The organism is Streptomyces sp. NPDC005423 (genome assembly GCF_040606415.1).
GTDB lineage: Bacteria > Actinomycetota > Actinomycetes > Streptomycetales > Streptomycetaceae > Streptomyces.
Window position 1 is genome coordinate 1 of the sequence record NZ_JBEXET010000043.1, and the last position, 57671, is coordinate 57671.

Below are 57671 nucleotides of genomic sequence, written 5' to 3' on the forward strand. Positions count from 1 at the left end.
GCCGCGTTGTCGCATCACCCGAGTACATCCAGTACGCGGGCAATGCTCCGCCTTGCGATGTACCGCACCGGACGCCGCGAGCTTTCCGGCAAACCTTCCCGGCCACAGCACTAGCCCGACTTCGGGGTACTCGGGCCTCCCGGGAAGCTCTACGTCGGCCTCCGGGCCGTTCACCGCGCTCGGGCCCGGCCCCGCCCGCTCCCGCGGGCTCTACAGCTGGACGGTGGCGCCGGCCTCGACCCGGCCGATCTCCAGGCCGGTCAGACCGTTCTCGCCGAGGAGGTGGGCGACGGACTGCTGGCCGAGGTCGCTGAGCATGAGTTCGTGGATCTGGATGACCCGCTCGGGCTTGACGGCGCGGACGTAGTCGGCGGCCTCGCCGAACTTGGTCCAGGGGCCGCTGGTCGGCAGCAGCAGGGTGCGTACGGGGGCGTCGGGCGCGAAGTAGGCGTCACCGGGGTGGTAGACGGTTCCCTCGTCGAGGAGGTAGCCGACGTTGTCGGGGCAGGGGATGTCGGCGTGGATCAGCGCGTGCCGGTGGCCGTGGACGGTGAAGGTGATGGAACCGACGGTGAAGGTGGCCCCCGCGGCGACGGCGTGGACGCGGCCGTCCCGGTCGCCGAGGGAGGCGGCGACGGCGGCGGGGCCGTAGACCTCCAGTTCGGGCTGGGAGTCGAGGGCGGTGGTGAGGAGCTTCTCGTCGAAGTGGTCGAAGTGTTCGTGGGTGATCAGGACGGCGTCGGCCCGGGCGACGGCCGCTGCCGCGTCCGGGGTGAGGGTGCCGGGGTCGATGACCAGGCGGGTCCCGTCCTTCTCCAGCGAGACGCAGGCGTGGGCATGCTTGGTGAGCTGCACGGCGGATCCTTTCCGGGCGGACACGTTTATACAACCAGACTGTACACCTCGGCTGCACACACCCTCGGTGCCAGTAGGCTGACCGCCATGGACGACCAGCAGCTGGCCGAAGAACTTCGCTCGGCCGTCGGAGAGCTCGTACGCACCGTGCGCACGGCCGACACGATGCCCTTCGCCGAGGCCGCCGTCCTGGGTCACCTCGACCGCGACTCCCCGCTCACCACCGCCGAAGTCGCCCAACTCCGGGGAGTCAGCCACCAGTCGGCCGCCAAGGCGATCAAGGAACTTCTCCGCCAGGGCCTCGTGCGGGCCGAGGCGCACCCCAGCGACGGGCGCAAGCTCCTGCTCCACCTCACCCCGGCGGGACGCCACCGGCTGTCCGAAGAACGCCGGCGGCGTGCCGACTGGCTCGGCTCCGCGATCAGCGAGGTCCTCAGCACCGGCGAGCGGGACAGCCTCGCCGCGGTGCTGCCTCTGCTGTCCCGGGTGACCGCCCACCTGAAGACCAAGTAGGCCGAGAACGCCAGGGATTCCGGGGACGCCGCGGATGCCGGCCGGGCCGGAGACTCAGGCGGCGTACTGGTGCGCCGAGTACGTCAGGTAGCCGGAGTCACCGCCCTGGTAGTACGTCGCCTCGTCGGCCGGGGCGATCGGGAGCCCGCAGCGCAGCCGCTCGACCAGGTCGGGGTTGGCGACGAAGGCACGGCCGAAGCTGATGAGGTCGGCGCCCAGGCCGAGCCAGTGGTCGGCGTCGTCCCGGCCGGTCTGCTTCGGTCCCATCGGCAGTACGGGGTTCATGACGAGGGCGCCCGGCCAGGCCCGGCGCAGGGCGACCAGCAGTTCCTCGTCCGCGGTGGCTTCAAGGTGCACGTAGGCGAGTCCGAGGGGCGCCAGTTCGGCCAGCAGCGCGGTGTACAGCTCCCGGACCTCGGTCTCCTCGACTCCCCAGAACGTCCCGCCCGGTGAGAGCCGTATGCCGGTCCGGGCTCCACCGATGGCGGCGACGGTCTCGGCCACCGCCTCGACGGCGAACCGGATCCGGTGGGCGACCGGGCCACCGTAGCCGTCGGTGCGCAGGTTGGCGTTGGACGAGAGGAACTGCGAGATCAAGTAGCCGTTGGCGCCGTGCAGTTCGACGCCGTCGAAGCCCGCGTCGATCGCCCGGCGGCCGGCTTCGGCGTAGGACCGGGCGTGCTCGGGCACTTCGGCGGTGTCCAGTGCGCGGGGGGTGGGAGTGGGCTGCGGCCCGGTCGGGGTGAAGACGTCACCGACGGCGGGGACGGCCGAGGGGCCGACCGGCCGCAGCCCCGTGGTGTCGGGGTGCGAGACCCGGCCGCCGTGCATCAGCTGGGCGAAGATCCGTCCGCCGTTGGCGTGGACGGCCGCGGTCACCGGACGCCATGACTCGACCTGTTCGTCGGTGTGCAGCCCCGGCGTACCCGGGTTGGACTGACCGATCAGGCTCGGCTGCACCCCCTCGCTCACGATCAGCCCGGCCGTGGCGCGCTGAGCGTAGTAGGCCGCCATCGACGGCGTCGCCAGGCCTCCGGCGGCGGCCCGGACCCGGCTCATCGGGGCCATGACCACCCGGTTGGGCAGGGTGAGGTCACCGAGCCGGTAGCTGGTGAGAAGGGACGTCATGTGAGGGCTCCTCCGTGCTGTGCCGTGCCCGTGTCTCGGGCACAGCAGCTACGCTAAAACCTCACATTGATGTCAGAGGCAAGCGTCTGTGCCGCCGAATTGAGCCAGGAGGATTCCGTGCGGATCGGGGAACTCGCGTCACAGTCCGGAGTCAGTGTCCGGTCCGTGCGCTATTACGAGGAGCAGGGGCTGCTCTCCAGCAGCCGCAGCCCCAGCGGGCAGCGGCACTACACGGACGACGAGGTCGAGCGGGTCGCGTTCATCCAGCGGCTGTACGCGGCGGGTCTGTCCAGCCGGACCATCGCCGAACTGCTGCCCTGCGTCGACGCGCCCAGCGAGGAGAACTCCGACTCCGCCCTGGAACGGATGGGGCTGGAGCGCGAGCGGCTCTCGGCGCACATCGACGAGCTCATCCACACCCGGGACACCCTCGACACAGTGATGGCCTCGGCCCGGGCGTACCGGGAACAGCTGGCGACACAGCTGGTGTGACTCCCGCCAACACGTGGGCGGTACGCGGGAGTTGACGGCGACCGGTCCCGGTCATCCCAGGAAGCTGAGCCGGACCTGGCGGTCGGGGTTGTCCTTGTTGGTGTCGACCAGACACACCGACTGCCACGTCCCCAGCTCCAGCCGGCCGCCCAGCACCGGCAGCGTCGCGTGCGGCGGTACGAAGGCGGGGAGGACGTGGTCGCGGCCGTGGCCGGGGGTGCCGTGGCGGTGCTGCCAGCGGTCGTCGGCGGGGAGCAGGGTGTGCAGGGCGGCCAGCAGGTCGTCATCGGAGCCGGCACCGGTCTCGATGATCGCCAGACCGGCGGTGGCGTGCGGGACGAAGAGGTTCAGGAGGCCGTCGCGGCCGGCCGCCACCTCGCGCAGGAAGGCCTCACAGTCGCGGGTCAGGTCGACGATCCTCTCGTCGGATCCGCTGGCGACGTGCAGAACACGGGTCGTGAAAGCAGCTGACATGCCTCCATCCTGACCCATACACCGGCTTTCACACCGGTGGCGCTCACCGCGTCGGGAAGATCCGCGGCCCCGGCGCGGTTGGGGGAAGCGTGGACAGCACGCGTGCGGTCGAGGTGGTCGTCGTGGGGGCCGGGCAGGCCGGGCTGGCGGCCGCCTATCATCTGCGGCGCTCCGGGTTCGAGCCGGACCGTGACTTCGTGGTGCTCGACCACGCCCCCGCGCCCGGCGGCGCCTGGCAGTTCCGGTGGCCGTCGCTGACGTACGGCAAGGTGCACGGGATGCACGCGCTGCCCGGGATGGAGCTGACGGACGCCGATCCGGCGCGGCCGTCCGCCGAGGTCGTCGCCGCGTACTTCGACCGTTACGAGCGCGCCTTCGGCCTGCGGGTGCGGCGCCCGGTGGACGTCAGGGCCGTCCGGGAGGGTACCGGCGGGCGGCTGCTCGTCGAGAGCTCGGCCGGCACCTGGACGACCCGGGCCCTGATCAACGCGACCGGCACCTGGGACCGGCCGTTCTGGCCGCGCTACCCGGGCCAGGAGACCTTCCGGGGGCGGCAGTTGCACACCGCGCGGTACTCCGGGCCCGAGGAGTTCACCGGGCTGCGGGTGGTCGTGGTGGGCGGGGGCGCGTCCGGCACCCAGCATCTGATGGAACTCGCCCCGTACGCGGCGGCGACCACGTGGGTGACCCGGCGTCCGCCGGTCTTCCGCGAGGGTCCGTTCACCGAGGAGGCGGGCCGCGCGGCCGTCGCGCTCGTGGCGGAACGGGTGCGGCAGGGGCTGCCGCCGATGAGCGTCGTCTCGGTCACAGGGCTGCCGCTGACCGACGCGATCCGGCAGGCGATCACCGACGGGATCCTGGACCGGCGGCCGATGTTCGACCGGATCACCCCGGACGGGGTGGAGTGGGACGACGGGCGGCACGTGCCTGCCGACGTCATCCTCTGGGCGACCGGGTTCCGGGCCGCCGTCGACCACCTCGCACCACTGAGGCTGCGCGAGCCGGGCGGCGGTATCCGGCTGGAGGGGACCCGGACGGTCGCCGATGCGCGCGTCCATCTCGTCGGTTACGGGCCGTCGGCGAGCACCATCGGCGCCAACCGGGCGGGCCGGGCCGCCGTGCGGGAGATCAGACGGCTGCTGGCCGGGGAACCCGTCACCGTCTGACGACTCGTCAACTACCTTGTGGGGGTGGGTCGGACCTTACGACTGGCGTTGAACTCGGCGACGTTGCGCTGGTGTTCCTCGTAGCTGGCGGTGAAGCGGGTGTCGCCCGGCTTGACCGTGACGAAGTAGAGCCAGTCCCCCGGGGGCGGGTTGACCGCCGCGCGCATCGCGTCCTCCCCCGGGCTGTCGATCGGCGTGGGCGGCAGGCCCATGCGCTGATACGAGTTGTAGGGGCTGTCGAGCCGGGTCTCGTCGGCGCTGGTGCGCAGAGTGGCACGGTCGAGGGCGTAGTTGATGGTGGAGTCCATCTGCAGCGGCATCCCGCGTTCGAGGCGGTTGAAGATGACCCGGGCCACCTTCCCCATGTCGGCTCGGGTGGCTGCCTCGGCCTGCACGATGCTGGCGATGGTGACCGCCTGGTAGACGTTGAGCGCGTTGCGCTGCGCGCCGGCCGCGACCGGGGCGCCGTTGAACTTCTTGTCCGCGGTACCGGCCATGGAGCGGAGCAGCGACTCGGGCGTGGTCTTCTTCTCCAGCGGATACGTCGCCGGGAAGAGATAGCCCTCCGGGTTGCCCTCCGCGTCGTTGGGCAGTCGCAGGTCGGCCCTGGGGACGGACTTCTTGGTGGTGCCCGCGGGCAGTGCGAGGGCCTTGTCCACGGCCCGGTAGATCTGCCCGGCACGCCAGCCCTCCGGGATGACCAGGGTCGCGGGGCGGGGAGCGCCACCGGTCTCCAGGGTCAGCAGGGGCACCGCCACGGCGGCGCCGGCCACGACGGCTCCGGTCGCGACGAGGGCGACCCGGCCCCGGCGGGTCAGGCGGATCGTGCTCCGTGGCGGAGTGTTCATCTGCATGCGGGCACGGTAACCCGCCCATGCCCACAAAACCGGCATATCGTCAGCTTGTCGGCTCCAGTTGGGCGTCCCTGCGGACCAGGGCCGCATACCGCCCGTCCCGCTCCAGCAGCTCCTCGTGCGTACCCCGTTCGACCGCCCGCCCCGCGTCCAGGACCACGATCTGGTCGGCGTCACGGACGGTGGAGAGGCGGTGCGCGATGGTGAGCGTGGTGCGGTTGGCGGACAGCGCGTCGATGGCCTCCTGGACGGCCGCTTCCGTACGGGTGTCCAGGGCGCTGGTCGCCTCGTCCAGGATGAGGACCGGCGGATCGCGCAGGATCGTACGGGCGATGGCCAGGCGCTGCTTCTCCCCGCCGGAGAACCGGTGGCCGCGCTCACCGACGACGGTGTCGTACCCGTCGGGCAGCGAGGCGATGTGCTCGTGTATCTGGGCCGCCCGGGCCGCCGCGCGCAACTCCTCGTCGGTGGCGTCCGGCTTGGCGAAGCGGAGGTTCTCGGCGACCGAGGCGTGGAAGAGGTACGTCTCCTGCGAGACGACGCCGACCGCGCGCGCGAGGGTGTCGAAGTCGAGGTCGCGGACGTCGACCCCGTCGAGGGTGACCCGGCCGCCCGTCACGTCGTAGAGCCGCGGTACGAGGTAGCCGAGGGTCGACTTGCCGGCGCCGGTCGGGCCGACGACGGCGAGGCTGCTGCCGGCCGGGACGGTGATGTCGATGCCGTCGAGGATCGGACCGCTCTTGTCGTCGTAGTGGAACTCGACGCCCTCGAAGCGGACCTCGCCCTTCACGGTGTCGAGATGAACCGGCCGGTCCACCTCGGTGATGTCGATCGGCAGGTCCAGGTACTCGAAGATCCGCTGGAAGAGCGCGAGCGAGGTCTGGATCTGCACGCCGGTCGCCAGCAGGCTGACGGCCGGGCGGAACAGGCCCTGCTGGAGGGAGACGAAGGCGACGATGGTGCCGACCGAGACGTCCGGGCCGCCCGTCTGGAGGGCCATGCCGGCGGTCCAGTAGATGACGGCCGGCATCGCGGCCATGACGATCGTGATGACGGCCATGCGCCAGCGGCCGGCCATGTTCGACCGGATCTCCAGGTCGACCAGACCCTCGGACTCCTCGGCGAAGGACCGAGTGAGCGAGTCGGAGCGGCCCATGGTGCGGCCGAGCAGGATGCCACTGACGGAGAGCGACTCGGTGACCGTGGCGGCCATCTCGGCCATCTGCTTCTGACGCTGGGTGGTGATCTTCTTGCGCTCCTTGCCCACCCGGCGGCTGATCCACACGAAGACCGGCAGCAGGAGCAGCGACACCACGGTCAGCCGCCAGTCCAGGGCGATCATCGCGATGATCGTGGCGACGACGCTGGTCAGGTTGGAGACCAGCGAGGTGGCCGTGGAGGTGACGGTGGCCTGCATGCCGCCGATGTCGTTGGCTATCCGGGACTGGACCTCGCCGGTCCGGGTGCGGGTGAAGAACGCCAGCGACATGCGTTGCAGCCGGCCGTAGACCGCCGTGCGCAGGTCGTGCATGACGCGCTGGCCGACCGTGGTGGAGAGGAGGGTCTGCAGCACGCCGAAGATGCTGCTCAGTACCGCGCTGAGGATCATGCCGAGCGCGAGCAGGCTCAGCAGGCCGGTGCGGCCCTGCGGGATGGCGACGTCCAGCGTCTCCTTCAGCAGGAACGGGGTCGCCACCGTGACCAGGGAGGCGGCGCCGACCAGGAGTCCGACGATCCCGAGCCGGGCACGGTAGGGCTTGAAGAGTCGGAGAATGCGGCGCACCTGCCGGGGTTCGTCGGTCGAAGTGCCGGGGGTGGGCGTCCAGTTGATGTGATCTCGGGGCATGGCTCCTACGGAGGGTGAGACGGCCAAGACTGATGAGGGAGCTTAGCTCATTGTTACCTATACTCACAATGAACAAGGTCCTGATATTGTTCCCGCATGACCACCCCGGATCCCGACGGACTGCTCGCCGAGCAACTGCTGCGGCTGACCCGCCGGGTGTACCGCATCCAGAAGCACCATCTGGCAGAGCGTGACCTCGGCATCACGCCGGCCCAGTCCCGGCTGCTGCGCACCCTTTCGCACTTCTCCGCGCCGCCGCGCATGGCCGACCTCGCCGAGTACCTGGAGGTCGTACCCCGGGCCGTGACGACGCTGGTCGACGCGCTGGAGGCGAGCGACAAGGTGCGCCGGGTGCCCGACCCGGCCAACCGGCGGGTCATCCGCATCGAGATCACCGACGACGGCCGCAAGGCCCTGCGGGAACTGCACGGCGCCCGCAGAGCCGCGGCCGGCGAGATCCTGGCCCCGCTCACCGGCGAGCAGCGCGCGGTGCTGCGCGGGCTGCTCGACACGCTGGTGGACGGGGCGCCCGGCGGGGAGCACGAGGGGCACGGGGCGGGGCACTCGCACTGAAGCGAGCCACCCCGGCCGGTGACGGCCGGGTACGACCGGCCGTACCCGGCCGCGCCCGGCGCGTGCTTGCGCGACTCAGCAGCCGTGGCGGTCCCCGGTGAGCGCCCCCTGCGCGGTGGTGAGCGTGCGGTCGTAGCAGCCGCCCGAGCCGTACGACCGGTAGCGCTCACGCGACGTCCCGACCGCGTGCCGCTGGTCGCGTGGCACGTTCAGCGTGTAGGTGGCGTCCCCGGTGGAGGAGTCGTCGAGCCGCGACCAGTCGGTCCGCCGACCGCCCCGCGTCTCCACGACCGCCGCCCGGTCGCCCAGCGCGAGAACCGTACGCAGCCGGTCGTCCGTGCCGATCGTCGTCACCCCGCTCATGGTGTACGTCCGGTGCGTGGCCGTCGTCCTGGCCGGGCCGCGCCCGTCGACGGTCACGGACTCGTCGTCCGTCCAGGTCGCGTCGAGCCCGTCGGCGTTCTCGCCATCGGTCCACCGGTGCACGGAGGTGTTCGTCAGCGCCCGGTCCACGGTGGTCGCCACCCGGCCGTGCGAGGTGTCGACGTAACCGGCGACGGTCAGCCGGTGCCCCGCCCCGGTGTCCACCCGCTCCTCGGACCGCCCTTCGGAACCCGGCGTGTAGGTCGAGGAGTCGACGAGTTCGCCCGCCCGGTCGAGGGTCAGCTTCCCCGTGACCTGGGCGCGCTTCGCGTCCTGCCAGACGAGCACGTTCACCGGCGCGCTCCAGCCGCTCTGCCCCTCGGGCACACCGACGACCGAGACCTCCACGCGGTGCGGACGGCCGTCGTCGAGGAGCCCGGCGAAGGGCGTGAGGTCGTACTCGATGGGCCTGACGTCGAAGGCGCGCGGTCCCGGAATGACGTACCAGAGAAAGGGGTTGGACCAGCCGCCGGTCCACACGTTCGGGAACGGGGCCGCGATGCCCGCGAGTTGACCGTCGACCTTGATCTGCACCTCACGGTAGGGACCCTTGTCGGCCTGGCACGAGTACGGCGCCGAACCGGGCACCGCGAGGTACCAGAACTCCTCGCACCCCCCGCCCGAGCCGGTGGCGTAGACCTCCGCCACGACACGTTCGCTGTTGCGCGGGGCTGTCAGGGTCGAGTCGTCGGCGAGGGTGAGGACACGGTCCGGACTACGCCCGGCGGCCGGTTCGCCCGCGTAGAACGTCAGCGTGGCCTTGACACCGATGACCCCGGTGTACGTGTCGTCCACGACGTTGCCGATGAGCATCTCGACATCCTGCGCGGTGCGGAACATGGCGCTGTACCGCGTGACGTCCTTCTCCACGGACCACGCGATGCCGTCGGGCGACGGCTCAGGGGTCGACGTACGGAGGATCTCGACACCGCCGACGTGCAGATAGCCGAGCCGGTCGTACTGCCGTCCCGCGACCGTCCCGTCCAGCCGCAGCACGATCTTGCTCCAGCGGTCACCACAGCCGCGCGGCGGTGTGTACGTGCCCCTGTACGGCGTGAAGTCCCTGAACTGCGCGTCGGCGAGGGTGACTTGGCAGGACTTGGCCGCGGGCCGGGCGACGGGCGGGGCGGCGGTGAGCGGATCGTGCCAGTCGGTGCCGAACTCTGCGGGGGCGGCGACCCCGGGGACCGGAACCGCCGCCCGGGCGGGAGCCGCCCCGATGAGGGTGCTCGCCAGGAGGGCCGCTCCGGCGAGCATGGACATGACTATCCGACTTCTCATGGGCGGTGTTCTACGGTGAGTCCCCCGTCGCCCGCAACAGAGCGACCCGACCACCTCCGCCAATGAGCCAACGGGTCAACGGGTCAACGGGTCAACGGGGCGGAGGGGCGGAGGGGCGGAGGGGTTGAGGGGTTGAGGGCCAGCTGGGCAACGAAACAGTGGGGCAGTGGCGGCAAGGAGGCAAGGAGGCAAGGAGGCAAGGAGGCAAACAAGGTCTACGACAGTCGCTGGTCTTTCAGCTCCGCCTTGTCCCCCATCAGCACGACCGGATGTTGGCCCGGATCGAGCGTGCGCAACAGGTACTCCATCCCCGACTTGGGGAAACTGACGCAGGCAGACGTACCGCTCCCGTGGTCCAGGTGCAGCCAGATACCGCCTCCCTTCGCCTCGCCCTCCGGTTGGGCCCCGTCGTCGGGCGGGCTCCCCGGGACGCGGTTGTAGTCGATGGCGATGACATAGTCGAAGTCGTGCCAGTGCGACTCGTCCCACGTCTGCGGAGCCGTGAACGCCTCCGACTGGGTGTACGGAAGGCGGGTGCCCGGGTCGTCCAGGACACCGCCCGCGGCGGTCAACGTGAACACGCCGACCGGGCTGCGCTCGTCACCGAGGTGATGGTCGGTGGTCCACCCCCTCTTGCCGTTGTGCGTGGGCCAACTTTGGGTCCGCTGCCAGCTGGAGCCGTACCTCGTGAACAGGACGGCGGTGGAGTACGGGGAGTCCTTCCCCTCGCCGTAGACCACCAGCACCTGGCCCGAGTCGCCGGGGATGCGCCGCCACAGACGGTCTCCGACGCCCGGGATGCGCGTCCGGTCGAGCGCGGGACGGCTGCTGGGGGCCACCTCGCGGCCGGACGCGCCCGCACCACGACCGCCGTAGTGAGCCGGGGGCGCGTTCCCGCACGCGGAGAGGGTCGTGAGAAGGGAAACGAGAGCCGCCATCGCGACCGTTGCACGCCGTGTGCCGCCACTCTGCATCAACCCATGCTCACATCGCGATCAGCCACATTGCGTCAGGTCACGGACATCTCGCCCCCGATGGGTGTACGCCGGTGACGCACCCCACCCCGGAAAACCCCTTGCCTCCGACCACGGAATGACGCGAACCTTTCACGGTTTGCTGCCGCACTCGGCGATCCCTCCGCCTCCTCCCCCGACCGCCTCTTCTCCCCCCTCCCCCCTCTCCACCCCGCCCCCTCTCCCCCATCCCTTCCCCTGACACGAGCCGCTGGGACGTCATGCAGATTCAAGACCTTCCGTATCCCGATCCGGGCGTGCCCGATGCCCGGTCGGGTCCCCGATTCCTTTGGTGGCTCGGCCGGAATCAGCTCGGCGGTCAGCTCAAGTCCCTGGCCTGGGGCCTGCTCCACTTCGTGTCCGTGTCCGCACTGCCGTTCTGCGTCGGCCTCGCCGTGCAGTCCGTGGTCGACCGCTCCGGAAGCCGACTCGCCCTGTCCGGCGGCCTGTTGATGTTGTGCGGAGCCGGCATCGCGGTCGGCGACACCTTCCTGCACCGGGCCGCCGTCACCAACTGGATCACCGCCGCCGCACGGGTCCAGCAACTGCTGGCCCGCCAGGCCGCGCACCTCGGCTCGGCGCTGACCCGCCGGGTCGCGGCGGGCGAGGTGGTGGCCGTCTCCACGGGCGACGTCGAGAAGATCGGCTGGTTCGTGGAGGCGCTGTCGCGCTTCCTGGCCGCCGCGCTGACGATCGTGATCGTCTGTGTCGGTCTGGTCGTCTACCAGCCCGCGCTCGGCATCGTCGTCGCCGTGGGCGTTCCGGTACTCGCCCTCTCCGTGCTTCCGCTGCTGCCCCGCGCCACCCGGCGTGCCGACGTACAACGGGAGAAGGCCGGGCGCGCCACCGAGCTGGCCTCCGACACCGTCGCCGGACTGCGGGTGCTGCGCGGTATCGGCGGTGAGGAACTCTTCCTCGACCGCTATCGCCGGGCCTCCCAGGAGGTGCGCCACGCGGCCGTGCGCAGCGCCCGTATGTGGGCCGTGATCGCCTCCGTCCAGGTGCTGCTGCCGGGTCTGCTGCTCATCGCGGTCGTCTGGCACGGCGTCCACCTGGCCCGTCAGGGCCGCATCACCGTCGGTGAACTGGTCACCGTCTACAGCGCGGTGATGATCATGAGCTATCCGCTGCGGCACTTCGAAGAGATCGCCATGTCGTACTCCTTCTCGCGTCCGTCGGCCAGACGGGCCGCCCGTGTGCTGTCGCTGGAACGGGTGACCGACACCGACGGAACCCGCGCGGCCGACGCGCCCGGCGGAGACCTGTACGACCCGGCCACCGGTCTGCTCGCGCCCGCGGGCCGACTCACCGCCGTGGTGTGCGGCGATCCGGACGCGGCCGGCCGGTTGGCCGAACGGCTCGGCGGACATCCCTCCGAGGAGGGCACGTCGGTCCTTCTCGGCGGCGTACCTCTCGACGAACTGCCCCTCGGCTCGGCCCGCGCCGCCGTGCTCGTCCAGGACAAGGACCCGGTGCTGCTCTCCGGTTCGCTGCGCGAACTGCTCGACGTGCCCGCCTCTGGCCAGGTCGACGCGGAGGAGGCACTGGCTGCCGCCCAGTGCGGGGACGTCCTGACGGCGCTCGTCCAGGGTTCGGTCGATGCCCAGGACCCCATGGACGCCCGCATCACCGAACGTGGCCGCTCCCTCTCCGGCGGCCAGCGCCAACGCCTCGCCCTGGCCCGGTCGTTGGTCACGGACCCGGAGGTGCTCGTCCTGGACGAACCCACCTCCGCCGTCGACTCCCACACCGAGGCCCGGATCGCCGACGGCCTGCGCGGCCTGCGCTCCGGCCGGACCACGGTGGTCTTCACCTCCTCCCCATTGCTCCTGGACCGCGCGGAACGCGTCTTCCTCGTGCACGAGGACGAGGTCGTGGCGGTCGGCCTGCACCGCGACCTGATCCATGACGAACCGCGGTACCGCGCCGTGGTCACCCGCGAGACCGAGGACGAGACGGCCGACGCGGACGGGGCGACCAAGCCGGTCGAACCGGGCGCCGTGGTCGGGGCGGCCGAGCCGGTTGGCGCGGTCGGCGCGGTCGGCGCGGTCGGCGTGATCCCGAGCAGGACCTGCGGGACGGACGGGTCGGCGCTGCGCGGAGTGCCGTGCGACGACGCGGCCCCCGCCCTGCGGGACGTGGACAACGACGAACTGGGCGTTCCGGAGGCTGTCCCGGCGAGCGAGCGGGTCGCTTCGCGGAACGCCGTGCGCGACGAGCACCTCGCTCTGCGGCACACCTTGGAAGACGGCGAGGTCCCTTCCCGGGGCGGCGCCGAAGAGGACGACGACGCTCTGCGGAGCGCGCTGGTAGAAATCGAGGAGACCGCATGATCGGCGTGGCGCCCCCGGCCTACGACCCGGCGGCCCCCACAACCGCCAACACCCTGCCCGTCGGTGCCCCGGCGACGGTACGCGCCTACGTGTCCGAACTGTTCCGGCGGCACCGCCGCGCCTTCCTGCTCCTCGTCACCGTCAACACGGTCGCGGTGATCGCCTCGATGGCCGGCCCCTACCTGCTGGGCGCTCTCGTCGAGCGGGTCTCGGACCGGTCGCGGGAACTCCATCTGGGCCTGACCGTCGGCCTGTTCGTGACCGCCCTGCTCATCCAGGCCGGCTTCGTCCAGCAGGTGCGGTTGCGGGGCGCCATACTCGGCGAGCGCATGCTGGCCGACCTGCGCGAGGACTTCCTCGTACGGTCGGTCGGCCTGCCCCCTGGCGTCCTGGAGCGAGCCGGCACCGGCGATCTGCTCTCCCGCATCACCACGGACATCGACCGGCTCGGCAACGCCATGCGCGAGGCCGTGCCGCAGCTGGCGATCGGCGTGGTGTGGGCGGCCCTGCTGCTCGGCGGCCTCGTCATCACGGCTCCGCCGCTCGCCGCCGCCGTGCTGATCGCCCTGCCACTGCTGGTGGTCGGGTGTCGCTGGTACTTCCGGCGCGCACCGGCCGGCTACCGCTCGGAGGCCGCCGGGTACGCCTCCGTGGCCGCCGCTCTCGCCGAAACGGTGGACGCCGGCCGCACCGTCGAGGCACACCGCCTCGGCGCCCGGCGCATCGAACTCTCCGAGCGCCGGATCAAGGAGTGGACCGCCTGGGAGCGCTACACACTGTGGCTGCGCTCCGTCCTGTTCCCCGTCATCAACGCCACCCATGTCACGGTCCTCGGCTCGGTCCTCATGATCGGCGGGGTCCTCGTCCTGCACGGCTGGATCGGAGTCGGGCAGCTGACCACGGGCGCCCTCATCGCCCAGATGCTCGTCGACCCGGTGGGCCTCATCCTGCGCTGGTATGACGAGCTTCAGGTCGCCCAGGTGTCGCTGGCCAGGCTGGTCGGCGTCCGGGACATCGAACCGGACGCCGGGGAGATCTCCCTGGCGCCGGACGGCCGCGACGTGCACGCGGACCGGGTGCACTTCGGCTACCGCGAGGGCGTGGACGTACTGCGGGAGGTGTCCCTGGAGGTCGCGCCGGGCACCCGGATCGCACTGGTGGGCCCCTCGGGCGCCGGCAAGTCGACCCTGGGCAGACTTCTCGCCGGCATCTACGCGCCCCGCCAGGGCCGGATCACCCTGGGCGGCGCCGAACTCTCCCGGATGACCGCCGAACGCGTCCGCTCCCATGTGGCCCTCGTCAACCAGGAACACCACGTCTTCGTGGGCTCCCTGCGCGACAACCTGCTGCTCGCCCGGAGCGGTGCGGCGGACGCGGAGCTGTGGGCGGCGCTCGGCGCGGTCGACGCCGACGGCTGGGCGCGGGCGCTGGACGACGGGCTCGACACCGAGGTGGGCTCGGGCGGCCTGGGGCTCACGCCCGCCCAGGCCCAGCAGATCGCCCTCGCCCGCCTGGTACTGGCCGACCCGCACACCCTGGTCCTGGACGAGGCGACCTCGCTCCTCGATCCGCGCGCGGCCCGCCATCTCGAACGCTCCCTCGCCCGCGTCCTCGACGGCCGCACCGTGGTCGCCATCGCCCACCGCCTGCACACCGCCCACGACGCGGACGTCATCGCCGTCGTCGAGGACGGCCGCATCAGCGAGCTGGGCAGCCACGACGAGCTGGTCGCGGCGGAGGGAGCGTACGCGGCGCTGTGGCGGTCCTGGCACGGATGAGCGGCGCCCGGACGACCCGGGCAGGGCTGACCGGGACAGGCGGTACCGGGACGAGTGGTACTGGGGCAGGAGTGGCTGAGGCATGAGTGGTCGGCACATGGGTAGCCGGGGCGTACGTAGCTGACATCGGCGGAGGGGAGTGTCGCGCATGCCGGTCGTTCCGGCCAGGGTGGCGGTACCGGTCACCCCGGTCCTGTCCACCACGGCGGTCGTGCCGGTCACGCCGACCGACCCGAGCCGGATGTCGACCGCGTGGAGCGGAGCTTCGAGCCGTTCCCGTACCACTGTCGCCGCAACCCTTCCCCGAACCGCGACGCCCCGCGCACTGCCCTGTTCACGACCCGCCTCGTCGGCGGTCGACCGGGGCCGGGGCGGGCGCGCGGAGCTCCCGCCCCGACCGCGTGCCGTTGCGCACGGGGGAAAAGGGGTGGAAGGCTGGAAAGCGGCACTGGTTCGGGGAGTGCCCGGGAACCACGCGGTTCGTGCCGGGTACGGCCTCTGCCCCGCGAACCGTCGATCCACCGCCGACCGCCCCGATGACAGGCCGGTCCGCATCACCAGGAGGTATTCGTGAACAGCTCCGACGGATGGGGAGACGACGTCTACCAGCCCGACGGATCCGACATCCAGGCCGACTCCGGGATCCTCGACGGGGAGGACACGCTGGAGGCCGATGGCGTCGATGATCCGCTGGACCGTGGCTGGTCCCCTCCGGAACGCCCGTGGGCGGTGGAGCGCTCCGATGTGACGGCCGCTGAGCGACAGCACGGTGAGTCGCTGGACCAACGGCTCTCCGAGGAGCTGCCGGATGTCGGCGTACCCGACGGTGACGGTCTCGGCGACTCCGAGGGCACCGACGGAGAACTTCTGGACGGCGAGGTCGGCGACAACCGCTCCGGTCGTCTCGTGGCCCCCGACGAAGGGGCCCACGAGGACGAGGAGAGTGCGCTGGTCGCCACGGACGTCGGCATCGACGGAGCCGCCGCCTCCGCCGAGGAGGCCGCGATGCACATCGTCGACGAGGACTCCCCGTTCGGCTGATCCCGACTCCCACGGTCCGACGCCCCAGCCCCCTCCGCAGGAGGAGCCACCATGCAGCAGGACAAGCAGCCCGACTACCACCCCGTGGTCTTCCGCGACCGCTCCGCCGGATACGCCTTCCTCACCCGGTCCACCGCCACCAGCGAGCGGACCATCGAGTGGGACGACGGCGAGACGTACCCGGTCGTCGACGTCGAGATCTCCTCCGAGAGCCACCCCTTCTACACGGGCAAGGCCCGCACGGTGGACTCGGAGGGACGCATCGCCCAGTTCGAGCGCCGCTACGGCGGTGGAACGGTCCCAGGCTCGGGCGGGACGGGCCAGGGATCCGGCGGGACAGACCACAGTTCCGGCGGGACGGGCCAGGGTTCCCACGGCGCCTGAGCGACCGCGGGAAACGACGACGGCGGCGCACCTGTTGATGACAGGTCCTGGCCGGGGCCTCAGATGAAGTTGAGCGCCGCCGCGCAGCCCACTCCCCCGAGCAGCATGAACGCCGGCATCAGCACCTTGAGCTCGACCCAGCTGCCGGCACGGAACCGCATCACCTTCGGCGGCCCGATCGGGTACCAGCGCTTGCGGCCCAGCGGGATCGGCCACAGGATCGGGCAGCCGGAGACGGTCAGCGCGTCCCCGATGTCGTGCACCAGCGCGCCCAGCACGATCGGCAGACCCAGCCACAGATAGCCATGGCCCGGATCGGTGAACAGCCAGTCCGAGCCGTTGCCCGGCTTGTCCAGTATCCCGGCGAGGATCCACGCGCTGGTCGCGGCCAGCAGCCAGACCAGGACATCGCTGCTCGAACCGCGGGCCGCCCGCCACAGCAGTCCCTCGATGGCCAGCACCAGGTGCACGAAGAGGAGTGCCAGCACCGCCCAGCGCCCACCCGTCAGCGCCATGGCTGAGGCTCCCGCACCGATCAGGACCGCCCACAGCCAGGTGTGGGTCAGGGTGCGGTGTCCGCCGTTGCGACGGGGGTCGCCCTGCTTCCGCGTCCCCTTGTAGACGGCGTACGACAGCTTGTCGACGATCTCGCACAGACCGCGGGACAGCGGCCCGAAGGCCCGGGAGATCGTGGCCGCCTTGTGATCGAGGTCGGGAGCGAGCGCCGCCCCCGCGCAGATCAGGGAGCCGACCAGCAGCACCGGCCAGGGCATCGGGTGTCCACCGGCGGCCGCGGCCGCCCCGACCCCGAGCCAGGCCGCTGCCCCCGACAGTGAGTGTGCTGGTCCCATCATGGCCGCTTTCCGCCCCATTCTTCCTGTACCGCCGGTCAGTTGCGCAGATGCCCTGACACTCCGTCGGCGACACAGCGTAGCGTTCGCGATCTTCGTCTCCGCAGCCGATTCCCCCATCGGTCCCCGGTCCAGGCAAGATGGGCATGTGACCCTCATCGACCAGCTGCCGCAGACCGCAGACCCCGACGCCCTCTACGAAGCCTTCGAGTCGTGGGCCAAGGAGCGCGGTCTCACCCTCTACCCCCACCAGGAGGAGGCACTGATCGAGGTGGTCTCCGGTGCGAACGTGATCGTGTCGACGCCCACCGGCTCCGGCAAGAGCATGATCGCCGCCGGTGCGCACTTCGCCGCCCTGGCGCGGGACGAGGTCACCTTCTACACCGCCCCGATCAAGGCGCTGGTCTCGGAGAAGTTCTTCGAGCTGTGCAAGATGTTCGGTACCGAGAACGTCGGCATGCTGACCGGTGACGCGTCCGTCAACGCCGACGCGCCCGTCATCTGCTGCACCGCCGAGGTCCTCGCCTCGATCGCGCTGCGCGACGGCAAGCACGCGGACGTCGGCCAGGTCGTCATGGACGAGTTCCACTTCTACGCGGAGACGGACCGCGGCTGGGCCTGGCAGATCCCGATCCTGGAACTGCCGCACGCCCAGTTCATCCTGATGTCGGCCACGCTCGGCGACGTCTCGATGTTCGAGCAGGACCTGACCCGGCGCACCGGCCGCCCCACCTCGGTCGTCCGCTCGGCGACCCGGCCGGTGCCGCTGTCCTACGAGTACCGGCTGACCCCGCTCACCGAGACGCTCACCGAACTGCTGGAGACCAGGCAGGCGCCCGTCTACATCGTGCACTTCACCCAGGCGCAGGCCGTGGAGCGAGCACAGGCGCTGATGAGCATCAACATGTGCTCGCGTGAGGAGAAGGACCAGATCGCCGAGCTGATCGGCAACTTCCGCTTCACCACCAAGTTCGGGCGGAACCTCTCCCGCTACGTACGGCACGGCATCGGTGTCCACCACGCCGGCATGCTGCCCAAGTACCGGCGTCTGGTGGAGAAGCTGGCCCAGGCCGGCCTGCTGAAGGTCATCTGCGGCACGGACACACTCGGTGTGGGCGTCAACGTCCCCATCCGTACAGTGCTGTTCACCGCTCTGGCCAAGTACGACGGCACACGTGTCCGCACTCTGCGCGCCCGCGAGTTCCATCAGATCGCGGGGCGCGCCGGCCGGGCGGGGTTCGACACGGCGGGCCTCGTGGTCGCTCAGGCCCCCGAGCACGTCGTAGAGAACGAGAAGGCGCTCGCCAAAGCGGGCGACGACCCGAAGAAGCGACGGAAGGTCGTCCGCAAGAAGGCGCCCGAGGGCTTCGTCGGGTGGACGGAGAGCACCTTCGAGAAGCTCATCGGCGCGGAGCCGGAGCCGTTGACCTCCCGTTTCCGGGTGACCCACACAATGCTGCTGTCCGTGATCGCCCGCCCCGGCAACGCCTTCGAGGCGATGCGGCACCTCCTTGAGGACAACCACGAGCCGCGCAAGCAGCAACTGCGGCACATCCGGCGCGCGATCGCCATCTACCGCTCGCTGCTGGACGGCGGCATCGTCGAACGGCTCGACCAGCCGGACAGCGAAGGACGCATCGTGCGTCTCACCGTGGACCTGCAGCAGGACTTCGCGCTGAACCAGCCGCTGTCCACCTTCGCGCTCGCCGCCTTCGAGCTGCTGGACCCGGAGTCGCCGTCCTACGCCCTCGACATGGTCTCCGTCGTCGAGTCCACACTGGACGACCCCCGCCAGATCCTGGCCGCCCAGCAGAACAAGGCGCGTGGTGAGGCCGTGGCCGCGATGAAGGCGGACGGCGTCGAGTACGAGGACCGCATGGAGCGCCTCCAGGACGTCACGTACCCGAAGCCTCTGGAGGAGCTGCTCTTCCACGCCTACGACACCTACCGCAAGAGCCACCCGTGGGTCGGCGACCACCCGCTGTCGCCGAAGTCCGTGATCCGTGACATGTACGAACGCGCCATGTCCTTCACGGAGTTGACCTCTTACTACGAGCTGGCCCGCACCGAGGGCATCGTGCTGCGCTACCTGGCCGGGGCGTACAAGGCCCTCGACCACACCGTCCCGGACCACCTGAAGTCCGAGGACCTGGAGGACCTGATCGCCTGGCTCGGTGAGATGGTGCGCCAGGTGGACTCCAGTCTGCTGGACGAGTGGGAGCAGCTCGCGAACCCGGCGGAGATGACCGCCGAGGAGGCCCAGGAGAAGGCCGACCAGGTCAAGCCGGTCACCGCGAACGCGCGCGCCTTCCGGGTCCTCGTCCGCAACGCGATGTTCCGCCGCGTGGAGCTCGCCGCCCTCGATCACGTCCGGGAGCTCGGCGAGCTGGACTCCGAGACGGGCTGGGACGCCGAAGCGTGGGGCGCGGCGATGGACAAGTACTGGGACGAGTACGAGGACCTCGGCACCGGGCCCGACGCGCGCGGGCCCCGGCTTCTCCTCATCGAAGAGGAGCCCCAGCACAACCTGTGGCGCGTGCGGCAGATTTTCGCCGACCCGAACGGCGACCATGACTGGGGCATCAGCGCGGAGGTCGACCTCGCTGCCTCCGACGCGGAGGGCCGAGCGGTCGTCCGTGTCACCGACGTCGGACAGCTTTGAGCACAGGAGAACTCCACCCATGACCAACCCCGCAGAGCGGCTCGTCGACCTGCTCGACCTGGAGCAGATCGAGGTCAACATCTTCCGAGGCCGCAGCCCGCACGAGTCCTTGCAGAGGGTCTTCGGTGGCCAGGTGGCGGGCCAGGCGCTGGTCGCCGCCGGACGCACCACGGACGGCGACCGCCCGGTGCACTCACTGCACGCGTACTTCCTGCGCCCGGGCCGGCCGGGCGTACCCATCGTGTACCAGGTCGAGCGGGTGCGGGACGGCAGGTCCTTCACCACCCGTCGGGTCACCGGCGTGCAGCAGGGTCGCACGATCTTCAATCTCACCGCCTCCTTTCACAAACCTGAGCAAGGTCCCTTCGAGCACCAGCTGCCGCCGGCCCGCGAAGTCGCGGACCCGGAGTCCCTGCCGACCGTGACGGAGGAGGTCCGAGCCCATCTGGGCGCGCTGCCCGAGCAGTTGGAGCGGATGGCGCGCCGTCAGCCCTTCGACATCCGGTACGCGGACGGGCTGCGCTGGAGCGCCGAGGAGATCAAGGGCTCCGAGCCGCGCAGTGCCGTGTGGATGCGCGCCGTCGGTCCGCTCGGCGACGACCCCCTGGTACACACCTGCGCGCTGACGTACGCCAGCGACATGACGCTTCTGGACGCCGTCCGGATTCCCGTCGAACCCCTCTGGGGGCCACGGAACTTCGACATGGCGTCGCTGGATCACGCCATGTGGTTCCACCGGCCGTTCCGTGCGGACGAGTGGTTCCTGTACGACCAGGAGTCCCCGATCGCGACGGGCGGTCGCGGTCTGGCGCGCGGGCGCATCTACGACCGGGAGGGACGACTGCTCGTATCGGTCGTCCAGGAAGGGCTGTTCAGAGCCCTGTAGCTCCCGGGTGAGCGCCGCGGGTCACGTGTCTCTGCGGCGCAGCCGGCTCAACAGGCCGCGTGGGCGCGCGGGTTCTGCGACGACCGGCAAGGGCGGGGGCTCGGGTTGGTTTGCGCCCGTAGGGGACGGATGCCGGTGCGGAGGGGACGCGGGTCGGCCCGTAGCGAACGGGTGTCGGCTCAAAGGCGCTGTGTGGCGGTCGGAGCGGGTTGTCAGCACGGTTCGTGCGGTCGAGTTCCTCGGCGCCGGCAGCGGCGGGTGCTCCGGTGGCTGGGGTGGGGTGGCCCGGGGCTCCGGACGCGGTGCGGGGCGGTGCAGTCGTGCCTCGTCCAGTGCTCGTGCCAAGTCCGCGCGGAGCCAGGCGATTTCGTCCGGGTCGTCCGCCGTCATGATCCGCTCGGCGAGGTGGGCACCGGGTGATCCGGGTGTTCCATGGACGGGCGGCTCGGGGCGGAAGCGGCTCAAGTGGGCCCGCTCACAGGGGTCATGGGCGATCTCCGCGATCTGGGCAGGAGGGAGCAGGGCGGCCAGAGCCCCGGCCCGCTCCCACGGGTCGTCCGCCTCTCGCAGCAGGAAGCCCAGGTGGCGTCCGCGCCAGTTCCGGGCCCGCAGATCCAGGCCGGCCTGCAACCGGGCCCGCGGTCCGTCCGGTGTACGGCCTTTCAGGAACGGGGCGTTGTGCTCGTCGCCCGCGAACTGCCGTAGCTCCTCGCGGAGGTAGAGCCAGACGACGGTGCGGTAGCGGTTGAGGTAGAACTTCACCGGCACGAACAGGCCCAGACGTGCGAGGCGGGTGAACCTGGCGGTCGTCACGTCCAGGAGGGCCGCGCCTTCCGTGGTGCCCAGGGTGCTGACGCTCTGGAGGAGGGACTCAGGGAAGTCCGGCGTCGAGCGGAGCCGGTCGATCTCGGTGTGGGGGACGCGTAGGCCACCGCCTCCCTCATCGGGCCTTGTCCGGATGCGTCCGAGGTGCACCGCGAGTTCGAACTCGCCCCGTTTCAGGCCCAGTTCCCGGGCGGCACGACTCGGCGCGTACGAAAGGTCGGACGGTTGGGTGAGGGTATTGCCTGTCATGTCGATCTCCCCCGCGGAGTTCCTTGTTCACGCTGTGTGCGTTGGCTGTGAACACACCGTAGCCGGTTCCGCCGATGCGGGTGCGGGCCTGTGGATAACTCCACGGGAGATGCCGAACGCGCAGGTCAAGGGTCCGTGACCGGGGTCCGCCCAGGGTTGCGGACGTCCAGGCCGAGGTGTTCTCCGACGCGGTTCACGAGCAGGGTCATCTCGTAGGCGATCTGGCCGATGTCCGCCTCGGCACCGCTGAGTACGCACAGACAACTGCCGGTGCCCGCCGCGGTGACGAACAGGACGGCGTCGTCGAACTCGACCATCGTCTGACGCACCCGGCCGGCGCCGAAGTGCCGGCCCGAGCCCTTGGCCAGGCTGTGTAATCCGGACGAGACGGCCGCGAGGTGCTCGGCGTCCTCGCGTCGGAGTCCCGTGCTCGCGCCTGTCACCAGGCCGTCGTTGGACAGGACCATGGCGTGGCGCACGTGCTCCACCCGCTCGGTCAGGTCGTCCAGCAGCCAGCCCAGCCCTTGGTTCTCTGCCATGTTCCGCGCTCCCCGTGGTCCGCCTCCCCCTGGCCGGAGGATTTCTCGCAAGCCTTCCCCACCTGTGCCACGCGGGCAAGGAGGATAGGTGTATGGCACAGAACATGACCGACGAGGAATGGCGGGCGTTCGTCTCGGACGGCACCCGTACCGGCAAGTTGTCGACCGTGCGCGCCGACGGGAGTCCGCATGTGGCACCGATCTGGTTCCTGCTGGACGGGGACGACGTGGTGTTCAACACCGGGCGGGAGACCGTGAAGGGACGCAACCTCGCCCGGGACGGCCGGGTCGCCCTGTGCGTGGACGACGACCGGCCCCCGTTCGACTTCGTGGTGCTTCAGGGCCGCGCCCGCCTTTCGGAGGACCTCGACGAGGTCAAGCACTGGGCGACCCTGCTCGCGGCCCGGTACATGGGCGAGGAGCGGGCCGAGGAGTTCGGTGCCCGCAACGGCGTACCGGGCGAACTGCTGGTCCGGGTCAGGGTCGAGAAGGTTCTGGCGCAGAAGGCCGTCGCCGGCTGAGACCGGCCGGTGGACCGTCAGCTCACGGAGTCGAGCAGCCGGGCGGTGTGCATCCGCCCGGCGTACTCGACGAGCCGGATCAGTACCTCCTTGCCCGAGTCACGGTCCCGGGCGTCGCACAGGACCACCGGTGTTCCCGGGTCGAGGTCGAGTGCGCGGGAGACGTCGGAATCTCCGTAGGAGCGCGCTCCCGTGAAGCAGTTGACGGCCACCACGAACGGGATGCGCCGGTGCTCGAAGTAGTCGACGGCGGGGAAGCAGTCCTCGAGGCGCCGGGTGTCGGCGAGGACCACGGCGCCGAGGGCTCCCTGCGACAGTTCGTCCCACAGGAACCAGAAACGGTCCTGTCCCGGTGTGCCGAAGAGGTAGAGGGAGAGCCCGGAGCGGATGGTGATGCGGCCGAAGTCCATGGCGACGGTCGTCGTGACCTTCCGGTCGACACCGTCGGTGTCGTCCACCAACTGGCCCGCCTCGCTGAGCAGTTCCTCGGTGCGCAGCGGCTTGATCTCGCTGACCGCTCCCACCAGGGTCGTCTTGCCCACGCCGAATCCGCCGGCGACCAGAATCTTCAACGCCAGGTCGGTCGTCTCGCCGTCCATGGCGTCGGAGTGCTCGGAGACCATCGATCACTTCTCTCGGGAGTGCCGGCCAGGGTCGACGTCGGTAGGTGGACATGATGGCAACTGCGGGTGCGCTTCAGGGGATTCGACCGCTGTTTGCGCCAAGTGACCGACCGGCAGCGATTCGTTGCCCGAAAAGGCACGCATGGCGGTGAGGTGCGTGTCCGGGTGGTGGTGAGCCGTCGTCTACAGCGCCCGCAGCCCTTCGATCACCTCGTGCAGAATGCGCTCGTCGGGAAGCTGCGCCGGCGGTACCGGCCGGCTGACGGTGACACGGCCGAGTCCCAGGAGGTCGCCGAGGAGCACCCTGACCACCCCGAAGGGCAGGTCGGCCCCTGCGGCGAGTTCGGCGACGGACTGCGTCTCCGTACGGCACAGCGCGACGAGAGCCCGGTGTTCGGGCCCCAGCGCGGTGTCGTCGTCGATGCCGGGGTCGCCCGTGTCGAGCGTGACGAGGGCGATCAGGTCGAAGCGCACTCCGGCGGGCCCGGGTTGGGTGCGGCCGCCCGTCATGGCGTACGGCCGGACCAGGGGCCCGGCCTCCTGGTCGTACCACTGGCTGCCTGGCTCGCTCCGGGCGCCGGTCATGTCCTCGGTCATCCGAGCGGACCGCCCTCTCGCCTCAGTCGCCTGCGGGCGGTCGCGCGCCGACCCGGGGCGGTGTGCGCAGATGCTCACCGACGCGCTTGACCAGGCGGGCCATCTCGTACGCCACGATGCCGATGTCGGCGGTCACGGCGGTAAGGACGGCGAGGCAGGAACCTTCGCCCGCCGCCGCCACGAACAGGAAGCCGTCGTCCATCTCGACCATGGTCTGTCGCACACCACCCGCGTCGAAGTGCCGGCCCGCGCCCTTGGCCAGGCTGTGGAAGCCGGAGGCGACCGCGGCGAGGTGTTCGGCGTCCTCGCGCCGGAGATCGTTCGAGGCGCCGACGGCGAGGCCGTCGTTGGACAGCACGACGGCGTGCCGTACTTCCCGTACGCGCAGCACCAAGTCGTCCAGCAGCCAGTCGAGCTCACCGGACCGCTGGGCGGACTCCGTGCTCGGGTCCTGGATCATTCGGGGTCTCCTTCACTGCTGTGGCGGCCCGCTGCGGGGTGGGCGCCACGGCCGGGTTGTCTGCCGCCGCCCCGGGACCAGCCGGCCCGGTAGGCCGCCATCCGGTCCCGTACGAGTTCGGGGGTGCGGTGCTCGTCGGCCGGGGCGGCCTGGATCGGTTCCTCGGCGGTCTGCCGGCGCAGTTGCGGGGCGAGGTGCGACTGGCGTACCCGGCGCGGGAGTTCATCGGTGTCTCCGGGTGGGTCCGGCGGTCGGCGCAGTCGCAAGGTGGTGACTCCGGGGGGCGGGGTGTCGTGCGGGTACTCGGCCGCGGTCGGCACCATGGCCGCCAGTGCGGGTCGTTCCTCGGGCGCCGGTACGGATTGCTGGTGTCGGACCGGAGCGGGCACGCGCGCGTACTCGCTTCCGGCGGTCCGCCGGTCGTCCGCGGCGCTCGCGTGAGATCGGTCCGCCGCTTCTCCGTGCAGCAGCGCCGTGGGGAGGAGGACGACGGCGGTGGAGCCGCCGTAGGGCGAGGCTTTCAGGTGCACCTTGATCTGGTGGCGGGCCGCGAGTCTGCTGACCACGAAGAGGCCGAGCCGGTCGCTGTCGAAGAGGTCGAGGGCTTCGGACTGCTCGATACGGCGGTTGGCTTCGGCGAGGGTCTCGCTGCCCATGCCGAGGCCACGGTCCTCGACCTCGATCGCGTATCCGTTGCCTACGGGTTCACCGGTGACCCGCACGCGCGTGTGCGGAGGCGAGAACTGGGCGGCGTTCTCCACGATCTCGGCGAGGAGGTGCGTGAGGTCGGCCACGGCGGCCCCGACGACCGCTGCCTCGGCGAGTTGCCGTACCTCCACGCGCGCGTAGTCCTCGACTTCGGAGACCGCGGCGCGTACGACGTTGGTGAGGGAGACCGGCATGCGCCAGGCCCGGCCTGGTGCTGCCCCGGAGAGGATGATCAGGCTCTCCGCGTGGCGGCGCATCCGGGTGGTGAGGTGGTCGAGCCGGAAGAGGTCGCCGAGCTCGTTCGGGTCCTGGGATCTGCGTTCCATGCTGTCGAGAAGGTTCAGTTGACGGTGCACCAGGACCTGGCTGCGGCGGGCGAGGTTGACGAAGACGCCGGAGATGCCATGGGCGAGTTCGGCCCGTTCGGCGGCGGCGCGCAGGGCGGCCCGGTGGACGGTGCTCAAGGCCTCGGCGACCTGTCCGGTCTCGTCCTCGGAGGGCGGTCCCGGCGGGGCTTCCGCGTCGACGTCGATCTCCTCTCCGGCGCGCAGTCTCCCAATGGCTTCGGGGAGTTTGCGGCGGGCTATCTCCAGGGCGTCGTCGCGCAACCTCATCAACTCGATCACGAGTCCGCGTCCGATGCGCACGGAGATGACGAGGGACGCGACGACGGTCGCCAGACCGAAGATCACGGCGGCGCCGGCCGGGGTCAGCAGACCCCGGGTGAACGGGTCGGCCTGGTTGACCGCGCTGCGGCCCGCGTTCGACTCGATGGTCCGCATGCCGTCCCGCACGCGCGCGTGCGCGGCGTTCCAGGCGGCTGCCGGAACTCGCTTCAAGGCCCGTCCGCCGGGACCGGCCGCGAGAACCTTGTCCTCGACGGCGCCGACGGTGGCGTAGGCGGGGCTGCCCGCGAGGGCCTGCCAGGCGGCGCGTTCCGAACCGGAGAGATCGGCGGTGGCCGAGTCGGTGAGGGTACGCCGGGTCTCGACAGCTCCGGTGAACAGTCGCCGCCGTTCCCCAGCGAGGCTGCCGTCGAGGCGGTGGCTGGACAGCACCGCGTCCTCCTGGGCCAGGGATTCGCCCGCGCGGGCGAATTCGAGGAGCACGCGCGCGTGGGATCCGGGAGCGGCGTCCTGGATCCCGGTGAGGGCTCCGTCCGCCGCCAGTGCTGTCGAGATGGTCCGGGTGTACTGACCGTAGGTCTCGTCCCAGCCGGCGTGACGGCCGAGCACGGCCGCCCGCAGGGTGTGCAGCCCCTCGGCCGCGGTGACGAGGAGCTCCAGGCGTCGGCCCACCGCGCCGGGCAGCTCCTCGCTGTCGGCGACCGTGCCGTGGTCGCCGAGCCGCAACGCGGCGGCGGCCTTGTCCGTGTCGGCCGCCAAGGCCTTGAGGGTGTCGCCCGGCACGGTGCCTGGGGCGCTCGTGTAGCGCACCGCCGCCGACCGCTCGGTCTGCAGAGCGGCCACGGCCGCGGCGAGCGGACCGCGCAGCCCGATGTCCACACGCCGTGCCTGCCGCAGCCGAGCGACGTCCTGGGCGGTGCTGACGGTGGCGTACCCCCAGAGGGCGAGCAGGGAGACGACCGGCACCATCAGAAGGCAGACGACCTTGGCCCGTACCGTGCGGGGCCGTAGCCGCCATCGTCCGGCGCGCGCCGGCACGCGGTCGGGGACGGCAGAGTAGGGCTCCTCCATGATCTCGTCGGCGGGTGGTCCCGCGTGTGCGCGACGGCCGCGCGCGGGCGGAGTCCCGGTATCGGCCGTGTGGGTCCTACGGGGTGTACGCATGGCCTCCTCGCTCGGAAGTCGGTCGGTCGGGACATGCGCCCGGTGTCCGTTCTCAGGGGGTGACGTTTTCGAGTGGCACCCGGGCCGTGGCAGAGGCCGGGCTTGCTCCGGTCGCAGGTGACAGAGCGACGAAGGCCGAGGTCAGGAACAGGTAGGACCCGAGACCAACGGTGAGGGGGAAGATGAACTGCATCGCCGTGGCTCCGGGCAGGGCCGCGCCGGACGGTCTGACGTGTACCCGCGCGGCGAGCATCCCGGTGTAGTGCATGCTGCTGACGGCCGCGCCCATCACGAGGGAGGCGACGGCCACCGCTACCGGCGACTTGATGTGGAGACCCGCCCACAGGGCCGCCGTCGCCGCTACGACGGCGATCAGCACGGAGAGTGCGACGAACGTCGGGTCGTAGCTCACGTCACCGTGCAGCCGTACGGCCGCCATGCCCAGGTAGTGCATGCTCGCGACGCCCAAGCCGGTCGTGAGGCCGCCGAGGAAGAGGGCCCGGACGCGGTCGCGGCTGTAGCCGACGGCGAAGACACCGGCGCAGACCACCGCCATGGCGACGAGCAGGCTGAGAAGGGTCAGCGGCACGTCGTAACGGACGTCGGTGCCGTTGACCCCGTAGCCGAGCATGGCCACGAAGTGCATCGTCCAGATGCCGGTGCCGATCGCCGAGGCCGCGGTGATCAACCAGTTGCGCCGCGACCGGCCGGTGGCGCCGAGTGCGCGGACGGTGCAGCGCAGGCCGAGTGCGGAGCCCAAGCACGCCATCACGTACGACAGCACGGGGGCCAGCCAGCCGAAGGCGGTGTGGTCCAGGTGTCCCATGACCCGGGGACGTTAGTCCGCGGACCGGCACACGAAGGGGGCGCATGGCGAAAGGTGCCGCAATCTGACGCGGCGGCGCGGGCTAACGACCGACTCACCTCCGAACGTGCGCACCGAAGCGTCATCCGTGTCGATGCGGGATCATGCCGAACATGAGTGACGACCACACGCGCGTCCAGGAGTTCTTCGGCGCCCGCGCCGCCGACTGGGACGGAAGATTCCCCGACGACGGGCCCGCCTACGCCGCCGCGGTCGCCGAACTCGGGCTGCGCGAGGGCGATCGCGTGCTCGACGCGGGTTGTGGGACGGGGCGCGCCCTGCCGCCCCTGCGCGCGGCCGTGGGGGCCTCCGGAACGGTCGTCGGGGCCGATCTGACCCCTGCCATGCTGGAGGCCGCCGTAAGCGCAGGACGGGACCGTGACGGGCGGTTGCTCCTCGCCGATGTCGCCGAGCTGCCGCTCCGGGACGAAGCGCTGGACGCGGTGTTCGCCGCGGGCCTCATCGCGCATCTGCCCCGACCCGCCGACAACCTGCGGGAGTTGGCGCGAGTCGTACGCACCGGCGGCACGCTGGCGCTCTTCCATCCGATCGGCCGGGCGGCACTCGCGGACCGCCAGGGGCGGCAGTTGACACCGGACGACCTGCGCGCGGAGGTCAACCTGCGCCCGCTGCTTACCGGTTCAGGGTGGTCCATGACCTCCTACGCCGACGAGGAAGCCCGGTTCCTCGCTCTGGCCGTCCGCGAGACCTGAGCCGGCACACCGCGTCCACGGCCCCGGTCAGGACGACTTACCCCGGCGCGGTCACGTAGAGGATCTCGGGCCACACCCCTGACGGAGACGACACCGACCTGGCCGCGGACGACGCCGGAACCGCCGGGCGATTGATCCCTCCAGCGTTGCACTCCACCGCCCCCTTCTGTCACCGACAGTCGAACTCTACGGTGAGTAGCGGAAGACGAACGGTCGGCGAACACAAGCACCCAGGGGGATGGTGGTCCGCATGCTCGTCAGACTCCGTAGGTCCTTCACCGGATTCCTCACCTCCTCACGCCCGGAGAAGGACGCCGGCCGGAGGAAGGCCACGCACAACCTGTTCGAGGCCGCCGCCGTCTATGTCTCGGCCCGGGCGGAGGACGACCAGGACGGCATCGAAGAGGCCTCGGGGTGGGTGTCGCCCGAGGCGCTGTCCTTCGGGGTGAGCGAGTTGGCGTGCCGTGCCGTCGTGGCGCTCGCCAGGGAACGCGACGAGTCGCCGGGCAGCGTGGCCCGGGCGCTCCTCGGGCTTCCCACGGCCTGACACTTCGGGTTACAGATGGTCATTTCGCCCCTCCCAGCGGAAACCCGCAGCTCCGGGTGGTCTGGGGAGTCGTGACAAGCGGCTTCCGCGCGCACTAGGGTGCGCGCCGGTGGAAGAACCTATGGGGAGGCTGGGATGGCCGAAACGGACGAAGAGGCCGTCGCCGCCGAGGACGATGCGCTCTACGTGCTCACGGCGGTGCTGCTGACGCCGGCGAAGTTCCCGAGTGTGCTGGGTGACGACTACCCCGAGGCGTGCGCCGCGCTGGGCCTGGCACCGCTCGCCGACGGGTATGGGCTGGTGCTGGGGCAGGACGGTGAGGGCGCGCGCTGGACGGTCGTCATCGACGACGTGTCGCTGGTGGCCGTCGCCATCGCGTCCTGGGACTGCGGCATGGAGTACGACCTGTCCCCGAACGAGCGCACCGTGGTCGCCGCACTGCCGGGCTGGCCCCTGGCGGTCGCCGTCGCGGCCCCCGACGTGCCCGCACCGCACGATCCGGACCCGGAGGACGCCGGCCGTCCCCCGCTGACCCCGCCGGACACCGCCACCTGGGGTCCGGCCCAACGGCGACTGGGTGCGGACGAGATCGCACTGCAGTGGGCGCTGTGGCGCGAGCAGATAGACGAGGCCGCGTTCCCCGCGTGGGGAGGCGGCACCGGGGGTGAGGCCGTCTCGTCGACCACCTCGGACGTCACCGGGGACGTCAAGGCCCTTACGGATGACTCCGAGGAGGTCAAGACCTCTTCGGGCGACTCCGCGGCGCCGGACGTCGCGTCGACACCGGACGGCGGCGCTGGGAGCGCCCAGACGGCCCTGGCGACCGAGGGCCGGCGGCAGACCCCGGCCGCGGCGGAGGGCGACGGGAAGGGGAACGGTTCGACGCCGGGCCACCGTGGGATCCGCCGGGTGCTGACGGAGGCGCGTGCCTACGTGGACACTCCCCCGCCTCTCGGTCGGGTCCGATCGTCCTTCGCGCCGGGCGACGCGCGGACTCTGCGCGCCGACGGTCCCGGCTGGTCCATGGTGGCCCGCACCGATGACATGGCATTCGTCCTGCTCGACGACGAGCCCGGCGAGGTCCTGCCGGTGGGCCGGGGCCCTGAACTCCCCGGCCTCCTTGAGGCACTCGACAAGCTGGCCGTACGCCCCAGTTGAACGGTGGGGTATCGGCCTCCTTCCCTGATCCATCGGCCCCTGTCGCGGCCGTGCACCGGTGTCCTGAGCGCGTGGACTGCCGCGCACCGTCCACCGCTCGCGGGCTCACTGCCGGGCCGTCCGCGAGCGATGGTCCAGCCCACCGTCCTCTGTCATCAGCCGGACCTGCGGCAGGGCGCCGGGCGCCTCAGCGGCCGATCTCCTTGCGGGTGACCCGGCGCAGGCGACGCCGCTGCGAGGGATCCAGCGTGAGATAAGCAGCCACCGGCACCCCCAGCACGATCAGGAGCGACGCCCACCAGGGCAGCCAGATCAACAGAAGCAATCCGACCGCCACACCTCCAACGGCGATCTTCGCGTTCTTCGACATGTGCGCCTCCTCTGCGGCCACTGCCGCTCTCTGTTCTGAAAACGGGTCCGCGCTCCCCGTGGTTCCGGACCGCGACCCTGAGACATCCCCGAGACGCATCCCCTACTGGCCCGGGATTCGCGGACTACTCGCTCCGCAGCGGCCGCCCCACATCATGCAGGTGGCTCACGGCCTGCCGGTAGGAGTCGACGAGCCCGGTCTCCGTGTAGGGGATACCCACTTCCTGACAGTGAGCGCGCACCGGGGCTGGGCAAGTCGCAGATGAGGACGCGGCATGCTCGGGAAGAGGTGGTGTTCGATCTGGTAGTCGAGTCCGCCGAGGAACCAGTCGGTCAGCAATCCACCCCGGATGTTGCGCGAGGTGAGCACTTGACGACGCAGGGGGCCCCACCGCTCGCCTTCGGGTCCGGCATCTCCATGCCCTTGTGGTTGGGGGCGAAGGCGAGACCGAGGTGCAGGCCGAAGAGGGCTTGGTGGAGGGCGGCGAACGCGAGTGCCTTCCCAGGCGAGAGGCAGGTCAGCAGCAGCGTCGCGTAACCCAACGCATGGGCTACGAGAAGCGCGCCTTCGACGGCCTTCTCACCCGGCGACTGCCTGCTCAGGTCCCGGAAGCTGTGGATCTTGAGGGCGATACCGTCGAGAAGGGTGAGCGGGAAAACAGCCATGGCGTGGTGCGTGGTGCCGGTTGTGCTTGTCGTTCCACCAGGAGTAGCTCATCCCCAGCAGAAGGTTGCCGTGGATCAGCCCGATCACTCGGCCCACGGTCCTGTCGCCGGTGATCTGGGAGTGACCGGCGTCGTGGCCCATGAAGGCCGTACGTGCACCGAACACCGCGAGCGCGGGGGCCAGCGTCAGCGCCCGCCAGGAGTCGCCGATCAGGACGACACCGGCGACGACGATGGCCAGGGCGACGGCATTGCCTACGATGCTCAGCGCGTACCGGGCGTACCGGCGCTCCAGAAGACCCCGTTCCCTGACCGTGCGCAGGAGGGGTGCGAACTCGCTTCCGGACGAGGGGACGGGCGTACGGGAAGGGGGCTCGCCGACTACCGCGGTGGGCTGGGGCATCTCCGGTCTCCGGCTCTCTCAGTCAACGTCCTGACCTGAGCAAACGTACGAACCGGTGACCCTTCGCGACCATGGCGCCACCACCCGTGCGGCTTCGTGGTTAACCCGGTGCCGACAGGGGGGTGACAACACCTCTCGACGGGGCGACGACACACCTGGCCCTACGGAGGGGCCACCGGAGGCGTGGTCCGGAGGACAGTCGGCATGGATCGACGGCGTCGCGCGCGTGGCCCTCGACGACACCTACTTCCAAGTGACGAATGACGGACGACGGACGACGTGGGCGTCTTCGAGGCCAAGGGTCGGTGGGACCCGGCGGCTTCGAGAAACCGGTCGCCCGAGTACATCTGCCGAACCGCGTCCGGATACCCCACGCAATCCCCGCTACGGCAGATCGGCCGCCAAGGAGGGCAGCAGGGACTCGATGCCGCTGGGGAACTCGCTCGGCACGGCGCTGGGCAGTCGGGTGGGAAGTCGCGAGGGGAGCGCACTGGGCAGCGCCGTCGGGATGCTCAAGGACGGGCGTCGGCTCGCGCTCGAACTGGACTCTGCAGGCAGCCTCTTGTCTGTGGAGCCGTGTCCTCCCCCTGCCATCAGGACCACGACGGCAACGGCTCCGGCGGCCACGAGCACGGCGAGCAGGACGAAGAGCGGGCCGCGCCGCCTCCGGCCTGCAGGAAGGTGGCCGTCGCCCGGTCCGTGGCCGAAATCTCCGGGCGGCGGTCCGAAACCGCCGCCCGCAGACGGCGGGCCTCCCGGCGGTCCGGGCGGTTGAGGCGGTACGGGCGGCATGGTCATACCGCCCAGAGTCACCTCGTGCCGGGCAACGCGCGACCCCCGAGCGGAAGTTGCTACCGCCTCATGCCGTGGATCGCATGATTCCGGAGCATTCCGCACGGGGTTCGGTCGGACACGGGCCGAAATCGTGGCCCACGCGCGTACGGTCAGCCGCGCGCTCCCAGGAGGTGGTCCATGGCGAGCTGGTCCAGGTGCTCGAAGCCCATCCCGCGCTGGGCGGCCGCCTCCGCGTCGAACTCCTCGAAGGCCGAGCGGTCTTCGAGGAGTGCCTTGAGGCCGTCGGCGGCGGTCTGCTGCGACAGCTCGTCCAGACGCGAGGCGCGCAGGGCCTCCTGCACCTCGGGGTCGGCGCGGAAGGCGGCCGAACGCTCCTTCAGGATGAGGTAGTTGCGCATGCAGCCGGCCGCGGAGGCCCACACGCCGTCGAGGTCCTCGGTGCGCGGCGGCTTGAAGTCGAAGTGCTTCGGGCCCGCGTAACCGGCGGTCTCCAGGAGGTCGACCAGCCAGAAGGCGGCACGCAGGTCACCGGCACCGAAGCGCAGGTCCTGGTCGTACTTGATGCCGGACTGGCCGTTGAGGTCGATGTGGAAGAGCTTGCCCGCCCACAGCGCCTGGGCGATGCCGTGCGGGAAGTTGAGCCCGGCCATCTGCTCGTGGCCGACCTCGGGGTTGACGCCGTAGAGCTCCGGGCGCTCCAGGCGCTCGATGAAGGCCAGGGCGTGGCCGACGGTGGGGAGGAGGATGTCACCGCGCGGCTCGTTCGGCTTGGGCTCGATCGCGAACTTGAGGCTGTAGCCCTGGTCGATGACGTACTCGCCGAGGAGGTCGAACGCCTCCTTCATGCGGTCGAGGGCGACGCGTACGTCCTTGGCAGCGCCGGATTCCGCACCCTCACGGCCGCCCCAGGCGACGTAGGTCTCGGCGCCCAGTTCGGCGGCGAGGTCGATGTTGCGGATCGTCTTGCGCAGGGCGTAGCGGCGCACGTCACGGTCGTTGGCCGTGAACGCGCCGTCCTTGAAGACCGGGTGCGTGAAGAGGTTGGTGGTGGCCATCGGCACCTTCATGCCGGTCGCGTCGAGGGCCTCGCGGAAGCGCTTGATGTGCGACTCGCGCTCACTGTCCGACGACCCGAAGGGGATCAGGTCGTCGTCGTGGAAGGTCACACCGTGGGCACCGAGCTCGGCCAGGCGCTGCACCGACTCGACCGGGTCGAGGGCACGGCGGGTGGCGTCGCCGAACGGGTCCCTTCCCTGCCAGCCGACGGTCCACAAGCCGAAGGTGAACCTGTCCTCGGGGGTGGGCTGGTAGTTCATGTTGCGGCTCCTTGCTGCTCCGACTATTTCGTCATGGCGGTTTACAAATTAGTATGCTCACACACCTCTGGGAAGGGACAAGCTGTTCCCGAAGAGGTGAGGTACGGGTCACCACAGTCCGTGCGTCATTGAAAACAGCAGGTCAGAGCCGCTGAGCCGCGGAAAAAAAGGGAGAGCCCGATGTCAGCAGCCGAGGGTCCGCTCGTCGTCGGCGTGGACACGTCCACCCAGTCCACCAAGGCGCTGGTGGTCGACGTGTCCACCGGGCAGGTCGTGGCGAGCGGCCAGGCACCGCACACCGTCTCCTCGGGTGCGGGCCGGGAGAGCGATCCGCGCCAGTGGTGGGAGGCACTGTGCGAGGCGCTGCGCCAGTGCGGGGACGCGGCCCAGGAGGCGGCCGCGGTGTCGATCGGTGGACAGCAGCACGGCCTGGTCACGCTGGACGCCCAGGGTGAGCCGGTACGCCCGGCGCTGCTCTGGAACGACGTGCGGTCCGCCCCGCAGGCGCGTCGTCTGGTCGAGGAACTGGGCGGCCCGAAGACCTGGGCGGAACGCGTCGGCAGCGTGCCCGGGGCATCGTTCACGGTGACGAAGTGGGCGTGGCTGGCCGAACACGAGCCGGAGGCGATCCGCGCCACCGCCGCCGTACGACTCCCCCACGACTACCTCACCGAGCGCCTCACGGGTGCCGGCACGACCGACCGGGGGGATGCCTCCGGCACCGGCTGGTGGGCGTCGGGAACCGAGTCCTACGACGAGGACATCCTGCGGCACGTGGGGCTCGACCCGGCGTTGCTGCCCCGGGTGGTGCGGCCTGGCGAGGTGGCCGGGACGGTGCGCGACGGTCACGGTCTGCCGTTCGCCAAGGGCACCCTCGTAGCGCCCGGCACCGGTGACAACGCGGCCGCGGCGCTGGGCCTGGGCCTGCGACCGGGCGTCCCGGTCCTGAGCCTCGGCACCTCGGGCACCGTTTACGCCGTGTCCGAGCACCGTCCCGCAGACCCGTCCGGCACGGTCGCGGGCTTCGCCGACGCGCACGGCGACTGGCTCCCCCTGGCCTGCACCCTGAACTGCACCCTGGCCGTCGACCGCGTCGCGACCCTGCTGGGCCTGGACCGCGAAGCCGTGGAACCCGGTACCTCGGTCACCCTGCTGCCCTACCTGGACGGCGAGCGCACCCCGAACCTGCCCAACGCGTCGGGCCTGTTGCACGGACTGCGCCACGACACCACTGGCGGCCAGCTCCTCCAGGCCGCCTACGACGGTGCCGTGCACGCGCTGCTCGGCGCCCTCGACCTGGTCCTCGACGAGGACGCGGACCGCAGTACTCCGCTGTTGCTGATCGGCGGGGGCGCCCGGGGTACTGCCTGGCAGCAGACCGTGCGCAGGCTGTCCGGACGCCCGGTGCGCATCCCTGAAGCGAAGGAACTCGTCGCGATCGGCGCGGCTGCCCAGGCAGCGGGCCTGCTGACGGGTGAGGACCCGGCCGCCGTGGCACGCCGCTGGAACACGACCGCGGGACCCGTACTCGACGCCGTGGAACGGGACGAGGCGACGCTGTCGAGGATCTCCGGGGTACTCTCCGACGCGGCTCCGCTGCTCGAACGGGGGACGGACGGACGCTGACACACACCGACCAAGGATTGACGGAGGCATGACCGCACCGCTGCATCAGGGGCGCCCGGCCGGACCGGGGCGTGCGCTGCCCGACACCCAGCAGGGCATGCGCCGCCGCAACCTGGCCCGGGTGATGCACGCGGTCAGGGACGAGGGGCCGCTCTCCCGGGCGGCCGTCGCCTCACGCATCGGACTGACCCGTGCGGCGGTGTCGACCCTCGTGGACGAGCTGATCCGGTCGGGACTCCTTGAGGAGCTGGGCCCCGAGCGTCCCGGAAGGGTGGGCCGGCCCGGCTCCGCGCTCGCCGTCAGCGGGCGCGGCCCGGCCGGCATCGGCGCGGAGATCGGAGTCGACCACCTCGCGGTCTGCGCGGTCGATCTGCGCGGGGAGATACGCGCCCGTGCCGTGCGGCACGGCACCAACCGGGGCCGCTCCCCGGAACCGGTCACCCGGAGGCTCGCCGCGCTGGTGCGCCAGGTCGTCGCCGAGGCGGAGCGCGAGGGTCTCTGGCCGGCCGGCCTCGCGGTCGCCGTACCCGGCCTGGTGGCGCGTGACGGCCATACGGTCGTCCGCGCCCCGAACCTCGACTGGCACGACACGGACCTCGGCGCCCTGCTGCCCGCCGAACTGCCGCCGACCGTCGACAACGAGGCCAACTTCGGCGGCCTCGCCGAACTCTGGCTGGGCGAGGCCACTCCGCTCGACTTCCTGCATGTGTCGGCGGAGATCGGCATCGGCGCGGCGGTGGTGGTCGACGGCCGACTGCTACGCGGAACCCGTGGTTTCGCGGGCGAGTTGGGGCATGTACCGGTCCGGCCGGACGGCCCGCGGTGCGCCTGCGGCGGGCGCGGCTGCCTCGAACAGTACGCGGGCGAGGAGGCGGTGCTGCGGGCGGCCGGTCTGGAGCCGGGCGAGGACCGGGTCGGCCTGCTCGCGTCGCGCGCGGCCGGGGGCGACGAGCCGGTACGACGGGCTCTGCGCGAGGCTGGTACCGCACTCGGCATCGCGCTCACCGGCGCGGTGAATCTGCTCGATCCTCGCACGGTGGTGCTGGGGGGTGCCCTGTCCGGGCTCGCGCCCTGGCTCCTACCGTCGCTGGAAACCGAGTTGGACCGGCGTACGGCAGGGCCGGCCTGTCCGGTGTCGGTGTCGCGGCTGGGACCGGAGGGTCCCCTGCTGGGGGCGGCCCACTCGGTGGTGCGCGGGATCCTCGACGATCCGGCCGTGGTGGCGGAGCGCCGCCCGGCGGTGGCCGACCGGGCCTGAAATCTGGCCGCCCCCACTCGTTCGAGTGACCGGGTTGTCCACAGCTCCGTCGCCGTCCACGGAATCGCGGCACGTCCTCCTCCCCAACCCGCGGGCGCCGTACCGTATTTCACCCGAGGCGCAGCAGCCGCCTCGGGTCAGTGCGGTCGGGTGCGAGTCCTGGATCTCGACCGTGCGGCCCCAACTGGATTGATACGAGGGGAGGTTCGACGGCAAGCGGGCCGCGACACGCATCTCGCCCGGGACGTGGCCGGACTCACCACCGGTCTTCCTGGACGCCACGTGGTCGAGGCACCGTTGGCCCACGTGCGCGACACCGACTCCCCCTGCGCGGCCGAGATCCGCCGAGAGCGGCTGCCGGCGCGCGACACTCACCGCGGAGCGCACGCACGACCGAGCACGACCTCGGCGGCCCTACGACGCCGAACGCGCCGTTCACCGTGCGGGTCGCCCGTGCAGACCCCCGTGTCCGAAAGGCAACCGACCATGGACCGCGCAACACCGTTTCCCAGCAGGCGAGGACTGCTCAAAGGCGCCGCTCTCGCCGTCGTCCCGTACGTGTTACTCCCCGAGGCCCGGGCCGGAGCGCGGGCACAGGCCGTCGACTACGACCTCGCCGAGTGGCAGCCGGCCACCACCTCCAACTACACGTCGTCCCAGCGCCCCACCGCCTATCCGCTGGACTACGTGATCATCCACGTCACCCAGGAGACCTACCCCGACACCCTGGACATCTTCCGGAACCCGAAGAAGAAGGTGTCGGCTCACTACGTGGTGCGTTCGGCCGACGGACATGTGGCGCAGTGCGTACGTGAGGCCGACATCGCCTGGCACGCCGGGAACTGGGACTACAACACCCGCAGCATCGGCATCGAGCACGAGGGCTGGGTGGACCAGCCCGCGTACTTCACCGACGCCCTCTACGAACAGTCGGCGCGGCTCACGGCCGCGACCTGCGAGAAGTACGGCATCCCCAAGGACCGCTCACGCATCCTCGGCCACTACCAAGTGCCCGGCACCGACCACACCGATCCCGGACCGAACTGGGACTGGACGCGCTATATAAGGCTCGTCAACTCCGCCTGAACCGCACCCGGAGCCCCTCGATCGGGTCGTCCCGTCGAAACGGTTGTCGGCGCCCACCCCCGGAGTGACGATGGCTGCATTCACATCACTGTCCGGGGAGGACGAGTTGACCGATCCATGGGTGGCCCTGGAAGCCGGGGCCGACCCTGCCGAGCGGGTACGGGCGCTGCGGCGAGCGCACGAGACGTTCGCCGCCGCGGGTGTCGTGCCGCAGCCGGTGCGGTCGGTCGTGGCGGACTCCTGGCGGCGTTCCGCGCGGGCCGGTGTCGGTCCTGACGGCACGGCGAGTGTGGAGCTGACCGACGGTGACCTCGGGGTGTACCGGGCAGAGCATCCGCTGGCGCGGGTGATGCCCTTGATCCGGGAGCTCCTGGGCACTTTCGCAGCCGACGGGAAGCACCTGCTCGCGGTGTGCGACGCGCACGGCCGGCTGCTCTGGGTCGAAGGGCATGCGGCGACCCGGCGGCAGGCAGGGCGGATGAACTTCGTCCCGGGCGCCCGCTGGTCGGAGACCGCGGTGGGGACGAACGCGCCGGGCACGGCCGTCGCGCTGGACCGGCCGGTGCAGGTGTTCGCGGCCGAGCACTTCATCCGGCGGGTGCAGCCCTGGACATGCGCGGCGGCGCCGGTGCACGATCCGCGCACCGGACGGGTGCTCGGAGCGGTCGACATCACCGGCGGGGACGGACTGGCACACCCGCACAGTCTGGGCTTCGTACAGGCCGTGGCCCGCGCCACCGAGTCCCATCTCGCCCTGCTGGCACCGGAGTTGACGCCGGTCGACGCGTCCGAGCTGACGGCGCTCGGCCGTGACGAGGCACTGCTGCGGACCGGTGGACGCCGCACCAGGCTGAGCCGCCGGCACAGCGAGATCCTCGTCCTGCTGGCCCGGCACCCGGAGGGGCTGACGGGCGAGGAGTTGCAGTGCGCGCTGTACGAGGACGAGTCGGTGACGCCCGTGACCCTGCGGGCCGAACTGGCCAGGCTGCGCAGACTGCTCGGCCCGGGGCTGCTCATGTCGCGGCCCTACCGGCTGACGGCACCGGTGGAGTCGGACCTGACAGTAGTGGAGAGGTGGTTGGAGGCGGGCGCGGTCACGGACGCGGCTGCTGCGTACACAGGTCCGTTGCTGCCGGGTTCGCAGGCTCCGGCGGTGGCACGGCTGCGGAACCGCCTCGCGGACGGCCTGCGTGCGGCCCTCATCGCCCGCCGCGATCCCGACCTGCTCGCGGACTGGGCGCACGCGCCGTGGGGCGAGGACGATCTCGACGTATGGCGGGCCCTGGCCGCGGTACGGCCGACGGCGCCGGTACGGTCCCGCCTCACGGCGCTGGAGTCGGAACTGGCGGCACCGATCCCGAGGCCGCGCGCGCCCGCACGCCCGTCGGCACGCTGAGCGAACCCCGCCTCCACAACTCGCCCGCCGAGTCCCCCAGTCGGCACCTGGCTGTACTGAGCCGCGCACTCCCTCGCGCCCGCCCGGCCCCGCTCCCTACTCCGGCTTCGCCTCCATCTCTGCCTCCGGCTTCGCCTCCGGCTCCGGCTCCGGCTCCGGCTGCAACGTACTCGCAACCTCGGCTTCCCTAGTCTCGCGGCCGAGAGCCGCCCAACGGCGGGCGGCGCTTCTCCGGGAGGCAGACCAGCATGACCCGTTACGCGGCGCCCGGCACCGAGGGCGCGATCGTCTCCTACCAGGCGCGCTACGACCACTTCATCGGCGGCGAGTACGTCCCGCCGGCCCGAGGGCAGTACTTCGAGAACCCCTCCCCCGTGAACGGGCTCCCCTTCACCGAGGTCGCCCGCGGTACCGCGGAGGACGTGGAACGGGCGCTGGACGCGGCGCACGCCGCCGCGCCGGCCTGGGGGCGCACGTCGGTCACCGCGCGTTCCGGCATCCTGCTCAAGATCGCCGACCGGATGGAAGCGCACCTGGAGCAGCTCGCGGTCGCCGAGAGCTGGGAGAACGGCAAGCCGGTCCGGGAGACCCTCGCCGCCGACATACCGCTCGCCATCGACCACTTCCGTTACTTCGCGGGAGCGGTGCGCGCGCAGGAGGGGTCGCTGGGCGAGGTCGACGACGACACAGTGGCGTACCACTTCCACGAGCCGCTCGGCGTCGTCGCGCAGATCATCCCGTGGAACTTCCCCATCCTGATGGCGACTTGGAAGCTGGCCCCCGCGCTCGCCGCGGGCAACGCGGTCGTCATCAAGCCTGCCGAGCAGACCCCCGCGTCCATCCACTACTGGATGAGCCTGATCGCGGACCTGCTGCCGCCGGGCGTGGTGAACATCGTCAACGGGTTCGGGGTGGAGGCGGGGAAGCCGCTGGCGTCCAGCGCGCGGGTGGCCAAGGTCGCCTTCACCGGCGAGACCACCACGGGGCGGCTGATCATGCAGTACGCCTCCGAGAACATCAAACCGGTCACGCTGGAACTCGGCGGCAAGTCGCCGAACATCTTCTTCGACGACGTGTCGACGGCGCGCGACGACTTCCTCGACAAGGCCCTCGAAGGCTTCACGATGTTCGCCCTCAACCAGGGCGAGGTCTGCACCTGCCCGTCCCGGGCGCTCATCCAACGCGGCCACTACGCCGAGTTCCTCGAAGCGGCCGTCGCCCGCACGGAGTTGATCAAACCGGGCCACCCGCTCGACACCGACACGATGATCGGCGCCCAGGCCTCCAACGTCCAACTGGAGAAGATCCTCTCCTACTTCGACATCGGCCGACAGGAGGGCGCGAAGATCCTCACCGGTGGCGAACGCCTCGACTATGACGGTGAGTTGAAGGGCGGGTACTACGTCCAGCCGACCATCTTCGAGGGAGACAACCGGATGCGGATCTTCCAGGAGGAGATCTTCGGGCCGGTGGTCTCGGTGACGTCGTTCGGCGACTTCGACGACGCGATCAAGATCGCCAACGACACGCTGTACGGTCTCGGGGCCGGCGTGTGGACTCGGGACATGAACACGGCGTACCGCGCGGGCCGGTCGATCCAGGCGGGCCGTGTGTGGACGAACTGTTACCACGCCTATCCCGCCCACGCCGCGTTCGGCGGCTACAAGCAGTCGGGCATCGGCCGCGAGAACCACAAGATGATGCTGGACCACTACCAGCAGACGAAGAACCTGCTGGTGTCGTACTCGGCGAAGAAACTGGGCTTCTTCTAGACGCCAAAAAAGGGCGCCTGGGGCCTGACCCTTCCTTCGCCCCTGCGCCACGAGCTCGGACGCGCTCACCTCCCCGTTGCCGGAGCCGTCCTCGTTCACGCAACTTGTCGAGTTTTGAGGCGAGTTGGTCGATGAGTTCGTACAGTTCCGCTTCGGGCATGCCGGTCAGCTCCGGGTCTCGCAGACGCCAGGTGCAGGGCTGCGGGGACGGGCGGCCGGCCGGCCGCGGGTTCTGGGCTGCGCGGGCGGTGTCGCGAGGCCGTGGATGGAGGGTGTAGTTCCAGTCGCCGTGGAAGCGGTGCCGGTGCATGGGCAGGGCGTCGATGTCGCTGTCGGTGACCTTGATGCCGGTGTCGTAGGTGCCCGCGTCGCGTTCGGCGTGGACTTTCAGCCCGGTGCGGGTGGTGGTCGCCGCGATGCTGTTCACGATGACGTCGTGGCTGGTCAACGGGCGGCCTCGCCATTTCATGGAGATGTGGGAGAACAGACGGTGCTCGATCTTGTTCCACTTCGAGGTGCCCGGAGGCATGTGGCAGACCGTGATGTCCAGGGCCGCCTCGGTGGCCAGGGCTGCGAGTTCAGTCTTCCAAGCGCGCGTGCGGTAGCCGTTGGAACCGCCTGCGTCCGCCGTGATCAGCAGACGAGCGGCGGCCGGGTAGTCGTGCCGGCCTCGGGCCTGCCACCAGCGGCGGATGGAGGCGACAGCGAAGGCGGCGGTGTCGTGGTCAGTGCCGACGCTGATCCAACCGGTGTTCGCGGCGATGTCGTAGATCCCGTACGGGATCGCCTTACCCGGTCCCTGCCGGTCCAGGAAGTCGTGCGTCTTGACCAGTACCGGCTCACCCTCGGGCCGCCACTGACGCCCGGCGTTCTTGTAGTCGCCGACGAGTTCCTTCTTCTGCGTGTCCACGCTGATCACCGGCTGACCGGCGCCCATGTGCTGTCTGGCCCGCTCGTTGATGTAGCGGAACTGGGCGTCACGGTCCGGGTGCTGCTTGCCCTCGATCGTCTTGGAGCCGGCTTGCAGGCTGAAGCCCTCCTCGCGCAGCAGGTCACCGACCGTGTCCGCGCTCACCCTGTGCCCCTGACGGGTGAGCTCGGCCGCGAGATTCCTGGTCGACTTCACCGTCCAGCGCAGCGGAGACATCGGATCGCCCCGCTCGTCAGGTTCCACCAGTGCTAGCAACGCGGGCCGCAGACCCGGATCAAGCTCCACGGCCTTCTTCCGCCCACCACCGGGCTTCCGTACCCGGCCCAACGGCTCTTCGCCGGCCTCCAACTCGTCCACGCCCTTGCGGACCGTCGTCTCGCTGACCTGGGCCGCCCGCGCGACCGCACGGATACCGCCATGTCCCAGAATCCGGGCCTCGGCTCCCATCAGCAGCCGCCGCTGCCGTTCGTCGAGATGCGGGAACAACACCCCGAACTTCACGTCGAGTTGACCACGAACCTGATCCGAGACGCCCATACCAGAGCAACGAGCCGAATCACGCGAAGCAACACCTTGATTCTCTGCGAGCCCTAAGAGCACCGCGGCGGAACTCGGTGCCTGGATCGTTTTTGAGGACGAAGCCGGTCAGTCGATGACCCCGCCGCACGCCAGAACCTGGGGCCGGATCGGCCAGACCCCGGTCGTCCGGGTCAGGGGCCGGGGCTCCGGACGGGTGTCGATGGCGGGCATGACCTGCTACAAGCTCGGTGAGCGGTCCCGACTGATCTATGGGATCCGCGAGTACCGGGGCCGCAAAGACGAGCCGAAGGGCTTCGGCTGGCGGGACTTCCGCGACCTCATTGTCCGTGCCCGCATCCAGCTCGGCGGCCCGATCGTGCTGGTCTGGGACAACGTGCGGCTCCACCTGACAGCTGGCATGCGGGAGTTCATAGCGACGAACGTCGAGTGGCTCACCGTGTTCCAACTGCCGGCCTACGCACCTGACCTCAACCCGACCGAAGGCATCTGGTCGCTGGTCAAGCGCGACCTCGGCAACCTGGCCGCCGCGGACCTCAGCGAGATCACCAGAGCCGTGAAACACCGGCTCAAGAAGATCCAGTACCGCCAGGACCTGGTTGACGGCTGCCTCGTCGGCACCGGCCTGACCCTGCACGATGGCGAGTAGACGACCAGCCAGTCGGTCTCCGGGAGTGGTACCGCTTCATCCCCGATCGAACAGGGCCGGTATCGTCGCGCTGCCTGCCGTCCAGGCTGAAGTGCACTACTGACCGGAGGCTGATCGGTGGCAACGGACGTCTGTTCCGCAACGCAGCGGGAAACTACGTCGATCCTTCCGCGTCCGGCATCACATGGGGACGTGCGCGTGAGGTCGCACTGACTCTCGATGAACACGCCCTTGAGCTTGCAAAACGCCCCTACGACCTGCGCCACGCAGGAATCTCATTCTGGCTTGCCTCCGGTGTCGACCCGGCAGAGTGTGCGCGCCGCGCCGGACAAAGCATCCAGGTTCTCTTCCGCTACTACGCCAAGTTTCTGGCCGAGGCGCGGAACCATGCCAACAGCCTGATCGAGGAGTCGATGCGAAGGTAGGAGGGGCAGGACGGCAGTGCAGAGGATGCGTGAGCCGTGCCTTGGCCCGGAAATGCCCCGGAACAGCTGGTCAGAGGTGGGATAGCAGTGGGGCATATCGGGAGTTACTCTGCACTTCACCCCGTGACTTAGATGCACGCCGGGAAGGGCGCGTGACAGGTCAAGTGCCTGGTCAGGGGGCGTTGACCCAAGTTCGTGGACACCGGTTGTGTACTCGATTAACCCGATGGCGGTGGCCCGCTACCGCGAGCGGCACCGCAGTGCCCGCGCGAAGTCCGACCACGCCGACGCGATGACACTGGCCAACATCCTGCGGACCGATGCCGGCGTGCACCGGCCGCTGCCCGCCGACTCCGAACTGGTCCGTGCGATCGCCGTCCTGGCCCGCGCCCAGCAGAACACGGTGTGGAACCGAGCCCAGCTCAACAACCAGCTGCGCTCGCACCTCAAGCAGTACTACCCGGCCGCCCTCGCGGCGTTCGCCGTCCGCGGCGTGGGCCTGGACTCCCGGGAAGCACGTGCGGTCCTCGCCGCGGCACCCGACCCGCATACCGCCGCCCGCTTGACCCGTGCCCAGCTGCGGGCCGCACTGCGCAGATCCGGACGGCAGCGGAACATCGAGGTCTGGGTGGAGCGGCTGCGCACCCTTTTCACCGGCGACTACCTGCACCAGCCGCCGCTCGTCGAGCAGGCCATGGGACGCCAAACCCTCGCGCTGGTCGCCCAGTTGGATGCCGCCTGCCGGGCAGCCGACGACCTCGCCGCAGCCGCGGCCGAAGCGTTCGCCGGCCATCCGGACGCCGAAATCCTGGGCAGCTTCCCTGGTATCGGTCCACTCACGGGCGCACGCGTCCTGGCCGAGATCGGCGACGACCGCACCCGCTTCGCCGACGCCCGCGCCCTGAAGGCATATGCCGGCTCGGCGCCGGTCACCATCGCCAGCGGCAAGAGCCACCTCGTGCGCCACCGCCGGGTCAAAAACCAGCGACTGGCCGCCGCAGGCTACGTTTGGATCTTCGGCGCACTGCCCTCTCCACAGGTCAAGGCCGAATACGACCGACGCCGCGATCTCGGGGACCGTCACACCGCCGCCATGCGCAACGTCTTCAACCGCCTCCTGGGATGCCTCCACCACTGCCTGCAGACCGGGCAGAAGTTCGATCCCGGCAAGGCGTTCCCCACCACGTCCACGCCGCTGGTGACGCTCGCGGCTTGACTTCTTAGCAAGCTCGGATGTCTGTGGATCGGCCTCGGGTTGGCGCGCGAAGGGCGTACCTTCCCGAATGATCCTTTGATGGTCACCGAGTAGGCCGACGTTGGCGAGCGCCGGTCGGGAAGGCACGCCCGTGCTCACGGTAGTCAACGAAGACGGAACGACACCACACGGCTCTCTGATCGACGACATCGTCCGCGAGGGCGCACGGCGGATGCTCGCCGCCGCGCTGGAAGCTGAAGTCGACTCCTACATAGCCGAGTTGGCTGGTCAGCGGGACGAGTCCGGGCGGCGTCTGGTCGTGCGCAACGGCTACCACTAGCCCAGAAGGGTCACCACCGCGGCCGGGGCGCTCGAGGTCAAGGCCCCGCGGGTCAACGACAAGCGCGTCGAGGAGGCGACCGGGGAACGCAAGCGGTTCTCCTCGGCGATCCTGCCGCCCTGGGCCCGCAAGTCCCCGGAGATCAGCGAAGTGCTGCCCCTGCTTTACCTGCACGGCCTGTCATCGGGTGACTTCGTGCCCGCACTGGAGCAGTTCCTCGGCTCCTCCGCCGGCCTCTCGCCCGCCACGGTCACCCGGCTGACGACGCAGTGGCAGGCCGATCACCAGGTATTCGGCGAGCGCGACCTGTCGGCCACGGACTACGTCTACGTGTGGGCCGACGGCATCCACCTGCGGATCCGGCTGGCCGAGGCGAAGTCCTGCGTGCTCGTCGTCATGGGCGTGCGCGCAGACGGCGCCAAGGAGCTGATCGCGATGGCGGACGGCTACCGCGAGTCTGCTGAGTCCTGGGCCGACCTGCTGCGTGACTGCGCACGGCGCGGGATGCACGCTCCCGTCCTCGCGGTCGGCGACGGTGCACTGGGTTTCTGGAAGGCCCTGGCGGAGGTGTTCCCCGAGGCCCGTCATCAGCGGTGCTGGGTTCATAAGACGGCCAATGTGCTCAACGCGATCCCTAAGTCGGCCCAGCCCGGCGCGCGGAAGGCGCTGCAGGACATCTACAACGCCGAGGACCGTGACCACGCGGTCAGGGCCGTCGCCGCATTCGAGAAAACCTACGGCGCGAAGTGGCCCAAGGCCGTCAAGAAGATCACCGACGATGTCGACGAACTGCTGGCGTTCTACGACTTCCCGGCCGAGCACTGGGTGCACCTGCGCACGACGAATCCCATCGAATCGACCTTCGCGGCGGTGCGGCTGAGGACCAAGGTCACCAAGGGCGCCGGCAGTGCGGCTGCCGCGCTTGCCATGGTCTTCAAGCTCGTCGAGTCCGCCCAGGTCCGCTGGCGCGCGGTCAACGCACCCCACCTCGTGGCCCTCGTCCGCGCCGGAGTCGGCTTCGAACGCGGACACGTCGTCGAACGTGCCGAGGCGGTGGCTGCCGCATGAGCCGACAGACGCACAGCACGCTGCATCACGTCGAGCTGTGGGTTGCGGACCTCCACCGGGCAGTCGCCCCGCTCGGCTGGCTGCTGGAGACGCTGGGTTACGCCCTCTTCCAGAGCTGGGACAGTGGCCGCAGCTGGCGGCTCGGCCCGACCTGCCTGGTCATCGAGCAGTCCCCGGCCCTCACCGCCGAACAGCACGACCGCCACCGCCCAGGACTGAACCACCTGGCGTTCCACGTCGAAGATGCCGCCACCGTCGAGACGCTGACTGCCGACGCCGCTCAGCACGGCTGGCACCTGATGTTCCCCGAGCGGCATCCATACGCCGGCGGCGCACAGCACTACGCCGCCTACCTGGAGAACGACGACGGCTTCGAAATCGAACTCGCCGCGATCAAGTCACCCGAACGAAACTGAGATCAACTGATCCACAGGTCTTGACGATTACTCCTCGGTTCTGTCCCCGCTGGTCATAGAGGATGTGGCTGACGACGGTGAGCGGATCGTGGTACGGGCGCGGACTCCGCAGGAGGCCGCGGTCTGTCCGGTGTGCGAGGCGTCGTCGGGGCGGGTGCACGGCTATCACTGGCGGATGGTGGCCGACGTGCCGGTCGATGACCGCCGGGTGGTGGTCTGGGTGCGGGTGCGGCGTCTGGTGTGCCCCACGCGCGGCTGCCGCCACACCTTCCGCGAGCAGGTACCCTGAGTTCTGGACCGATATCAGCGGCGAACCGTCCGCCTGACCGGGCAGATCAAGGCCGTGGTCAAGGAGTCAGCGGGCCGGGCGGGATGGCACTTGCTGGCCGTACTCGCGGTGGGCCTGTCTCGCCACACGGCCCTGCGCACGCTGCTGCGGATTCCGCTGCCCGTCGGGCGGGTGCCCCGTGTGATCGGCGTCGACGACTTCGCTCTGCGCCGGCGACACCGCTACGCCACCGTGATCATCAACGCCGAGACCCATGAGCGGATCGACGTGCTGCCCGACCGCACCGCCGACACGCTCGAGACGTGGCTGCGTGAGCATCCGGGCGTCGAGGTCGTATGCCGCGACGGCTCCGCCACCTACGCCGAGGCCATCCGTCGCGCTCTGCCCGACGCGGTGCAGGTCTCCGACCGGTGGCATCTGTGGCACAACCTGTGCGAAGCAGCCCTGAGCGAGGTCAAAGCGCACAGCACCTGCTGGGCCGCCGTGCTGGACGCACCCATCTACGACGGGCCCCGCGCCCAGACCACCCTCGAACGCTGGTACCAGGTCCACGGCCTGCTCGACCAGGGCGTGGGCCTGCTCGAATGCGTCCGCCGACTGCAACTGGCCCTGAACACCGTCAAACGCTACGCACGAGCCGACCGGCCCGAGCGGATGCTCCGCGTCCCCAAATACCGCGCCAGCCTCGTCGACCCCTACCGCGAGCACCTGCACAAACGCCGGGCCGAAGACGCCGGCATCCCCGCCCAGACCCTCTTCGAAGAGATCAAGGCTCTGGGTTTCACGGGCTGCCTGAATCTCCTGCACAAGTACATCAACCAAGGGCGCGCCGACGCCGACCGCAGCCATATCTCCCCGCGCCGGCTCGCCCGGATGCTGCTGACCAGGCCCGACAACCTCAAGGCTGAGCACCACGAACTCCTGGTAAAGCTCACCGCCGCCTGCCGTGAGATGACCCAACTAGCCGCAGGTATAAGGGGCTTCGCCCCGCTCCTTACGCCTCACACCGACAATGCCGACGCGCTCACGCGCTGGGCCGCCCAGGTCCGCGGCACCGACCTGCCCCACCTGCATGCCTTCACGGGAGGGCTGGAACGAGACCGCGACGCCGTCAACGCCGCACTCACGCTTCCGTACAGCAACGGCCCCACCGAGGGTGTCAACACCAACACCAACACCAACACCAAGCGGATTGCACGTCAGATGCACGGACGAGCAGGCTTCACCTTGCTTCGCCACCGCATCCTCCTCGGATAACCTCACGTTCCGCTACCGCCGAATGTGAGACAGGGCCGCTCACCGTACAGAACCCCACCCAATGTCAAGACACGACGGAGCGCTGGGGCACGGTGCCCGCGTCGGTCGGCGCGGAGCGGGTGGCGTACTGCGGTACGGGGGCGTCGTCGCGGTCGGTGTCGCGCACCAGTCCGTACCGTTCGCGGTCGGCGGAGTGCGGGGCCGGGGAAGTGGCGATGTCACCGGCTGTCTCCTGCCAGGACGAGGGCAGGACGTCGAGGTTGTAGTCGGCCTGCGTTTCGTTGAGGTGGAGTGTGACGCTGCCGTCGAGGTAGTAGTACTCGTTCTGCCACATCTGCTGGGCTCCCGGCGGCAGGATGATCAGTCCCTGCTGCCTGTTGCCCATCCAGGTGCCGCCGGCGGTCGCGCCCGGCTGGCGGTCGTCCATGCGGTGGCCGCCGCCCGAGGCCACGTGGAACAGCCTTCCTCTCAGTCCGGTCCACGAGGGCATGGTCAGCAGTCCGGAGCGCAGCCCGTACATCAGGTTCCAGTGGACGGTGAAGTAGCCCTTCCCGCGCAGGACCACCGTGTCCCCGCGGTGGACGAGCTGGTAGCCGTCCAGGTGCCTCTTGAGCCCCGTCATCGTCACCGTGGTCTGCGGGCGGTGGGGCAATGCCGCGGGCGGCCGGTCCGGCAGCGGCGCGCTGTCCACGGTGTCGACCACGGACCCGTAGCGCGGCCGGGGAGAGGGACGCGAGACGGCCGAGCCCAGTGCCGGTGCTGGCCGCGACGGTGATGCGGATGCGGATGCGGTGGGCGCGGGCGCCGGGCTGGGAGCCGTCGGGGCAGTGGCCGGACGCGCCGACGGGCTGGACCATGGGGCCGGGGCCGCGTACACGAGCGCGCCGCCCACGGCGAGCAGCGCGCTCACCGCCATCACGGCCTTCGTGGTGAGACTCGTCCCTGCGGTCCCTGCCGTGCCCGCCGTCGCCGAACCGCCGCCGCCGCCTGAAGTGGCCGCGGTGCCGGCGTGGCTGGGCGCCGCGGCGTGCGTTCCCGCAGACAGCCACGGGCGCCAGGCCAGCAGTGCCGCCGGCACGGGCAGGAGGGCCAGGGGCGCCAGCAGTCCTTCCGGGGGCAGCATGCCCTCCTCGCGGCGCACGCACCGCGGGCACTGCCGCACATGGCGGCCAAGGCGTTTGCGCCACAGGCCGCTGGGGGCCCCGTTCCAGTCCAGGGTCAGCCGGGTCAGTTCCCCGCATGTGGGCCTGGCCGCGAGGGTGCGGACGATGAGGCGGGAGGTGTGCAGGCGCTCCTTCATGCGTTGCACCCGCACAGCCGCTTGATGGCCGGTCATGTCCAGAGCGGAAGCGAGCTCGGCCCGGGCGAGCCGGCCGGCCGTCTCCAGCCACCACAGGGACAGCAGTTCCCGGTCGTCCTCGTCGAGCCAACGGGTTGCGCGCAAGGACTCCTCGCGCTGCTCTGACAGCCGCAGGTTGAGGATGACCCCCTCGGCGAAGTCGGCGGCCGGGTCGGGCCGGTGCTCGGCCGCGTCGAACGCCGCTCCCGTCGTCTCCCTCCTGCCGCTCCTGCGGATGTGGTCGCGGACCTCGTTCACGGTGATGGTGATCACCCAGGACTGGAACGCCTCCGGACGCTCCAGTCCCCCGATGCCGCGCAGGATGCGCAGCATCGTCTCCTGGACGATGTCATCGACGTCGTCGCGGTACGGGTGCGCACGCGCCGCGACGCTGTAGACCAGCGGAAGCGTCCGGGAGCTGAGCTCTTCCAGGGCGCCGCGTTCGCCAGCCCGAGCCGCGGCGACCACGTCGGCCGAGGGCGCGGCATGCCTTGGCATCGGGTCTCCCTTCGATCTGCCGCGCGTACGAAGCCCCGCTCGCGCTGACCGGGCCAAGTTGCGGGGGTCCTCGGGCAACCGCCGTCGGTATCACAGACACTGCGGCAGCGATGCCATCGTAAGGGGCGAGCTCTGACAGCCATGGGCGGGCCGGTGGAATCCGTGGCGGCCGGGGATCAGCGGGCGTGACGCCGGGCCCTACGCTGACGCGAGCGGCTGCGTACGAAGACGAAGACCGCGGCGACGCCGGCGAGAACGACGCCCGCCAGTCCTGTGACGGTCCACTGAGCACCCGACCTGCTGCCGGTGTCCGCCATGGTGCCGGTGGAGGCGCCCAGGGGCGTGGCCGATCGGCCGGTTCGGGCGGGGGAGGGTGTCGGTCCTGTCGCGGCGGAGGACGGGTGTGCAGCCTTGGCGGGCGCGCGAGCGGTGAGCACGGTGTGGGCGCCGGTCCGGCTGACGGAGAAGTGCGCCCTGCCGATGGCGAGACCGGTACCGGAGATTCTTGCGGTCGTCGAACCGACGGTCAGCTCGGGGGAGTTCCGGGAAAGAAGGATCTTCGCGCCTGTGACGACCTGTAGCCTGCGCAGGGTCGTGTCGCGTGCATTGCTGAGGTCCAGGACGGCCGAGGGACCGGTCAGTGCGACCGCGTCGGATGTCCGCAAAGAGGTCCCGGAGACGATCAGGCTGCCTTTGGCCACGGTGGTGGCGCCGGTGTAGGCGGCACTGGTGATGGTGGTGGCCGCGGCTCCGCTCTGCGTCACCGATCCGGCGCCGGTCACCGCCGGGAGGGAGGTGGGTGTCCTGGTATTGCGGAGCACGAGTGAACCGTTGTCGATCACTTTGTCGTGGGCTCCGCCGGTGTGGAGGCTTCCGTCGGCGCCCGCGGTTCCTGAGCCGAGATGAAGGGTCGCACCCCTGTCGATGGTGCTGGATCCGTCGTAGTACTGCGCTGCTGCGAAGGTAACGTCGTTGCCGCTGGTGCCGGCGATGACGATGTCCCCGGCGCCGGGAGCCCTGAGGGTGTCGTGATACGTGCCGCCGCCGATGGGCGCGCCCAGGGTTACGGGTCCGTTGTAGTCGAAGGTGAGCCGGGAGCGCTGCCGTCTGGCATGCAGGTTGATGTAGACCGTCTGCGCCGTGCCGGGCATGAAGATCTGGTGTGTGGTCCCGTCGCCCCACTGGACGTCTGCGCCTTCGATGTTGGTGCCGCGTTTGTTGAGTTTGTGGGCCACGGGTCGCCAGTTCAGTCTGGGGTCGCTCAGCGAGGGCGCCACCCTGTCGCCGCTGTCACTCCAGCTGTAGACGCCGGTGAGGATCACCTTGCTGCCCGGGCGGGAGTGCACGTTGACGTCGTTGCCGTACTCGTGGCTGTAGAAGCTCTGCCGCTGTACGACGGTGTGGTTGAGCGGAGTGTCGATGATCCATGAACCGCGGTTGACGACGGAGCGGGCGTTGGGCAGGTCGGCGACACAGGTGGTGCTCGCGAAGTTGACGCCCGTGCCGTTGTCGAAGATGCCGGAGAACGGGTTGGTGCCGCAGACCTGGAGTGTTCCCCACGTGTTCCGGGGCTGGGTGACCAGGCCGGAGCCGCTGATGATGCCCAGGTTGAACAGCCGGGTCAGCGACAGGCGCAGTGTGCCGTACACCCGGATGTTGTCCTGGTTCTGCTGGTAACCGGGCGTGTTGTACGGGAAGGACCCGATCAGGCCGGTCGTACCGCCGGTGCCGTACTGGAGGGTTGCCCCCGCGTCCACGGTGACCGCGGGCTCGTCGGGACTGCTGACCACGACGTAGGGGTGGTTGCCGCCCGGGATCCGGACACTCTGGTGCTGCCGAGAGTGCGGCAGGGTGAAGGTGCTGTCCTTCGCGAGGACCAGCGTGCCGGTACCGGACACGCGAAGGGTTCCCTCACCACTGATCACGCCGGTGTACGTGTGAGTTCCCTGCGGGACCCGTACGACCGCGTCGCCGGTCAGGACGACATCACGGTTCGCCAGGACGGCCGAGGTGATGTCGCCGTCTGCGGCGACTGCGCTGCCCACCGCGATCACCGGTGTGACGACTCCCGCGACGAGAGCCGACGCGAGGACAAGATGCCAAGATCGCTGCATTAGTCAGAATTCTTCCTGGAGTGCTGGTGATCCTTACGGACGTGAAGACTGGTGGCCGGCCACTGGGATCTCAGAAACCCGTAGAGGTCCTCCCTTCCGCTGCGCCGCCCATCCGGACCCGGCCGGCTCGAAGGAAGCCATGTGCTCGCCGCCCCCCTCTCAGGAAGGACGAGGCGTCAGCGGACACCCCAGCCTTCTCCAGTGGTTCCAGGGCTCGTCGCTGTTCGTGGACGGCGGCGAGCGAACAGGCCACGGACGGGATCACGAGGTCGAGTGCTGGTGCCCGGAACCACGAAGGTCTGCTCGTCGACCGGCCCGACACCTCCGCCTCACGCGTCTACTGGGCCTCAACCGCGAACATGACCCGCCGCCTCACCACACCCACCCCCGCCTGGCGCGACACCTCCAGGCGGCCGCGTGAACAGCACCGAACTCCTGGCCGCCCTCCAGGCCCAGCAGGACGAGGCCGCCGCCCAGGCCAGCGAACTACGCGACCGGATGGAGAATCTCAGCGCCGACCTCACCGGGACCGAAGCCCGTCTCACGGAGTCGGCCATCGCCCGGAAGGTAATCGCCGAACTCGGGCCGACCGGGCCCGAACCCGATCCGCCCGAACAGGCCACCGCCTACCAGGCCATCCTGAACGCCTTCAACCAGCACCCCGACCAGACATTCCGAGTCCGCGAACTGCACGAACTCCTCGGCATGCCAACCGACGACCCCGCCGTCAACGTCACCCGAAGCGCCTCGGACGCCCCACCCGCCAAGGCTTCCTCACCCAACCCGCGCGAGGCCACTACAAGAAACGGACTTAACGCCCTCTAATAAGACGCACCACTGACACCCACCCTGAAACGAAGCGGGCAGTCATCCAGCAGATGGTTGCCCGCTGGCCGACTGCCCTACCGCCTCGCTCCCAACGAGTATTCATCGTGATCGCCTCGCCTCTTCAGGTGGCCACGGATACTCTTTGGCTCCGCGTCTCCCAAGTGACCTCCTGTGGGGAGAATCTAAGGAGTGCGACGGCCGCTGGGAAGCGTGTGGGGAGAACGAACCGCGTAACGCCAGAGGAAGCCGAAGCCCCTGAAAGATGCGTTCTCGCAGGTCAGAGGTCCACCGAAGTCCATAACAGCAGGTCAGGGCGACCTGGTAGACAACTTCAAGGAGATCTCGTCTTACCACCGGCTTCGCGCATCACGCCCCATCCTCTGCGAGTCCCTCTCCAACTCCGGCCTCGCTCAGTTCACGACCAAGATCCGGACCATATACGGGCCAGAGCCCGCCGTCCCTGCTTCAAGGCTGGCATTCGTACTGGTCAGAGCCGTGTGCGCCGTGTACCACCAGCAGACGAAGAACCTTCTGGTGTCGTACTCGGCGAAGAAACTGGGCTTCTTCTAGACGCCAAAAAAGGGCGCCTGACCAGGCACTTGACCTGTCACGCGCCCTTCCCGGCGTGCATCCAAGGGCTTGCCGGGAAACACGTCGTGGCTTCCGACTCTGGGGCTCGTTGTTCTGGTATGGGGAGACCGGAGGGGATTGAGGCCGTTCTGGCGGCGAAGTTCCAGGTGCTGTTGCCGCATCTGGACGAGCGTCAGCGTCGGCTGGCCATAGGGGCGGAAGCGCTGTCGTTGGGGCATGGTGGGATCAGGCTCGTCGCCGCTGCGGCTGGGGTCCGGGAGGGCACGGTCTCACGTGGTGTGGTTGAACTGGACTCCGGACAGGCCCCGTTGGGGCGGGTACGTCATCCCGGCGGAGGGCGGAAGAAGGCGACCGACGTGGACCCAGGGCTGCGGCCGGCACTGCTGGCGCTGGTCGAGCCCGACCAGCGGGGCCATCCGATGTCACCGCTGCGGTGGACGACGAAGCCGACCCGGAAGCTCGCGGCGGAGCTGACCCGGCAGGGCCACCGAGTCTCCGCCGACACGGTCGCCGGCCTGCTCAGGGAGGAAGGCTTCAGCCTGCAGGCCAACGCCAAGACCATCGAAGGTGCTCAGCACGTTGACAGGGACGCCCAGTTCCACTACCTCAACGAGCAGGCACGGAACCACATGGACGCCGGCGACCCGGTGATCAGCGTGGACAGCAAGAAGAAGGAACTGGTCGGCGACTACAAGAACGCCGGACACGAATGGCAGCCCGCAGGGCAGCCTGTGAGGGTGAAGACGCACGACTTCCCCGGCCGGGCCGAGAAGGCGATTCCGTACGGAATCTACGACATGGCGGCGAACACCGGCTGGGTCAGCATCGGCACCGATCACGACACGGCGGCGTTCGCCGTCGCCTCGATCCGGCGCTGGTGACAGGCCCGCGGCGGGCACGACTACCCTCGCGCCCGCCGGCTGCTGATCACCGCCGACGGCGGCGGCTCCAACGGCCACCGCACTCGCGGCTGGAAGACCCAACTCGCCGTTCTCGCTGCCGAGACCGCCCTTGAGATCACGGTGTGTCACCTTCCGCCCGGCACTTCGAAGTGGAATTAGATCGAGCACCGGCTGTTCTCTCACATCACCATGAACTGGCGAGGTAGACCCCTGACCAGCCACGAAGTCATGCTCCAGACCATCGCCGCGACCACCAGCCGCAGCGGCCTGACGGTCCGGGCCGAACTCGACAGCGGTGAGTACCCCACCGGCATCCGCGTCAGCGATGACGAGATCGCCGCTCTGCCCATCGCCCGCCACCGCTTCCACGGCGACTGGAACTACAGCCTCCTCCCCCAGCGTCCGACGGACGCGGCGACCACGGCCGGCACACCGGACGAGACCCAGACAAAGAGACCGGCTCGCCTCACGCGGCGTTCGCTCCAGGACCTGGAACTGACCGGGATGACCCGCCGGCAGCTCAACGAACTCATCGACGTGTTGACTCCAGCGATGGAGGTCCAACGCGAGCAAGTGCTCCGCACACGTCGAGGCCATGAGCGCCTGGTGGCCCCTGGCACAGGCGCCAAAGCCAAGCTCACCTCAGCCGACCGGGTCCTGGTTACCGTGCTCCACCTGCGAAAACTCGCGACCATGGACCTCCTGGGCCAGCTCTTCGATACCACCGCCATGACCGTCAGCCGCGCAGCGAAGGACGTCCGCCCGCTCCTGGAAGCCCACGGAATTCACATCTCTGCCTCGACCGCCTGCTTCCGCACACCAGCTGACATTGCGAGGTTCCTCGACCCCGACAAAAACAAGATCAAACCAACGTGTTGGTTCCCGGCAAGCCCGGGAACGGGACGGAAGGCCGGGGACACTTCGAGAGGGCTGTCCGGTTGCTGCTGCGGCCGGTTCAGGCTGTCTTGACCGCGGCGACGGCGTCGGTGAGCGGCGTGCTCGGGCGTCCGATGAGTCGTTCCAGGTCGGGGCTGGTGGTGACAAAATCGCCGCGGCTGATGCCGAGGTCGGAGTCGACCAGGAGAGCGGCGAACGGCGCGGGCAGTCCGGCGCTGAGCAGCATCTCGGTGTACGCGTCGGCGGGCAGGTTCTGATAGGTCACCGGCTTGCCGCTCTGGGCGGCGACCTCGGCGGCGAATTCGGTCATGGTGAAGGGGGTGCCGCCCAGTTCGTACACGGTGCCGTCATGACCGTCGCTGGTGAGGACGACGGCCGCGGCAGCAGCGAAGTCGGCACGGGTGGCGCCGGAGATCCGGCCGTCGCCCGCCGAGCCGGCGATCGAACCGAACTGGAACGCGGTGGCCAGGTTCTCGGTGTTGTTCTCGATGTACCAGCCGTTGCGCAGGAAGACGTACGGCAGGCCGGACGCACGGATCAGCGCCTCCGTGGTCCTGTGCTCCTCGGCGAGCTTCGTGCCGTTGGTGTCGGCGTTGAGGGCGCTGGTGTACGCGATCTGGGCGACACCGGCGTCCACCGCGGCCTGCACGACGTTCTTGTGCTGCGCTTGGCGCTGGCCGACCTCTCTGGAGGAGATCATCAGAAGTTTGTCTGTGCCGGCGAACGCCGCGGCGAGGGTCTCGGGCCGGGTGTAGTCGGCCTCGCGCACCTGGACGCCGCGGTCGGCGAGGTCGGCGGCCTTGGCCGGGTTGCGTACGGCGGCCACGATCTGGCCGGCGGGCACGCCGCGCTGCAGCAGATCCTCGACGACGAGGCGGCCCAGGTGCCCGGTGGCGGCAGTAACAATGATCATTTTTGGTTCTCCCGATGTCGGTTGGCGAAGTCGTGCCCGCTCCGAGAACGCATGGCCCCCGACGGCCTTTCTGTCGCCCGCCACCCGCTGGACACACGCCTCCGATCGTTGGCTGTCAATCGCAGCTGAACTCCGCAGTGGCGAAGTCCAGTTGCAGCGAGTTCCTCGGCGACGGCCGTAACCGCCGGCAGGTCGATGTCGGCGAGTGCCACGCGAGCTCCCGCCTCGTAAAGGCTTGGGCTTCTCTCCGCCCGGCACCCCCTGTCATCCGCACTGGCCGGTGTGCCGCCTTCGGCCGACGGGTCCGGCCTTGTATGTGCGGGGCCCGGCGCGGTCAGTCCGTGGTGAAGATGGACAGAATCTCAGCGGGGTAGCGGCCACCTGCTGAGCCGTGGGGAAGGATCTCGGTGATGCTGGCCAGATCGGCGGCGGAGAGCTGGACGTCGACGGCGCCGGCGTTCTCCTCGAGGCGCTTGGTGCTGCGGGTGCCGGGAATGGGTGCGATGTCCTCGCCCTGGGCGAGCAGCCAGGCCAGCGCGAGCTGGGCGGTCGAGATGCCCTTGGTGTCGGCCAGACTCTTGAGCTGTTCGATGGCGCGCACGTTGTACGTGTAGTTCTCGCCCTGCCAGCGTTCGTCCCGGCTGCGCGCGTCGTCCGCGGGGTACTCGCTCGCGGGCTTGACGGCGCCGGTCAGGAAACCGCGGCCGAGCGGGGAGTAGGGCACCAGGCCGATCCCGAGTTCCCGCAGAACGGGAAGGATTGTCTCCTCGACCTCCCGCTCGAAGAGCGAGTACTCGTACTGGAGCACGGAGACCGGTGTGACGGCGTGGGCCCGGCGGATGTACTGGGGGCCGACGTTGCTCAGGCCGAAGTACTTCACCTTGCCCTCGGCGATCAGTTCGCCGGCCGCGCCGGCAACCTCCTCGACCGGAACGTCGGGGTCGGAGATGTGCTGGTAGAAGAGGTCGATGTGGTCGCTCTGCAGGTAGCGCAGGCTGTTCTCGGCGACCTTGCGGATGTTTTCCGGGCGGCTGTTGAAGCCGGGGCTGTGCGGCGGGGCGGTCATGTCGAAGCCGAACTTGGTGGCGAGGACCACCTCGTCGCGGAAGTTCTTGACTGCCTCGCCCAGGAGGATCTCGTTGCTGCCGGCGCCGTAGAGCTCGGCGGTGTCGAAGAAGTCGATCCCGAGTTCATGGGCGCGGCGGATGGTCGCGATGCTCTCGTCGTCGTTCGAGGCGCCGTAGTACATGGACATGCCCATGGTCCCCAGGCCAAGCGCCGATACGCGCAGACCCTGAGAGCCCAGATTGCGGTGCTGCATGAGTTCACTTCCTCAGTGGTTCACCGGCTCCACCTAAAAAGGCCAAACCGAACTGTTCCGTTTGACTGTACCGCCGATGGCCCGCGATGCCAAACCAAACAGTTCGGTGCTCTATCCTGGGGCTATGTCCCCATCCCGCGACTCCGGCCAGACAGCACCGCCCGCCCCCGCCAGCGACACCACGCGCGAGCGCGTTCTTACCGCTGCCATGGAGGAGTTCGCCCGCCACGGCATCGCCGGCGCCCGCGTGGACCGCATCGCCAAACTCGCCAAGACGAGCAAAGAACGCGTCTACGCCTACTTCCGCGGCAAAGACGCGCTCTACG

Annotated in this window: 45 protein-coding genes and 6 pseudogenes (1 of these 51 running past the window's edge); 27 read left to right on the forward strand and 24 right to left on the reverse strand. The window is 70.1% G+C overall.

Annotated features, from left to right (window positions below):
- Positions 1–210: 210 nt before the first annotated feature.
- Positions 211–855, reverse strand: coding sequence for an MBL fold metallo-hydrolase (locus tag ABZT12_RS31845; RefSeq protein ID WP_356390991.1), 645 nt, complete (start codon positions 853–855; stop codon positions 211–213).
- Positions 856–942: 87 nt separating this feature from the next.
- Here ABZT12_RS31845 and ABZT12_RS31850 point away from each other — a divergent pair, with 87 nt between their 5' ends.
- A complete protein-coding gene (locus ABZT12_RS31850; protein ID WP_356390993.1) occupies positions 943–1368 on the forward strand; it encodes a MarR family transcriptional regulator in 426 nt (141 codons plus the stop codon).
- Positions 1369–1422: 54 nt separating this feature from the next.
- Here ABZT12_RS31850 and ABZT12_RS31855 read toward each other — a convergent pair whose 3' ends face one another.
- Entirely contained in the window at positions 1423–2496 is a 1074-nt protein-coding gene (locus ABZT12_RS31855; RefSeq protein WP_356390995.1) for an alkene reductase, read from the reverse strand.
- 69 nt (positions 2497–2565) lie between these two features.
- On the opposite strand from ABZT12_RS31855, the gene ABZT12_RS31860 reads away from it, so the two are divergent.
- Positions 2566–2988, forward strand: a complete 423-nt coding sequence (locus ABZT12_RS31860) for a MerR family transcriptional regulator (RefSeq protein ID WP_356390997.1) — start codon at positions 2566–2568, stop codon at positions 2986–2988.
- Positions 2989–3039: 51 nt separating this feature from the next.
- Here the strand turns inward: ABZT12_RS31860 and ABZT12_RS31865 are convergent, their stop codons facing one another.
- Positions 3040–3462 (reverse strand): YjbQ family protein, encoded by a 423-nt coding sequence (locus ABZT12_RS31865; protein ID WP_356390999.1) that lies wholly within the window; start codon positions 3460–3462, stop codon positions 3040–3042.
- 89 nt (positions 3463–3551) lie between these two features.
- Between ABZT12_RS31865 and ABZT12_RS31870 the strand changes: the two genes are divergently transcribed.
- Entirely contained in the window at positions 3552–4628 is a 1077-nt protein-coding gene (locus ABZT12_RS31870) for an NAD(P)-binding domain-containing protein (protein ID WP_356391001.1), read from the forward strand.
- Positions 4629–4639: 11 nt separating this feature from the next.
- Here the strand turns inward: ABZT12_RS31870 and mltG are convergent, their stop codons facing one another.
- Both mltG and ABZT12_RS31880 read right to left on the reverse strand, forming a co-directional pair.
- The gene (gene mltG / locus ABZT12_RS31875) at positions 4640–5482 is read right to left on the reverse strand and encodes an endolytic transglycosylase MltG (protein ID WP_356391003.1); all 843 of its coding nucleotides are present in this window, start codon (positions 5480–5482) and stop codon (positions 4640–4642) included.
- A 43-nt stretch (positions 5483–5525) separates the two neighbouring features.
- Entirely contained in the window at positions 5526–7328 is a 1803-nt protein-coding gene (locus ABZT12_RS31880) for an ABC transporter ATP-binding protein (protein WP_356391004.1), read from the reverse strand.
- Between the two features lie 96 nt (positions 7329–7424).
- Between ABZT12_RS31880 and ABZT12_RS31885 the strand changes: the two genes are divergently transcribed.
- Positions 7425–7901, forward strand: a complete 477-nt coding sequence (locus ABZT12_RS31885) for a MarR family transcriptional regulator (RefSeq protein ID WP_356391005.1) — start codon at positions 7425–7427, stop codon at positions 7899–7901.
- A gap of 75 nt (positions 7902–7976) precedes the next feature.
- On the opposite strand, the gene ABZT12_RS31890 is transcribed toward ABZT12_RS31885, so the two are convergent.
- Both ABZT12_RS31890 and ABZT12_RS31895 read right to left on the reverse strand, forming a co-directional pair.
- On the reverse strand, positions 7977–9605 hold the full coding sequence (locus ABZT12_RS31890; protein WP_356391006.1) for a peptide-N4-asparagine amidase: 1629 nt from the start codon (positions 9603–9605) through the stop codon (positions 7977–7979).
- Positions 9606–9820: 215 nt separating this feature from the next.
- Positions 9821–10579 (reverse strand): hypothetical protein, encoded by a 759-nt coding sequence (locus ABZT12_RS31895; RefSeq protein WP_356391008.1) that lies wholly within the window; start codon positions 10577–10579, stop codon positions 9821–9823.
- A 260-nt stretch (positions 10580–10839) separates the two neighbouring features.
- On the opposite strand from ABZT12_RS31895, the gene ABZT12_RS31900 reads away from it, so the two are divergent.
- The 4 genes from ABZT12_RS31900 (at position 10840) to ABZT12_RS31915 (ending at position 16154) form a co-directional block, all read left to right on the forward strand.
- Complete coding sequence (locus tag ABZT12_RS31900) at positions 10840–12951, forward strand: ABC transporter ATP-binding protein (RefSeq protein WP_356391010.1); 2112 nt, start codon at positions 10840–10842, stop codon at positions 12949–12951.
- Positions 12948–14729, forward strand: a complete 1782-nt coding sequence (locus ABZT12_RS31905) for an ABC transporter ATP-binding protein (RefSeq protein WP_356391012.1) — start codon at positions 12948–12950, stop codon at positions 14727–14729. The genes ABZT12_RS31900 and ABZT12_RS31905 overlap by 4 nt, the downstream gene beginning before the upstream one ends.
- 570 nt (positions 14730–15299) lie before the next feature.
- Positions 15300–15770, forward strand: coding sequence for a DUF5709 domain-containing protein (locus ABZT12_RS31910; RefSeq protein ID WP_356391014.1), 471 nt, complete (start codon positions 15300–15302; stop codon positions 15768–15770).
- A gap of 51 nt (positions 15771–15821) precedes the next feature.
- Entirely contained in the window at positions 15822–16154 is a 333-nt protein-coding gene (locus tag ABZT12_RS31915) for a type B 50S ribosomal protein L31 (protein ID WP_356391016.1), read from the forward strand.
- A 59-nt stretch (positions 16155–16213) separates the two neighbouring features.
- On the opposite strand, the gene ABZT12_RS31920 is transcribed toward ABZT12_RS31915, so the two are convergent.
- Positions 16214–17008: a metal-dependent hydrolase gene (locus ABZT12_RS31920; protein ID WP_356391018.1), complete on the reverse strand. Its 795-nt coding sequence runs from the start codon at positions 17006–17008 to the stop codon at positions 16214–16216.
- A gap of 145 nt (positions 17009–17153) precedes the next feature.
- Here ABZT12_RS31920 and ABZT12_RS31925 point away from each other — a divergent pair, with 145 nt between their 5' ends.
- Both ABZT12_RS31925 and ABZT12_RS31930 read left to right on the forward strand, forming a co-directional pair.
- Positions 17154–19667: a DUF3516 domain-containing protein gene (locus ABZT12_RS31925; protein WP_356391020.1), complete on the forward strand. Its 2514-nt coding sequence runs from the start codon at positions 17154–17156 to the stop codon at positions 19665–19667.
- Positions 19668–19686: 19 nt separating this feature from the next.
- A complete protein-coding gene (locus ABZT12_RS31930) occupies positions 19687–20553 on the forward strand; it encodes an acyl-CoA thioesterase II (protein ID WP_356391022.1) in 867 nt (288 codons plus the stop codon).
- Between the two features lie 21 nt (positions 20554–20574).
- On the opposite strand, the gene ABZT12_RS31935 is transcribed toward ABZT12_RS31930, so the two are convergent.
- Positions 20575–21627 carry a DUF6397 family protein gene (locus tag ABZT12_RS31935; protein WP_356391024.1) on the reverse strand — a complete coding sequence of 351 codons (1053 nt, stop codon included), beginning with the start codon at positions 21625–21627 and terminating at the stop codon, positions 20575–20577.
- Between the two features lie 125 nt (positions 21628–21752).
- Positions 21753–22166, reverse strand: a complete 414-nt coding sequence (locus ABZT12_RS31940) for a roadblock/LC7 domain-containing protein (RefSeq protein ID WP_356391026.1) — start codon at positions 22164–22166, stop codon at positions 21753–21755.
- Positions 22167–22258: 92 nt separating this feature from the next.
- Here ABZT12_RS31940 and ABZT12_RS31945 point away from each other — a divergent pair, with 92 nt between their 5' ends.
- Complete coding sequence (locus tag ABZT12_RS31945) at positions 22259–22687, forward strand: PPOX class F420-dependent oxidoreductase (RefSeq protein ID WP_356391028.1); 429 nt, start codon at positions 22259–22261, stop codon at positions 22685–22687.
- A gap of 17 nt (positions 22688–22704) precedes the next feature.
- Here ABZT12_RS31945 and ABZT12_RS31950 read toward each other — a convergent pair whose 3' ends face one another.
- From ABZT12_RS31950 to ABZT12_RS31970, 5 genes are all read right to left on the reverse strand, one after another.
- On the reverse strand, positions 22705–23310 hold the full coding sequence (locus ABZT12_RS31950) for an ATP/GTP-binding protein (RefSeq protein WP_356391030.1): 606 nt from the start codon (positions 23308–23310) through the stop codon (positions 22705–22707).
- Between the two features lie 183 nt (positions 23311–23493).
- Complete coding sequence (locus ABZT12_RS31955) at positions 23494–23907, reverse strand: DUF742 domain-containing protein (protein ID WP_356391032.1); 414 nt, start codon at positions 23905–23907, stop codon at positions 23494–23496.
- A gap of 22 nt (positions 23908–23929) precedes the next feature.
- The gene (locus tag ABZT12_RS31960) at positions 23930–24367 is read right to left on the reverse strand and encodes a roadblock/LC7 domain-containing protein (RefSeq protein WP_356391034.1); all 438 of its coding nucleotides are present in this window, start codon (positions 24365–24367) and stop codon (positions 23930–23932) included.
- The gene (locus ABZT12_RS31965; protein ID WP_356391036.1) at positions 24364–26865 is read right to left on the reverse strand and encodes a nitrate- and nitrite sensing domain-containing protein; all 2502 of its coding nucleotides are present in this window, start codon (positions 26863–26865) and stop codon (positions 24364–24366) included. The genes ABZT12_RS31960 and ABZT12_RS31965 overlap by 4 nt, the downstream gene beginning before the upstream one ends.
- 52 nt (positions 26866–26917) lie before the next feature.
- Positions 26918–27691 carry an MHYT domain-containing protein gene (locus ABZT12_RS31970; RefSeq protein ID WP_356391038.1) on the reverse strand — a complete coding sequence of 258 codons (774 nt, stop codon included), beginning with the start codon at positions 27689–27691 and terminating at the stop codon, positions 26918–26920.
- 152 nt (positions 27692–27843) lie between these two features.
- Between ABZT12_RS31970 and ABZT12_RS31975 the strand changes: the two genes are divergently transcribed.
- From ABZT12_RS31975 to ABZT12_RS31985, 3 genes are all read left to right on the forward strand, one after another.
- Positions 27844–28443: a class I SAM-dependent methyltransferase gene (locus tag ABZT12_RS31975; protein ID WP_356391040.1), complete on the forward strand. Its 600-nt coding sequence runs from the start codon at positions 27844–27846 to the stop codon at positions 28441–28443.
- 250 nt (positions 28444–28693) lie between these two features.
- Positions 28694–28990, forward strand: a complete 297-nt coding sequence (locus ABZT12_RS31980) for a hypothetical protein (protein WP_356391042.1) — start codon at positions 28694–28696, stop codon at positions 28988–28990.
- 135 nt (positions 28991–29125) lie between these two features.
- Positions 29126–30148, forward strand: a complete 1023-nt coding sequence (locus tag ABZT12_RS31985; protein WP_356391044.1) for a hypothetical protein — start codon at positions 29126–29128, stop codon at positions 30146–30148.
- A 187-nt stretch (positions 30149–30335) separates the two neighbouring features.
- On the opposite strand, the gene ABZT12_RS31990 is transcribed toward ABZT12_RS31985, so the two are convergent.
- From ABZT12_RS31990 to xylA, 4 genes and pseudogenes are all read right to left on the reverse strand, one after another.
- A complete protein-coding gene (locus tag ABZT12_RS31990; RefSeq protein WP_356391046.1) occupies positions 30336–30518 on the reverse strand; it encodes a hypothetical protein in 183 nt (60 codons plus the stop codon).
- Positions 30519–30642: 124 nt separating this feature from the next.
- Positions 30643–31586 (reverse strand): annotated as a pseudogene (locus tag ABZT12_RS31995) (acyl-CoA desaturase).
- A gap of 384 nt (positions 31587–31970) precedes the next feature.
- Complete coding sequence (locus ABZT12_RS32000; protein WP_356391048.1) at positions 31971–32102, reverse strand: hypothetical protein; 132 nt, start codon at positions 32100–32102, stop codon at positions 31971–31973.
- Between the two features lie 428 nt (positions 32103–32530).
- Positions 32531–33697: a xylose isomerase gene (gene xylA, locus ABZT12_RS32005; RefSeq protein ID WP_356391050.1), complete on the reverse strand. Its 1167-nt coding sequence runs from the start codon at positions 33695–33697 to the stop codon at positions 32531–32533.
- 180 nt (positions 33698–33877) lie between these two features.
- Here xylA and xylB point away from each other — a divergent pair, with 180 nt between their 5' ends.
- From xylB to ABZT12_RS32030, 5 genes are all read left to right on the forward strand, one after another.
- Positions 33878–35323 carry a xylulokinase gene (gene xylB / locus ABZT12_RS32010; RefSeq protein ID WP_356391052.1) on the forward strand — a complete coding sequence of 482 codons (1446 nt, stop codon included), beginning with the start codon at positions 33878–33880 and terminating at the stop codon, positions 35321–35323.
- 28 nt (positions 35324–35351) lie between these two features.
- Entirely contained in the window at positions 35352–36581 is a 1230-nt protein-coding gene (locus ABZT12_RS32015) for an ROK family transcriptional regulator (protein ID WP_356391054.1), read from the forward strand.
- Between the two features lie 486 nt (positions 36582–37067).
- On the forward strand, positions 37068–37667 hold the full coding sequence (locus ABZT12_RS32020) for an N-acetylmuramoyl-L-alanine amidase (RefSeq protein WP_356391055.1): 600 nt from the start codon (positions 37068–37070) through the stop codon (positions 37665–37667).
- 70 nt (positions 37668–37737) lie between these two features.
- The gene (locus ABZT12_RS32025) at positions 37738–39063 is read left to right on the forward strand and encodes a GAF domain-containing protein (RefSeq protein ID WP_356391057.1); all 1326 of its coding nucleotides are present in this window, start codon (positions 37738–37740) and stop codon (positions 39061–39063) included.
- A gap of 248 nt (positions 39064–39311) precedes the next feature.
- Complete coding sequence (locus ABZT12_RS32030) at positions 39312–40835, forward strand: aldehyde dehydrogenase family protein (RefSeq protein WP_356391059.1); 1524 nt, start codon at positions 39312–39314, stop codon at positions 40833–40835.
- A 253-nt stretch (positions 40836–41088) separates the two neighbouring features.
- Here the strand turns inward: ABZT12_RS32030 and ABZT12_RS32035 are convergent.
- Positions 41089–42213, reverse strand: a pseudogene (locus ABZT12_RS32035) (ISAzo13 family transposase); the annotation flags it as partial.
- A gap of 175 nt (positions 42214–42388) precedes the next feature.
- Here ABZT12_RS32035 and ABZT12_RS32040 point away from each other — a divergent pair.
- The 5 genes and pseudogenes from ABZT12_RS32040 (at position 42389) to ABZT12_RS32060 (ending at position 47942) form a co-directional block, all read left to right on the forward strand.
- Complete coding sequence (locus ABZT12_RS32040) at positions 42389–42952, forward strand: transposase (protein ID WP_356391101.1); 564 nt, start codon at positions 42389–42391, stop codon at positions 42950–42952.
- 633 nt (positions 42953–43585) lie between these two features.
- Positions 43586–44593: pseudogene (locus ABZT12_RS32045) on the forward strand (transposase); the annotation flags it as partial.
- A 130-nt stretch (positions 44594–44723) separates the two neighbouring features.
- A pseudogene (locus tag ABZT12_RS32050) lies at positions 44724–45980 on the forward strand (IS256 family transposase).
- Positions 45977–46396 carry a VOC family protein gene (locus ABZT12_RS32055; RefSeq protein ID WP_356391062.1) on the forward strand — a complete coding sequence of 140 codons (420 nt, stop codon included), beginning with the start codon at positions 45977–45979 and terminating at the stop codon, positions 46394–46396. The pseudogene ABZT12_RS32050 and the gene ABZT12_RS32055 overlap by 4 nt, the downstream one beginning before the upstream one ends.
- Before the next feature lie 40 nt (positions 46397–46436).
- Positions 46437–47942: pseudogene (locus ABZT12_RS32060) on the forward strand (ISL3 family transposase).
- A gap of 64 nt (positions 47943–48006) precedes the next feature.
- Here the strand turns inward: ABZT12_RS32060 and ABZT12_RS32065 are convergent.
- Entirely contained in the window at positions 48007–49779 is a 1773-nt protein-coding gene (locus ABZT12_RS32065; RefSeq protein ID WP_356391064.1) for a sigma-70 family RNA polymerase sigma factor, read from the reverse strand.
- Between the two features lie 176 nt (positions 49780–49955).
- The gene (locus ABZT12_RS32070) at positions 49956–51893 is read right to left on the reverse strand and encodes an autotransporter (RefSeq protein WP_356391066.1); all 1938 of its coding nucleotides are present in this window, start codon (positions 51891–51893) and stop codon (positions 49956–49958) included.
- Positions 51894–52310: 417 nt separating this feature from the next.
- Between ABZT12_RS32070 and ABZT12_RS32075 the strand changes: the two genes are divergently transcribed.
- Entirely contained in the window at positions 52311–52718 is a 408-nt protein-coding gene (locus ABZT12_RS32075; RefSeq protein WP_356391068.1) for a hypothetical protein, read from the forward strand.
- Positions 52719–53410: 692 nt separating this feature from the next.
- A pseudogene (locus ABZT12_RS32080) lies at positions 53411–55015 on the forward strand (ISAzo13 family transposase); the annotation flags it as partial.
- 154 nt (positions 55016–55169) lie between these two features.
- Here ABZT12_RS32080 and ABZT12_RS32085 read toward each other — a convergent pair.
- Both ABZT12_RS32085 and ABZT12_RS32090 read right to left on the reverse strand, forming a co-directional pair.
- Entirely contained in the window at positions 55170–56024 is an 855-nt protein-coding gene (locus ABZT12_RS32085) for an SDR family oxidoreductase (RefSeq protein WP_356391070.1), read from the reverse strand.
- 334 nt (positions 56025–56358) lie between these two features.
- Positions 56359–57345, reverse strand: a complete 987-nt coding sequence (locus ABZT12_RS32090; protein WP_356391072.1) for an aldo/keto reductase — start codon at positions 57343–57345, stop codon at positions 56359–56361.
- 124 nt (positions 57346–57469) lie between these two features.
- On the opposite strand from ABZT12_RS32090, the gene ABZT12_RS32095 reads away from it, so the two are divergent.
- Positions 57470–57671, forward strand: partial view of a TetR family transcriptional regulator gene (locus tag ABZT12_RS32095; protein WP_356391074.1) — the 5' portion only. The gene runs 419 nt beyond the window's last position; the window shows 202 of its 621 coding nt (coding positions 1–202); it begins with the start codon at positions 57470–57472; the stop codon falls past the right edge of the window.

Excerpts from the sequence above, each read along its gene's own strand:
- ABZT12_RS31850 (WP_356390993.1), top strand. The coding sequence starts at position 943 with ATGGACGACCAGCAGCTGGCCGAAGAACTTCGCTCGGCCGTCGGAGAG.
- ABZT12_RS31855 (WP_356390995.1), bottom strand. The coding sequence starts at position 2,496 with ATGACGTCCCTTCTCACCAGCTACCGGCTCGGTGACCTCACCCTGCCC.
- ABZT12_RS31860 (WP_356390997.1), top strand. The coding sequence starts at position 2,566 with ATGTCAGAGGCAAGCGTCTGTGCCGCCGAATTGAGCCAGGAGGATTCC.
- ABZT12_RS31865 (WP_356390999.1), bottom strand. The coding sequence starts at position 3,462 with ATGTCAGCTGCTTTCACGACCCGTGTTCTGCACGTCGCCAGCGGATCC.
- mltG (WP_356391003.1), bottom strand. The coding sequence starts at position 5,482 with ATGCAGATGAACACTCCGCCACGGAGCACGATCCGCCTGACCCGCCGG.
- ABZT12_RS31880 (WP_356391004.1), bottom strand. The coding sequence starts at position 7,328 with ATGCCCCGAGATCACATCAACTGGACGCCCACCCCCGGCACTTCGACC.
- ABZT12_RS31885 (WP_356391005.1), top strand. The coding sequence starts at position 7,425 with ATGACCACCCCGGATCCCGACGGACTGCTCGCCGAGCAACTGCTGCGG.
- ABZT12_RS31890 (WP_356391006.1), bottom strand. The coding sequence starts at position 9,605 with ATGAGAAGTCGGATAGTCATGTCCATGCTCGCCGGAGCGGCCCTCCTG.
- ABZT12_RS31895 (WP_356391008.1), bottom strand. The coding sequence starts at position 10,579 with ATGCAGAGTGGCGGCACACGGCGTGCAACGGTCGCGATGGCGGCTCTC.
- ABZT12_RS31900 (WP_356391010.1), top strand. The coding sequence starts at position 10,840 with ATGCAGATTCAAGACCTTCCGTATCCCGATCCGGGCGTGCCCGATGCC.
- ABZT12_RS31905 (WP_356391012.1), top strand. The coding sequence starts at position 12,948 with ATGATCGGCGTGGCGCCCCCGGCCTACGACCCGGCGGCCCCCACAACC.
- ABZT12_RS31915 (WP_356391016.1), top strand. The coding sequence starts at position 15,822 with ATGCAGCAGGACAAGCAGCCCGACTACCACCCCGTGGTCTTCCGCGAC.
- ABZT12_RS31920 (WP_356391018.1), bottom strand. The coding sequence starts at position 17,008 with ATGATGGGACCAGCACACTCACTGTCGGGGGCAGCGGCCTGGCTCGGG.
- ABZT12_RS31930 (WP_356391022.1), top strand. The coding sequence starts at position 19,687 with ATGACCAACCCCGCAGAGCGGCTCGTCGACCTGCTCGACCTGGAGCAG.
- ABZT12_RS31935 (WP_356391024.1), bottom strand. The coding sequence starts at position 21,627 with ATGACAGGCAATACCCTCACCCAACCGTCCGACCTTTCGTACGCGCCG.
- ABZT12_RS31940 (WP_356391026.1), bottom strand. The coding sequence starts at position 22,166 with ATGGCAGAGAACCAAGGGCTGGGCTGGCTGCTGGACGACCTGACCGAG.
- ABZT12_RS31945 (WP_356391028.1), top strand. The coding sequence starts at position 22,259 with ATGGCACAGAACATGACCGACGAGGAATGGCGGGCGTTCGTCTCGGAC.
- ABZT12_RS31950 (WP_356391030.1), bottom strand. The coding sequence starts at position 23,310 with ATGGTCTCCGAGCACTCCGACGCCATGGACGGCGAGACGACCGACCTG.
- ABZT12_RS31955 (WP_356391032.1), bottom strand. The coding sequence starts at position 23,907 with ATGACCGAGGACATGACCGGCGCCCGGAGCGAGCCAGGCAGCCAGTGG.
- ABZT12_RS31960 (WP_356391034.1), bottom strand. The coding sequence starts at position 24,367 with ATGATCCAGGACCCGAGCACGGAGTCCGCCCAGCGGTCCGGTGAGCTC.
- ABZT12_RS31965 (WP_356391036.1), bottom strand. The coding sequence starts at position 26,865 with ATGCGTACACCCCGTAGGACCCACACGGCCGATACCGGGACTCCGCCC.
- ABZT12_RS31970 (WP_356391038.1), bottom strand. The coding sequence starts at position 27,691 with ATGGGACACCTGGACCACACCGCCTTCGGCTGGCTGGCCCCCGTGCTG.
- ABZT12_RS31975 (WP_356391040.1), top strand. The coding sequence starts at position 27,844 with ATGAGTGACGACCACACGCGCGTCCAGGAGTTCTTCGGCGCCCGCGCC.
- ABZT12_RS31980 (WP_356391042.1), top strand. The coding sequence starts at position 28,694 with ATGCTCGTCAGACTCCGTAGGTCCTTCACCGGATTCCTCACCTCCTCA.
- ABZT12_RS31985 (WP_356391044.1), top strand. The coding sequence starts at position 29,126 with ATGGCCGAAACGGACGAAGAGGCCGTCGCCGCCGAGGACGATGCGCTC.
- ABZT12_RS31990 (WP_356391046.1), bottom strand. The coding sequence starts at position 30,518 with ATGTCGAAGAACGCGAAGATCGCCGTTGGAGGTGTGGCGGTCGGATTG.
- xylA (WP_356391050.1), bottom strand. The coding sequence starts at position 33,697 with ATGAACTACCAGCCCACCCCCGAGGACAGGTTCACCTTCGGCTTGTGG.
- xylB (WP_356391052.1), top strand. The coding sequence starts at position 33,878 with ATGTCAGCAGCCGAGGGTCCGCTCGTCGTCGGCGTGGACACGTCCACC.
- ABZT12_RS32015 (WP_356391054.1), top strand. The coding sequence starts at position 35,352 with ATGACCGCACCGCTGCATCAGGGGCGCCCGGCCGGACCGGGGCGTGCG.
- ABZT12_RS32020 (WP_356391055.1), top strand. The coding sequence starts at position 37,068 with ATGGACCGCGCAACACCGTTTCCCAGCAGGCGAGGACTGCTCAAAGGC.
- ABZT12_RS32025 (WP_356391057.1), top strand. The coding sequence starts at position 37,738 with ATGGCTGCATTCACATCACTGTCCGGGGAGGACGAGTTGACCGATCCA.
- ABZT12_RS32030 (WP_356391059.1), top strand. The coding sequence starts at position 39,312 with ATGACCCGTTACGCGGCGCCCGGCACCGAGGGCGCGATCGTCTCCTAC.
- ABZT12_RS32055 (WP_356391062.1), top strand. The coding sequence starts at position 45,977 with ATGAGCCGACAGACGCACAGCACGCTGCATCACGTCGAGCTGTGGGTT.
- ABZT12_RS32065 (WP_356391064.1), bottom strand. The coding sequence starts at position 49,779 with ATGCCAAGGCATGCCGCGCCCTCGGCCGACGTGGTCGCCGCGGCTCGG.
- ABZT12_RS32070 (WP_356391066.1), bottom strand. The coding sequence starts at position 51,893 with ATGCAGCGATCTTGGCATCTTGTCCTCGCGTCGGCTCTCGTCGCGGGA.
- ABZT12_RS32085 (WP_356391070.1), bottom strand. The coding sequence starts at position 56,024 with ATGATCATTGTTACTGCCGCCACCGGGCACCTGGGCCGCCTCGTCGTC.
- ABZT12_RS32090 (WP_356391072.1), bottom strand. The coding sequence starts at position 57,345 with ATGCAGCACCGCAATCTGGGCTCTCAGGGTCTGCGCGTATCGGCGCTT.